This is a genomic window from Bartonella sp. MR90HLJMH (genome assembly GCF_042194115.1).
GTDB classification, from domain to species: domain Bacteria; phylum Pseudomonadota; class Alphaproteobacteria; order Rhizobiales; family Rhizobiaceae; genus Bartonella; species Bartonella grahamii.
In genome coordinates this window covers 4,435-62,105 of sequence record NZ_JBHIMM010000002.1, presented here as the reverse complement: position 1 = coordinate 62,105, position 57,671 = coordinate 4,435, and the positions used below count along the sequence as shown (strand labels likewise).

The window sequence follows — 57,671 nt, the reverse complement described above, 5'->3', positions numbered from 1 at the left end:
ATGCCCCTCTTCGCTGGAGAGGTTTTTCGTTTAGGTACAGCCATAAAAAGACACTCCAAATCCATTAAAACAGAAAAAGCAATGTCAAAAATGACAATGCTTCATTTAAAAACACCATAAAATTTTAAGATGTTATACACTGATAAACAAGAAGAGGCAATGTCAAAATGCTCATCCTCTTATCAAAAATGATGTCAAAATGATCAAATGAATATCAAAAACACCGCAAAATTTGAAAATTTTATACGCCAATGAAAGCATCCTCATAAGACCTTCATTCAATTTTTATTTGGCTTAAAAAGGGATTTGCACATACAATAGAGATACGGATAAAAAGAGAAATTGATTTTTAATAAAAAACGACGCCAATTTATGAAAACAAGAAAAAGCGACAACATTTCTCTTTAAAACTTCGTAATTTCATTTTTGTAAAAACAAAGGAAGCAAGAATGCACGAATTTACTACCCTTCTTGCAAAACATGGACACACCGTTGAAAAGCGGCTTGATACCCTGTTAAGTGATCAAATCCAAAATGGTGAAATTTCACGCCCTAAAAACTTAATCAAAGCCATGCGCTATGGCGTGCTGAACGGTGGAAAACGCCTGCGTCCTTTTCTTGTGATTCAAAGCGCTGCACTTTTTGATATCCCTGTAGAACATTCTCTTGATGTTGCATGTGCCTTAGAATGTATCCATTGTTATTCGCTCATTCATGATGATCTTCCCGCTATGGATAACGATATACTCCGGCGTGGAAAACCCACCGTCCATATAGCATTTGACGAAGCAACAGCAATTCTAGCAGGCAATGCTCTCTTAACATTTGCCTTTGAAATCATTGCCCATAAAGCCAGTACTTTATCTACAGACATTAGAATCAAACTGATCACGTCTCTTGCACAATCGGCAGGACTTGGCGGTATGTTAGGTGGACAAATGCTGGACCTTGCAGCTGAAAAAAAACCGCAAGGAAGTAGTGACATCATCACTCTACAACACATGAAAACAGCAGCCTTGATAAGCTTTGCTTGCCAAGCAGGCGCCATCATTGGCAATGCATCTAAAGAATTAACCGAAAAGCTTACTGATTTTGGTACCTATCTTGGTTTAGCCTTTCAATTAACCGATGACCTTCTTGATGTCACCGCCAACACGCAAACCCTAGGAAAAACTGCTGGGAAAGATGAAACGGCACAAAAAGCAACTTTTGTTCATCTTTATGGCATTGAAGAAACCCAAAAAAAGCGAGATACACTTATCAGTAAAGCAGAAGCATTCTTACATCCTTTTGGCGCTAAAGCACTCCCCCTCCAACAAGCAGCACACTTTAGTGCAAGACGCAAAAATTAAACTTCATCTGCTCCATTGCACATAGTGTAAAACATCACCTTTGTTGAATGCATAATAGACTTTTCAAAGAAACGTTACCATTAATCTCCATTATAGTCCTTATCATGAAATGGGTGCGACAAATCTTGAGAGGGATTTCATTAAAACAAACCGCGTGAATTTATAACACAAGTGCATTCTGGGTATCCCATTTTGCATGAAAAATACCTTCCATTAAAGAATGAACGAAAGAAAATGTGAAACAATGCGCAATCACCATGCTTTAAAAGATATTACCGTGGATGCTTTAAAGCCGAATAAAAACGATCAAAAAGAAGAAAACTCGTTTTCTCCTTCATGTCTTTAATCTTCTAACGATAAGGCAAAAAATAAACAGGATAAGTATCAAACAAGGCATTTTATAAACCCGTAAAAAACAATAAAAGAAGTACAATGCCCTAAGTAAATGCCCTCAGTAGAGAATCGTAATTTTTATGCCTTTCCACGCTATCTTGTTATAGAAGATCAAATATGGTTACATTCTGTAAATTCACTCGTGTATTGCTTGATCTCTAAAAACACTTTTACAAAAGTACTCGTTGTTTAGTTCAAGCATCATTTTTTTGAAGCCCGTATTTAAAATATCAAAAAAAAATGAACACAATGGCTATTTTGATTTTTATGCCACCCTCAAAGAACAAAGTTTTTTAACCCAATCTGCTCTGTAAACAGTCTAGATTCTTAACCGAGTAAGTTCCTCTAGCTTTCCACGCATGCGATTCACTTAAACTAAAGACTCGATAAACAAGACTTAAGAATATTCACCATGCAATTTTTAAAATATTTAATGTGTCAAACAGACAACCTTCACCTCCCCTCAAATGACAGTGTATTACGGCATAATAGGATAAATAAAGTCATCAATTTCAATAGAACGAAAGACCAAAGCAGTATTATTACTAATCTCTCTTTTCTTCGCAAAAAAGCTACAAATAATTTATTTATAATGATAATTCAGCGTTATTCATATTGAATTAGAACTCTGAATACCGTAGGATTTTTTCATTTCAATCTGTGTATGTTGAATCAATCAAAATCATTTGCTTGCACCTCACAAACGGAGAAAGCCGCGTGGGGAAAAACATCAAAGAACGGATTAAAAAATACCTCTTATGAATCGTCTCAAGAGCCAAGAGCTGTAGCAACATTAGGGGGCAGCAAAGTGAGTGATAGTGTCGGCGCGCTCCTTCAAAAGTAGAAACATTTTTACAAAACTATGTAATAATTTCAATTTAATAATAATCACGATCACTGTAGAACTTTAATTCGTCACGCTCTTTATCTCGTTTATTCAATTCATCGCATAAAAAGAGAATTGATAAGATTAAACAGAGAATGATCATTGAAACAGAAAGATAAAAAAGTCCTTATTATTAATATAATAGCGCAATTTAATTTATGATAAGTACTTTTTTCAAGCTAAGTGTAAATTTCCTCCTTTAAGTGAAATTTTCTTATTAAGATGAAGAGCATCATTGTAAGTGAACCTATACCTGTTGCCAAAGCTGGAAAATATGCCTACCTTTTGAAGACATAATAAAAAACACGCAACATAGCTAAGAAAATATCGTGATGATCAATAAAGTATTATAGCCATTTAATATCTTTCGAGAGAGTTTTGCCCATTACCCATTAAATGTCATTTGTAAGTTTTTCTTGGTTTCATCATGTCATATATCGTATTGAGCTCTATACAAAAACGCGCTATTTGTTTAGTGTTTTCATTATGACAAGCTTCCATCCTAGACACAAGGTCAATAACTTATGTTGTTGGGCTAATGCCATTTCCGCTTGAAGAATTAAGAAATTTTTTCGCATAATCAATCATGGGACCCGTAGAGTTCATAGACATATTATATGCCCAAATAGAATTGTTTTCTCTCCAATTATAGTCATAACGCAAACTGCTTATAACATTAGGGAACATTGCCCATGACATCTCCTCATTATAATCCACCGCGCAATAAATTAACAAAGCGTCCATATAAAACAATAAGTATGTAATGATGCCATATAATATCAAATTTGGGCGCTATATTCTGATACCACGGCTATATACGAAGTTTCTTGCTTGCTCTTGTTTTTGAAAATGTTCAAAAGCCTCGTATTTTCCATTTATGTATTCTTCGTAAAGTTTATTGTACTGCTCTAGACTATCCACGCGAGTACATCCCAACAATACCAATACAGAGACCACAACCAAAGAGAAAATACTCAAAAATGAGAATGAAAGATGCCGTTATCTCAACAAGATCATTCATATTTTAAAGGAAACAGAAATAAAACGCGTTAGATATATCAACAATAAAATCGGTCATGAGGAAAGCCTTTTTGAACAGGCTAAAATTGTCCGACTGCTTAATGAGCTCTAATGAGATAAAGTATTACCAGCAAGTAACCAATGAAAATGGGAAAACTGCTCCATCACCATTCCTTAATAAGCATATAATCCAGCACAATCATTTTCTTTATCAGCGTCCAATCTTGTCAGCAACTCTTGGTGCAATATTCATGAGAAGCATTTTTATTTCTTTTTTAATGATTGTGATGCCACGCCCATTTATAACGTACAAGCAGATGACTTTGATTGCTTCAACATACATAGATTTGAAATAAGAATAACGGATAACATTCTGCTTTCCCATTCAACATGCAAAAACAATGATGCGCCTTAATAAATAAAAGCCTTGATCCACTATAAACCCCATGAAACACACGTGAAATACGTTACTATTTTCACTGAGATTTCTTTAGGGCTCCTTCTAAAAAAAACATTGCCAACAGATAAACCAATAAATAGATACCCAAAATATAAACGAGTGAGAAAAAGCCAAATATATCGACCATATACGCACTCATGTAAAAAAATACCAATAAGCTAAATCTCCCAACGGTTGACAAGAAAGATTCATATGTAGCCCTGAAATGATCACTAATACTATCATGCAAAACAACTTCTACACGAAGATATGTATACTTAATTAAGTAAAAAATCATACAGACTAAAATAACAACAATTTCTTTTTTCGGCTCAAAGAAAACCACTGTAAAAATCAGTGAAACCAAAAGAAACAGCAATAAAACAAAATTCACCCTTTCACTTAGTTTTGTAAAGAGAAAACTAGCCAAGAGCTGAGAGAGCAATATCAGTGAAAATGTCACACCAAGATCAAAATAAGTGACATTAATATTATGATCTTTAAATATCCACTGCCAATATTGCGAGAATATATTGAAAAAGATCAGTGAAAAATAAAAGCATAAAGAGATATAAGGAACTTTAATAAAAATAGACAACATCTCTTTAGCATCATAAATGAGAGAATTCGCTTTATTTGTTTTTTTCTCTCCTTTCAGGTCATCAAGAAAAAACAAACCAAATAGTGTTGTCATCAACATTAAAAACGCCGCGATATACCATATATATTGGCTAGAATAATCAGAAAATATGCACCGATCAAACTGAATACAAACATGCCGATGTAATTATATTGAGAGCTCGCTCCCAGCACTTTTTTAGTCGATGTCACTTTTGCTTTTGCATATTGAACAAGTAAAGCATTATAAGCCCCAGCAATCAATGTCAGCGATAAGGCATTAAAAGATTCTGCCAAAAGAAAACCATAAAAGCTTGTAGAAAATCCCATGAGACATAGCCATGTAGCAGCAAAAGCCGCTGCCAAAACGATCGATATTTTATAACTTTTTCTATCGGCAAAATATCCCAGAGGAATGTCTGTAACCATCATAATAAAAGCCTGAAACGACTTAATGATCCCGATATCAATAAGAGTTAGCCCTTTTTCAAGCATATAAAATACAATAAAGGCACCTGTTAAAATTCTTATACCGTTAAACAAAAATCCAAACGCTAATATATTTGTCATCTATTCCCCAATAACGCCACGAAAGGTGTCAATACATCCTTTTATATAAAGATAAAAGCTTAAATTTTATGACAAATATGGCAATAGCCGCTATGCGGATCTCCAATCCTATCAATTTGATATCCTGAAAATTTCTGGAAATAATGTCACGTTTAGTTTGCTATTGGATCTGTTTGAAAACAGTATTATCAAGGAGAAATGCTTGAAACCAATGAAGAAGCGCCTCAATTTATGAATAATCATCTTGTTCTCAACATGCAACCACAATGAAGACTGATATTGATTTACAAGCAAAAACACAGCCTTTAATGAAGAAAAAATGCACTCCAAGAATTTATTTCAACCCTGTCCAAAGCGTGTATGAATATAATCACTCAAAAGCGCTTCAAATTCTTCAGCAATGTGATCACCCCGCAAAGTTTTTACCTTTTGTCCCTCAATAAAAACAGGTGCCGCAGGACTTTCCCCCACTCCAGGCAAAGAGATTCCAATATCCGCATGTTTTGACTCCCCCGGTCCATTGACGATACATCCCATCACGGCAACCTTCAAACTTTCAACGCCAGGGTATTTTTCACGCCAAATAGGCATATTTTTGTATAAATCTGCTTCAATTTTTTGCGCCAATTGTTGAAAGACCGTTGAGGTTGTGCGCCCACAACCAGGACAAGCCGCAACCACGGGCAAAAATTGCCGAAAACCCATCACTTGCAAAAGTTCTTGCCCCACCTTTACTTCTCGTGTCCGATCACCACCAGGTTTTGGTGTTAAGGAAATTCGTATCGTATCGCCAATACCTTGCTGTAATAAAATACCCAAAGCCACCGAAGAAGCAACAACGCCCTTTGTTCCCATCCCAGCTTCCGTTAATCCCAAATGAAGAGCATAATCACAACGTGCCGCCAAGGTGGTATAGACAGCAATAAGATCTTGAACATCACTCACTTTAGCAGAAAGAATAATTTTATCACGTCCCAATCCCATCTCTTCAGCCCAAAGAGCCGATTGCAGAGCAGACTGCACAACAGTTTCCCGCATCACTTCAGCAACCGATAAAGGATTTTCTTGCTGTGCATTTTCATTCATAAGCCGTGTTAACAACGCATTATCAAGAGAGCCCCAATTCACGCCAATGCGAATAGGTTTATGATACCGACAAGCAATCTCAATAATTTCTGCAAATTGACGATCTTTTTTTGCGCCAAAACCAACATTTCCAGGATTGATGCGATATTTTGCAAGCGCCTCAGCACACGCAGGATGCTCAGATAAAAGCTTGTGTCCAATATAATGAAAATCCCCAACCAATGGTACAAAAAATCCTAACCTCTCCAATCGCTCCCGTATTTTTGGTACAGCTGCCGCCGCTTCATCACGATCAACAGTAATCCGAACCAATTGTGAACCAGCTTGCCAAAGAGCAGCCACTTGAGCAACAGTTGCATCAACATCAGCCGTATCCGTATTGGTCATTGACTGTACAACTATCGGGCTCTGCCCCCCAACGATCACATCACCAACAGCAACACCAATAGACCGACGACGCTCAAGTGGTTTAGATAAAAAATAGGTCGTACTCATCAAGTCCTCAAATTTTTAAAACCTGCGCTATCAATCATCATTTACATTGACTTCCTCCGCGCTTCAAAGGACGAAAATTACACCGCCCCCCAATCTTAACAGATTACTCTCAAAAGGTTCCACCTACTAACCACTGATGCAATTCAACTCATAGGTGCGATTCATCCTATAGACGCACCGGATAAGTTTTACTACTTCTGTTCAAGTTTATACTTCTACACTTGGGTGATTCAAAAAGAAACCGAAACCAAACAGAGACAATACTGTATTTTTAAGTTGCATGCCTATACCGTACATCCACGTCATCGCAAAACGTGTTTTACAACACAACAGATAACGCCTATCAAAGCGCAATTTTTAAAAATTGCATGAAAGACACCGCCAAATTAATCCAACACATTGATTTATAATAATCTATTTTTTACAAATTTGAATAGAAAACCCAAATATCGTAAGATTTTCTCATTTTAAATCTTCTTAATTGAATCAATCAACACCACTTCTCCTAAAGCCGCAAGAGAACATGTAGATAAAAATTCTTTATAAACTATTTCAAGTGCTAAAAGCTATCCCAACACTTTAAACAAACAAAAAAATGAAGATACCGACTTACATCTTTATGAAATAAAGATGATAGAATGAATTCTACACCATTTTGTAAAATTTTTTACCTCACATCCTTAACAAACACCATCATGAAATGAACTCGAGCACATTAAGAAATTCCTCATTAAACCCAAACTCTTAATTCTCATCTCACCCACGCGCGGCATTATCAATGCAACCTTTCAATTTTCAAGCCGTTATAGCAAAACCCCAAACACAATTCCAACTGTCACGCAACAATTTAACACATGAAGGAGTCAATAAATGTGTCTATTTTCACCCAACGCCAAAAATGCTAAAATTAAAAAACGTATAGCACAATTAAAAAGAGAGCTGGTCCCCGTAAATCATTGGAGTTCTCAAAATGATAGCTTTGAAAACATTTCTGAGCTGTTTAACACATGGAAACAAAAAGGCCGTCACGCGCTTTATCACCTCAACGAACATGCTACAGAATTAAAGAAAAAAGCGAAAGAAAATCCTAAAAAAACCCTCGCACTAGCAGCAGGAGTCGTTTTAGTAAGCTTCTTGCTGATCCGTAAAAATTAACAACACAACCAACAACCTTCCCTTTTAATGCCCGACTCAAAGCGGGCATTTTTTATAGTTTACAAAATATAAAATTTACGTCTTTCCCCCTAACTTTACACTTTCCTCCAAAAGATAAGTTTTCATCCATCCCGCTACTGAGTTAGTTCAAAAGAAATGGAAGTGAGTAAAGATGCATGCGCTTTAATATTCTAAGGAACATTAATTGACATCATGATATAGAAGTATAAGAAGCCTAAGAGCTTTAAAAGATGTATTATAAAAAACCAAACGAAATCTTCCAATGTGAATACCCATTTGCTATAAGTAAATGGCACAAGAATTAAACTGAAAAAACCCAAAATTTATCCTCCAGAATCGACCCGCTGCGAAGTATCCACATACGTAACCACAGACATCCCAGGAATGAGCTTTTCAATTCCCTCCTGCCCAGGATCTAAAGAAATCCGTACTGAAATACGTTGCGCAATTTTGATAAAATTACCAATTGTCGTATCTGTTTTTAACAATGAAAACTCTGAACCTGTCGCTGGAGCAAAACGAACCACACGCCCCGTTAACTTTTTGTTGTTCAATGCATCAACAGAAAAAACAACCGGTTGTCCCACACGCATCTGAGAAAGTTGCGTTTCCTTATAATTAGCAATAATCCAAATGTCATCAGAAATAACAGAGACCAATTGCGTACCCGGCATAACATATTGCCCTACCCTAGCGCCAACCAATCCAATATAGCCTGTTCTAGGAGATAAAATCTTTGTGTGATCGAGATTAAGTTTTGCCAACTCAACACTCACCTTTGCTCCCGCAACTTCTGACTGTAAACTTTGTTTTTCAAGATTTAATTGTTTTTGCAATTGTCGTTTTGTTTCTAGGGCTGCCAAGAGTTGTGAAAGAGGGCGAGAAACAGAAACTGCCGCATCACCAAAGCCTAACTTTTTACTATCAGAAACAACATTAGAGAATGCCCGTGAACGCGCTAATTCCGCTTCTGCAGCATTAACTTCTCCCTGTAAAATCTGAGCTTGCAATTCAATACTTGCCAGTTTTGCATTTTTTGAATCGAGAACAGCCTGTGCCCGTGCAAGCTGCTGACGAAAAAGAGAATCATCAAGCTCAAAAAGCAGCATTCCTTTTTCAACACGTTGATAATCTTGCACATAAATCCGTGCAATCACCCCAGAGATCTGTGAACTAACCAAAGTAACATTGCCCTTAATGGAAGCATTATCCGTTATTTGAATGTTATTTACAAAAGGAGGAAGTCTCCAAGCCCACAAAATTAGCAAAACACCCGTAATACCTGACAGGAATGCAACAATCGTAGCTTTTGACCGTAATGCTTTTATCATTTTTTTGCACCCCTCTTCTATACCATCACTCTACTTTTCTAACGCCCGCAAAGAGCATGACTTAACAACTATTGTGACAAGAAAGATAATGAATACAACCATTGAAATATAAAAATAAAGCCGAAAAACGTCATCATAAGCAAAAATATTTGCTGTTAACTTAAATTTTTCTATCAACAGAGAAGTTCCCTGTTCACTCCCTAAGCCATGAGGGACAGAAGTAGCATAAGAAGGCGAAAACAAAGTATTCATCTCACCAGAAATAAGCGGATCAGTCACAACAATATTTTGTGTTAAGGACTCAAAGTTTTTATGGGCAAAATAAAACTGTAGGCTGCCAAAAAAAGCCGATCCCATCAATCCCCCTGTCACTTGCGTTAGCAAAAAAACCGCAATAAAACTCAAAACATAACGCGGTCCTCGCTCACCAGCGATCACAAACCCTTTGAAAAGAGCAGGAGGCAAAAAAAGTGCATAACTAAAACTCACCAACCCTTGGCTCAACATCATATCTTTCGGACGTGTTAAATAGTTTACACGACTGTCTAAATAAGCTCCCAGCGCCAAACAACCTAAAGATAACAAATAAAAATAATCTTCACGCCCCGCCCGTAAAAAAAAGACACAAACAGCCCCCCCTAACAGAATACCCAATGTCACCGCAAGATACATGGGCGCCATCTCACGATTAAGCAAACCAAAAAGATTAAAAAAACCTACGGGCAAATTTGACCGCTCTAACAAAAAAACATGAAAGATCAATAAAATAAAAACAGATTGGACCATTTCTTTACTGAAAATCCAACGTAAATCAATCAATGGTTTTTCTCTATTAAGCTCAATAATAATAGCAATAGCCAACGAGAAAATAGCAAGTGCAAGCCCCCAACCAATCCATGGTGCTTCATACCACCAATACAATATGCCAACAGACATAATCACGGCATTTAATCCAAGACCAAGAGCAATCAAACCATAACTTATCCAATCTAACTTTTGAATAACCTTACTGCGGACAACAGGCGTTAGAGGCAAAGTATAGATACAGACCAAGCTGATGAGAACCAACCCCATTTCCAGAGCGGAAAGACTGGAAAAGCCACCATTTTCCAGCAAATCAGGAGAAATCAAACGTGATAAAGGCGCCGCTAAAGCCGCATTCATATAATTCAAACTAAGACCAATAGTAAACTTCTTTGCTGGAGCAAAAGCCTCCATCATATAAAGCAGCGCAAGCGAAGCCAAAGGCGCAGCAGCAATCCCAGCAAAAAAGCGAATAATCAATGCAGAACGCAAATCCGTAACAAAGAGTTGCAACACGCAAACCAAAACGAAGCCAAGGATTGATAATTCAGCAAAAGCACGCAACCCAAATTGATAGCGGATTTTGATCAACATAATCGCTACACTCACATTTGGCGCCATATAAGCCGCTACCAACCATGTTGTCTCGGTTAAAGTTGCGTGAAAATCACCCGTAAGATGGACAATGTTAGACTGAACAATATTAGCCCCTAAACCATAAGCCCATTGCAAAATAAGAGAAGCAAAAATATAAACAAAACATTTTGGCAAAGGTCCTGCAAAAATACGACCAGGACGAGGAAAAGGTTTTCCACCCCTTTTAGCAAACACAACCGTACTCTTTTTTCCGCTCATGTCACCTTTTTCCTGTATACGCTGCTACGCTTCTATCAACACAGCACCATCAGCTGACAATTGCTGGAAAAAAGCCTCTATTTTATGATTATCCTCATCTCTTGTCCCCCCTTCTAATGTCGCTTGGACCTGCAAAATCCGCTGTTCCAATACATCAAAAGAAAGATGCTCTACAGCCACAACGTGCTCTACCAATAAAGAGCAGCCCGAAAAGGTAATATTTGCAACGCCCCCGCATACAGCAAATAATTTTTCACCCAAAGAGGTGCGAACACGCACACTACCCAACACAATGCTTGCCACCAATGGCGCATGATGCGCCATAACTGTCAAAGAACCTGAGGCTGAAGGAAGAACAACAGACACTACCTGCTCTGAAAACACAATTTTTTCAGGCGATACAAGCTCAAATAAAAAATGCTCTTCTCTATTGTTTTCCACAAAAGTCTCCACAATACCCGATATAAGGACTCTCTGTTTTCTTCAACGACTTATCCTTTTTAACGAAAAACATCCATGACAGTTTTCTCTTGAACAAGAAGCTTCTCACTAAGACGCCTCCGCCATAAGACGCTTTCCTTTTTCAAGTGCTTCATCAATCGAACCAACCATATAAAAAGCAGCTTCTGGCAAATCATCATAATCGCCAGCACAAAGACCTTTAAAGCCTTTAATCGTCTCTTCTAAAGGAACGAGTTTCCCTGGCGAACCAGTAAAGGCTTCCGCAACATGGAAAGGTTGCGAAAGAAAACGTTCAATTTTACGCGCCCGTCCCACCAGCAATTTGTCATCTTCAGAAAGTTCATCCATTCCAAGAATAGCAATAATATCCTGAAGCGCTCTATAACGTTGTAAAATGGTTTGCACTTGACAAGCAACAGTGTAATGCTCTTCCCCTACAATCAATGGATCTAACATACGCGAGAAAGAGTCAAGCGGATCAACCGCCGGATAAATTCCCTTTTCCGCAATAGAGCGCGAAAGAACAGTTGTTGCATCCAAATGGGTAAAAGATGCCGCAGGTGCCGGATCAGTCAAGTCATCAGCCGGAACATAAATAGCCTGCACAGAGGTAATAGAGCCTGTTTTCGTACTGGTAATACGCTCTTGCAAAGCCCCCATATCTGTTGCCAAAGTTGGTTGATAGCCCACAGCAGAAGGGATACGTCCTAAAAGCGCTGACACTTCAGCACCAGCTTGCGTGAAACGGAAAATATTATCCACGAAGAAAAGAACGTCTTGTCCTTCATCACGGAAACTTTCTGCAATTGTCAATCCTGAAAGAGCGACACGCGCACGCGCTCCTGGTGGTTCATTCATTTGCCCGTAAACAAGGGCACACTTTGACCCTTCCGTTGAACCATTATTCTCTTTTGGATTCACATTCACGCGGCTTTCGATCATTTCATAATAAAGATCATTTCCTTCACGTGTACGTTCTCCCACACCAGCAAATACAGAATAGCCACCATGTGCCTTTGCAATATTGTTTATAAGCTCCATAATGAGAACGGTTTTTCCAACACCAGCACCACCAAACAAGCCAATTTTACCTCCTTTAGAATAAGGAGCTAACAAATCCACAACTTTAATACCGGTGACGAGAATTTCTGAAATGGTTGATTGCTCAACATATGCAGGTGCCTCTTGGTGAATCGAACGCGTTTTGGTTGCAGGAATTGGTCCCACATTATCCACCGGCTCTCCAATCACATTCATAATACGTCCCAATGTTGCTTCTCCTACAGGAACGCTAATTTGCATGCCTGTATCCACAACCTTTTGGCCACGCGCCAACCCATCGGTTGTATCCATAGCAATCGTACGCACAGTATTTTCACCCAAATGCTGCGCAACTTCTAATACCAAGCGATTGCCTAAATTGTCTGTTTCTAATGCATTAAGAATATTTGGCAATTCACCTTCAAATTGCACATCAACGACAGCACCAATAATCTGCTTGATCTCACCAACAGCGCCTTTTGCACGCTCTTCTTTTTTTGCGGATGCATCTTTTTTTACAGGTGTCTCTTTAGCTGCACTACGCGCAGGCGCAGAGGAAGCCTTTACATCCGCTGAAGCCTTTACATCCACTTGAGACTTCGAAGCGGCTTTTTTCACGCCGGAACGAGCAGCTGATTTCTTTTTTTCACCTTTTTCTATTCCTTTGCTTGAGGTTACTGCTTTTACCATCAATCCTTACCTTTTCCATTTAAAGCGCTTCAGCGCCCGCAATAATTTCGATCAGTTCTGTCGTAATCTGTGCCTGACGTTGACGATTATAAGCTACCGTCAATTTATTAATCATTTCACCCGCATTGCGCGATGCATTGTCCATAGCTGTCATCTTGGCACCCATCTCACCAGCAACATTTTCTAGCAAAGCCCGAAAGATTTGCACCGAAAGATTGCGTGGCACAAGCGCCTCTAAAAGAGAAGCCGCATCAGGTTCATACTCATAAACAATTGATTGTGAACCTTTGCTATGATCGGTTTGCTCCTCAACATCTATTGCCTCAATAGCTGCTTTTGGAGCAATCATCGGAATCAAGCCAAAAGCTGTTGGACGCTGATTAATCACAGAAATAAATTCAGAATAAAACAGCGTACAAACATCGAAAGCGCCTTCATTGAATAAATCAACAATCCGTTGACTAATCATCACCGCCTCTGCAAAACCAATGCGCTTTACAGCATGCAAATCGATATGATCAATTATCAAACCTTTGTAATCACGCGATAAAATATCCGCACCTTTTTTGCCCACAGTGATAATTTTCACTATTTTACCAGATGCCAACAATGCCTTAATCTGTTCACGTGCACGACGAGCGATTTGCACATTAAAAGCACCACACAAACCGCGCTCAGCAGTACACACCACCAAGAGATGCACATCATCTCGCCCCGTACCACGCATAAGAGCAGGCGCATCAACACCATCTACATCAGCAGCAACACTGGTCAAAATATCAGCCATCTTCTTCGCATAAGGACGCGCAGACTGCGCTGCCTCTTGAGCACGATGCAACCTTGCCGCTGCAACCATCTGCATAGCTTTGGTGATCTTTTGTGTTGCTTTAACCGAAGCGATACGGTCTCTAAGATCTTTTAGTGAGGCCATTCAAGCATTCCATCAATTCATCACGAGAAATTTTTCGCATAAGTATTAAGAACAGTTATCAACTTGTCTTTCAGCTCGTCTGTTATTTGCTTTTGCTCAGCAATTGCCTTTAAGAGATCTTGATAATCACTACGCAAAAGCACCAAAAGTCCCTGCTCAAACCGCGCAACATCAGAAACCGCCAAAGCATCAAGATAGCCATTCACACCCGCGAAAATAACCACCACTTGTTCTTCTGTTTTGAGTGGAGAAAATTGTGGCTGCTTCAACAACTCTGTCAAGCGCGCACCCCGATTCAACAGACGCTGGGTTGACGCATCCAAATCAGAGCCAAACTGCGCAAAAGCTGCCATTTCACGATATTGCGCCAATTCACCTTTAATCGAGCCAGCAACTTGCTTCATCGCCTTAATTTGTGCAGCAGAACCAACACGAGACACAGAAAGACCAACATTTACAGCAGGACGAATTCCTTGATAAAACAAATTAGTCTCTAGAAAAATTTGCCCATCAGTAATCGAAATCACATTTGTAGGAATATAGGCAGAAACATCATTTGCTTGCGTTTCAATAACCGGCAAAGCTGTCAGTGACCCAGATCCATTTTCCGCATTCAACTTCGCAGCCCGCTCTAAAAGACGCGAATGAAGATAGAAAACGTCTCCCGGATAAGCTTCACGACCTGGAGGACGACGCAACAAAAGAGACATCTGACGATACGCCACCGCCTGTTTTGACAAGTCATCATAACCGATCAAAGCATGTTGCCCATTATCACGGAAATACTCACCCATAGCACATCCAGCAAGAGGTGCAATAAATTGCAGTGGTGCTGGATCAGAAGCGGTCGCTGCAACAATAATAGAATATTCCAACGCTCCACGTTCTTCTAAAACTTTAACGAATTGTGCCACCGTCGAACGTTTTTGACCGATAGCCACATAAATACAATAAACTTTGTCTTGCTCTCGTCCAGCCCCTTTTTCATGAAAAGGTTTTTGGTTTAAAAATGTATCGAGCAAAATTGCTGTTTTTCCTGTTTGGCGATCACCAATCACCAATTCACGCTGCCCCCGTCCAATAGGAATAAGTGCGTCAATCGCTTTCAATCCGGTCGACATCGGTTCATGCACTGACTGACGCGGAATAATTCCAGGAGCCTTAACATCGACACGACGACGCTCCGTTGCTTTAATGGGCCCCTTACCATCTATAGGGTTTCCCAACGCATCAACCACACGCCCCAGCAAAGCGGGCCCCACAGGAACATCGACGATAGCGCCTAACCGCTTTACACAATCACCTTCACGAATATCGCGATCTGAGCCAAAAATGACCACACCAACATTATCAACTTCCAAATTGAGGGCCATACCACGCACACCGTTTGGAAAAGCAACCATTTCCCCTGCTTGGACATTATCCAAACCATAAACGCGAGCGATACCATCCCCTACAGAGAGAACCCAACCAATTTCTGAAACCTCAGCCTTTTGGTCAAAGTTTTTGATTTGCTCTTTTAGAATTTTTGAAATTTCAGATGGTCTAATATCCATCAGCTGACCTCTTTTTTCAATGAAAGCTTAAGCGAAGACAATTTTGTGAGAAGAGACGTATCAATTTGAGACGACCCCACACGAACGATTAATCCACCAAGAATTGTTGGATCCACAATGCTGTGTAGCAAAACTTTTCCTCCAACGACACCTTCCAAAGCCTCACACAACTCTTGTCTTTGTTGAGAACTTAAGGGGCGCGCAGAAATAATTTGCGCAGTCACCTGCCTACGAGCGCGCGCAACACAACGCTGAAAAGCATGTAAAATACCAAATACGGCACTAAGCCTACGGTTTGTTGCAATAACGCGTAAAAAATTACCAATAATCTGACCTGCGTTTTTATCAGCAAATTGGATGTTTGCACAAACAGATTGCATCACCTTAATTTGCTCTTTAACTGAAAAGAATGGACTAAGCACAAAGCGTTTTAAATCTTTATTTTGCTCCAAAACAAGCAAAAGATCTTCCACTGCCTTTTCAACCTTTTCAACGTTTCCAGCTTCTTGAACGCAATCAAAAAGCGCTTGCGCATAGCGTTGATCTACCAACGGCAGCGGTATGAGAGAAAATGAATCCGACACGAAATACCGCCTCTTTCCCTTGAGCGACTCTCTGATAGTTATCAGATGAAATGAAACAGACATTCTCAATCTTAAGAATCTTCTTCTTAAAACCTAGAACAAAAACCTCTTGGTTTCTAGCATAGACATAGCCGACTCGCAACACCACAAATCGCTGCTTTTTAAAAATTTTAATAAAATATTCAAAATATTTTTGAAAAGAATTTTTTTTAGATATACAGGATGGCATCACAGTTTTTTTATGCCTCTTTTTGACATTCTCTGAGCGATTTTTTCACTCTCTTTGATTTTGCTTCAAATGCTCTTGCCACTATAACAAAACACTTCTTCTCTAAAAATCACTCCCTTTATCACCTCAAGACCTTCAACAAGATGCGACTGCGACTAAAAAAGTCTATTCTTTTAAACTGATAAGAAAGAAAAAATAATGAATATCCTCCTAAAAACTAAAGAAAAAATTGATCTTTTTTCTTCAAATACCCACACCTTTTAAAAAAATTCACCAAGTATATTTTCTTGTAAACACACTCTTTAAGCATACAATGCATTGATTTATAATGATAATGTATCATTTTTCATACCAGATGAGCCCCAAACATCGAAAGATTCTCTTATTTCAAATCTTTCTATCAAAATCACTCCCTTGCTCCATCACAAACAAAAGAGGAAATGATTAAAGAAAAAACACCTCGTATAAACGCTCTCAAGTACCAAGAGCTTTCGTAATCCTAAAAGCTAAATAATAAATGGCGCCATTTTATACCTTTATGAAATAAAGATAGGGAGCCTTAATGCGTTTTTTTCATTCATGAAAGCTTTTACATTCTACACTCGAAAAACATCGTAAAATGAATCCGAGCATGCTGAGAAACATTTGCTTAAACAAGCATATGAATACAGTAATACAATAGATGTTCTGTAATATTCCGTTTTGGGCGTTCTGCTTTACATGAAGCTTTACATGAAGAATGTGCCCCCATTAGAGAACGAAAGTAACAAAAGCGTGAAGCAATGGATAATCTCCATTTCACGACAGCGTCCATAAATGCTATAATGATAACTCCATTGAGCAGCCTCATCTTTACACTTATGAAAGAACAAGCCGGCACCATCACATACTTTGCCATCTCCCAATTTTACGACAGCCCTTAACACTTGAAATGATGAGGCACTTCAGTCCTTTCTTATATAGTTTCACCCGACACAAGCTCCCCCATCTGTAACATGCAAACGAATGGTTTTGATTGATCAATATAAACAGATTTGAAATAAGAGAATCCTACAATAGTTGAAATTCTAAAGCGAATAACGGCATATTATCACTATAAATCAATATGTTATTATTTATAAAATTATAATTATGGGCGCTTTTGAAAATTCTAGAGCCATAAATAAGGACGACAACGATAAATGCTCATTTTAACCTTTACGCTCCCAAATGAGTCTATGTTCTCGTCAAAGATAAATAAAATAGATATATGCAATACTCTCGCCCTAATCTAGCATACAAAAGCAGATACGACTCGTATAGCACTAATACATCTTATGAATGCTGCTTCATAAGTTTTTAAGGTCAAACAACATCAAAAACACGACCTTCATTAAGCCTACATAGCTTCACTTTATATGGCACTATATTGCACTGATTTTAGAAAAAGCATAGATCAATATCAATTTGAACCCGTATAAATTTGGATATTTTTGGTGTATTTACAAGCATTTTCAGCCCCTATAATCAGCCATTATAAAAAAATCCGCCTATCAAAAGGATACTGTCCCTAAAACAAAAAAGGAGTAAAAGCCAAAATGATAGCGCCCTCAAATAAAAGAGACGCTTCTGCTGGTTCCATAACAAAGATATTTTTTCCCGTGGCTCTGCTTAATGCAATGCACATGTATCATATTCTGCTGCTTGGATGCTTATTCTGAATAGATAGTATTAAAGTAAAGCACCTTAAGCTAAAGGGACCTTCACTTTATGCGAGACTGGTTTTAGAAAAAACTTTGCGGATCAATATCAATTTGAACCCGAACGGAACTGGGCATTTTGGGTATACCGCTAAGCATTGCACGTATAAACCCTTGTATATCAAAAGAGCGCTGTCCTTGCAGCAAAAGCCGAAAGCGATAACGCCCCCGAACCAGAGCTAAAGGCGCTTCTGCTGGTCCCATAACCGAGATATTTTTCTCCCGTGGCGCTGCTTGGCGCAATGCGCGCGCATAATGTTCTGCTGCTTGGCGCTGTTGTGCAGATACAATCAAAGAGGCAAGCCGCCCATAGGGAGGCAAATGATAATGCTGACGCGCTGCAATCTCACGTGTGTAAAAATCTTCTGGCTGGCATGAAAGTAAGGCTTTGATGACCGGATGATCTGGTTGATAAGTTTGCAATAATCCTAAACTTTCCAATCCCACACGCCCTGCTCTTCCGGTAACTTGAGAAAGCAGCTGGTAGGTACGTTCACTTGCGCGTAAATCGCCATTGGCAAGACCAAGATCAGCATCAATAACGCCAACCAAAGAGAGCTTGGGAAAATGATGTCCTTTAGCGACCAACTGTGTTCCAATAATAATGTCCACATCGCCATTTGCAATGGCTTGTAATTCGCTTCGCAATTGCCCAATCCCTCCTTTGAGATCTGTTGAAAGAATCAATGATCGCGCTTGAGGAAAAAGCATTTGTGTTTCTTCTGCAATTCTTTCCACACCCGGTCCACAAGCCACGAGATGATCTAATGTCCCGCATTCAGGACAGGCTTGAGGAAGTGGTTCATGATATCCACAATGATGACATTTCAATTGCCCTTGCGCACGATGTTCGACCAACCAACTTGAACAATCAGTACAATGAAAACGATGTCCGCAAATTCGGCATAAAGTTAAAGGTGCATAACCACGACGATTAAGAAAAAGAAGAGCTTGTTCGCCCTTATCAAGCGTTTGTTTTAAAGCCCTTTCAAGAGCAAAGGAAATAAAGCGCCCCTTTTGCACCCCTCCTTGGCGCATATCAACCACCCGCAACTGTGGAAGTGCTACTTCTTTAAAACGGGAAGGTAAATGCACCTTTTGATAACGCCCTTTTAAAACATTAGCTTGGCTTTCAATCGACGGTGTAGCTGAAGATAAAATAACAGGAAAATGCTCAAAAGAGCCCCGTGCAACAGCCATATCACGCGCATGGTAAAAAATGCGCTCTTCTTGTTTATAAGCGCTATCATGTTCTTCATCGACAACAATCAAGCCAAGCTCATGAAAGGGAAGAAAAAGCGCTGAACGAGCCCCCGCAACGACACGCACCCGCCCTTCTGCAACTTGCCGCCAGACACGTTCTCTACGACGTGGCGTCAAATCAGAATGCCATTCCGCTGCCGCAGCTCCAAAGCGTGCATAAAAACGATCTAAAAACTGCTGTGTTAAAGCAATTTCCGGCAATAAAATTAAAACCTGCTTGCCCCCTTTGAAGGCTTGAGCAACCGCTTCAAAATAAACCTCTGTCTTTCCTGATCCCGTAACACCATCAAGCAAAAAAACTTGAAACTGAGAAGATAAAACACCTTCTCGCAACATTGTTGCTGCTTCATTTTGCGCTCCCTGCAACTGAGGGGGACAAAAGTCAGGATCAGGCATTGCCACAAGATCAGGAGCAGGAACTATAACATCTTCAAAAACCCCTAACGCTTTTAAACCTTCAACAACAGAAACCGAAGTTCCAGCCGCATGCGCAAGACCAGAACGTGTCCATATCTTCTCATTACGCACCAATTCCAAAACCCGTAATCGCGCTGGTGTGAGACGTTCTACATTTCCACCACAATATCGCAAACCCAACATCTGTGCTTCCGGCTCTAAAGCAGCCGGTACAGACAAAACCAATCGCGCCACAAGACCGAAAGGCGCCATTGTATAGCGACTGACAAAACGCAAAAATGTGATCATTTCTGCCTTTAATGGGGGACAATCAAAAACATGAAGCAGAGAGCGTAATTTTTCACACGCCACCAAACCAGACCTTTGCCCATCTGCTGTCTTCTCTCCGACATCCACAACAAAACCGCAAAGCTCACGCCCCATCACCGGAACCCGAACAAAGGAACCAACGTTCACTTCCATAGAAGATGGAACTTTATAACTATAAGCGTGAGCAACAGGAAGAGGAACCAATACGGATACAATCTCTTCCTCTATCACATTTGAATGCATCTTTTAAACCAATCTACGACCTCTTGAGCACCAACAGGTCTACACCTTATCTTTAAACACTCTTATAAAATTCATTGCGGGATTCAATCTCTCCCCCTATCACAACACTTTTCTCACAAAAATTCTTTTTAATACTCATTTCATCACCAAAGTGCCAATAAAAGAACCAATCTCATCCTCTATAACAAAAAACTCTATAGCAAAAAAAACCAGCGCCATTCTTCTGTGCAAATAAAGCTCATCACTATAAGCATTCAACATGATATTGTAAGTGCGCTCTTCAACAAAGCTATCCCATAGTGTAACTTCTTCCCAACACACACGTTTATTTTTTTACCACCTTATATCTCAATTTATCTTCAACAAACTGATTTATAAAGATATAATCATCATTTTACCTATTGTAATAAAAACCCTCAATACGATGAATTTTTCTCATTTCAAACCCATCGAGGAACATTTGTAAATCCTTATTGATGAGAGAGTCTCCCATGATTTTAATTACAGGGAGAATAATATTGCAAATGGAACCGTTACAATATTCACCTTGGCTTTGTGCCAAAACGTGGAAACACGTGCGTACATCTTTCAGCTTGATTGAGAATCAAGCAACAATACAAGCAGCACAAAAGCGTACTGTTGAAGAATGGGTAACACAGAATAAATCAATGTATTGACCATAAAAAACACTTCATGTGTAAAATTTTACATGCCTTCTTCAATGGTGTTTTACGATAAAATAAATCCATTCGCTTCTATTAAAAATGAGGTTAAACCTACCCCCTGAAAAAGGGAGGTATCTTATGATGCACTCTCAAATATCAAGAGCAATCGCAAATAGGAAATGAGCAAAGTGTGTGATAATGCTAGCTTATTTTCATAAGTATAAAAATACCGCTACGCAAAGATTCCAATACGCAAAAATGTTGGTACGCAATGAACTCTATGCCTTATCACGAGCAACGATATAAAATAGGTATGGAAACAATAAGTAATATTTCTTTACTGAAAACGCGTACATGGTTAACATCATAGCATTCTTGTTCTTTACACAGAGATTAATTCTTTCTCTTGCTTTTGCAGTCAACAATAGCGCATAACAAAAAATAGGATAAAAGCTAAAAAGAAGAGGTTAGATATGAAATTTTTTGTGGATAGCGCCAATATCGAAGAAATCCAAGAGTTACAGAATTTAAGCCTTGTTGATGGTGTCACCACCAATCCCTCTCTTATCCTAAAATCAGGACGCAATATTCTTGATGTTACAAAAGAAATTTGTGCTCTCATTAGCGGGCCTGTTTCTGCTGAAGTTGCAGCAACGGAATTTGAAAACATCATGAAAGAAGCGGCTGTTTTAGCAAAGATTGCCGACAATATTTGTATCAAGCTTCCTTTAACACTCGATGGATTAAAAGCCTGTAAAGCCCTCACAAAAGAAGGACTAAAAACAAATCTCACACTTTGCTTTTCTGCCAATCAAGCCTTACTTGCAGCCAAAGCAGGCGCGACATTTGTTTCGCCTTTTATTGGTAGACTTGATGATTGCGGAAATGATGGAAGTGAACTGCTTCATGAAATTCGCACAATTTATGATAACTATAACTTTGAAACACAAATCCTAGCCGCTTCAATCCGCACCGTTAATCATGTCAAAGAAGCAGCACTCAGTGGTGCTGACGTTGCAACAGTTCCACCAGCAATCTTAAAAGCACTGGTCAAACACCCTCTCACTGATAAAGGGTTGCAAATATTTCTCAACGACTGGAAAAAAACAGGACAAAATATTGCTTAATATCTAGAATTTTTATTGGAAAGATCTTTTGAAAGTAACAAAAAAATCTGTTCAGCCAACTCTTCAGCAACACGTTTTTTTGCATCTTCTTCTGCTTGCATCGTTGCATATTCTTGACGAAGTCGGTCAAAAGATGCATTCATCATTGCTGTTCCTTTTGCAACAAGAGTATTTTTCATATCCTGCAAAGTGTAAGAAGCTCTGCTCATAACAGTTCCAACAGAAGGTCGTCCTTTTCGTTTTTTCTCGAAATCAACCTCTATCTGCATAGATTCTCTTGTAGATACGGATATCTGCAATGCCAATCGATAAGCAGGTAGAGAAGGTTTACCACCATTTCCATACAAAAGAAACAGCAGATGATTGCGCACCATTTGACCAAAACGATCCGAAGGCTCTTCCACAACAATAGAGGCAAGCTTTTGCGCAAGCCCCAAAGAAGCTTGCCCAGAAACAGGATTCCTATAGGAAGCAGAATTCATTGTCATTGCACTCTGCAACTCTTGACGATAAAGCGGTTCAACTTTGCATCCACACAACAGTGTGAATACACCAGCTAAAACGACAAGAATCAAACTTTTAAAAAACGACATTTACAATCCTTTGTGGAACAATAATGATTTTTTTCACAGGCTTTTCAACCAGCTGTGCCTTTACAAAATCTAAAGCCAAAACCGCTTCTTTAATCATCGTTTCATTTGCTGTTGCTGCAACGCTCACCTCACCGCGTTTTTTACCATTAATTTGTACTGGCAAAGTATAGCATTCCGCAACGGTTAACGCACTGTCATAAACAGGCCAAGCAAGCGCAGACATTAAAGTTTTCCCCCCTAAAGCAGCATGACATTCTTCTGCTAAATGAGGCATCATCGGTGCAATCATGGCAAGAAAAAAATCCATGGCTTGACGTAAAGAAGCTTTCATTTCATCGTCAACACTTGCTATTTTGTTGAGCAACGGTGCCATAATATTCAAGAATTCATAAAGGCGTGCAATAGCCCGATTAAAAGCAAATTTTTCCAAATCATCTTCTACAGCGCAAAGCGTACGATGTGCAGCCTTTGAGAGTTCCAAAGCCGCCCCCTGATGCCCTGCACAAGGCGCCACATCCTTTAAAACAGAAGCACTCAAAGCTACACAACGCCAAACACGCTGTACAAAGCGATGAGCTCCTTCAACACCAGATTCTGTCCAGATGACATCCCGATCAGGGGGAGAATCTGACAACACAAACCAACGCACAGTATCAGCGCCATAGGATGCGATAATATCATCAGGATCAACGACATTCTTTTTGGATTTCGACATTTTTTCAATCGAACCAATCATCACTTCACTTTGATCAGTCAATTTATAAGCCTGTCGTTTTCCATCCTTTTCAACAATGGAAATTTCTGCTGGAGAAACCCACCCTTGATCATCCCGATAGGTTTCATGAACCACCATACCTTGGGTAAAAAGCCCCTTAAAAGGCTCATCAACAGTCACATGACCGATCAATTTCATGGCACGCATAAAAAAGCGTGCATAAAGAAGATGCAAAATGGCATGCTCAATTCCACCAATATATTGTTGCACAGGCAACCATTCAGAGATTGCTTGTTTGTCGACAGGTTCCTGCGCAAAAGGGGCCGTAAAGCGTGCATAATACCAAGAAGAGTCAACAAATGTATCCATGGTATCGGTTTCACGTTTGGCAGGTTGACCACAGGAAGGACAAGTAACATTCTGCCAGGTTCCATGCCGTGCAAGAGGATTTCCAGGTTGATCAAAAGTAACATCATCAGGTAACACAACCGGTAAATCGGTGCGCGGCACAGGAATCACTCCACAAGATGTACAATGGATCATCGGAATGGGGCACCCCCAATAACGCTGCCGCGAAATCCCCCAATCACGCAGACGAAATTGCACTGTTTTTTTCCCTTGCGGTTGCCCATTGAGCATTTGTTTCTCAAGCCTTTTGGCTGCTTCTTCAAAAGCTTGTTTAGGTGTCAAACCATCCAAAAAGCTGGAATTGATCATCACACCATCACCCGTATAAGCTGTTTCAGCAATGACAAGATCTTCTGCTTGCTCTCCTTTTGGCAAAACCACTGGTTTTATTGGAAGATCATATTTACGCGCAAAATCGAAATCTCTCTGATCATGAGCCGGACAACCAAAAACAACCCCTGTTCCATAATCCATAAGCACAAAATTCGCGATATAAACAGGAATATGTACTGTTGAATCAAAAGGATGAACTGCCAAAAGGGGCGTAAGAAATCCTTGTTTTTCAGCTGTTTCAAGTGCTGCCGTTGTCGTTCCACCACACCGACAGTTTTCGATAAAAGCACTCAACGCTTTATCTTTCTTTGCCAAAGCTTGTGCAATGGGATGGTCAACAGACAGAGCTAAAAAAGAGGCGCCAAAAAGTGTATCAGGACGTGTTGAATAACAAACAACCTCATTAAACATCTCACAAACATCATCAACACCACTTGTTGCCTTTAAAGCCCAACGAATCAGTAAACCTTGCGATTTTCCAATCCAATTTTTTTGCATAGTGCGAACTTTTTCAGGCCACTGCTCCAGCTCTTCAAGCCCAGCCAAGAGCTCTTCACTAAAGTCGCTAATTTTGAAAAACCACTGTGTCAATTCACGCTGTTCCACCAACGCACCAGAACGCCATCCCCGCCCATCAACAACCTGCTCATTTGCCAAAACGGTGTGGTCAACAGGATCCCAATTCACCTTAGCCACTTTACGCGCAACCAACCCCTTTTGATAGAAATCAAGGAACAACATTTGTTGACGATGGTAATATTCCACATCACAAGTCGCAAATTCACGCGTCCAATCTAGTGAGAGCCCTAATTGCTTTAATTGCCCGCGCATCACAGCAATATTCTGATAGGTCCAAGTTTTAGGATGCACTTTACTTTGCAGAGCAGCATTTTCAGCCGGCATACCAAAAGCATCCCAGCCCATAGGATGAAGCACATTAAAACCCTTTGCCCTTTTATAGCGTGCCACCACATCCCCCATGGCATAATTGCGCACATGCCCCATGTGAATGCGGCCTGACGGATAAGGAAACATTTCTAAAACATAATATTTTTCACGAGCATCTTCTTGAACAGTCTGAAAAATTTTCTTTTCATCCCAAATTTCTTGCCATTTTTTTTCTCTCGCACGTGGATTATAGCGTTCGCCTATATTATAATGTTCAATCGTCATTCCCATTATACTCTTTTAATAAAACAGAACCAAAAACTTGTTTTATTATGCTTGACCATGGATTAACCTCATCGTCAACATTTTCGTGAAATATTTCCCTAAGTATTTTATAAAACTTTTAAAAAAACGACCAACTCTTGAACAAAAAAGGTAAAACACAAAAATATGAATACACAAACGCCCCTCGATGCCCCTTCCATTGAAGCATGGCAAAACCTTCAAAAAGACATTGCTGAAACATGCCAAGAGTTACAACGCCCTGTAGAAGAAATTGAACTTATCGCTGTTTCAAAAACTGTTCCTGCCACTGATATACGTCCCCTTTTACAAGCAGGCCAATCTTTGTTTGCAGAAAACCGCGTACAAGAAGCAGCACAAAAATGGCCTGCTTTACGTCAACAATTTGAAAATATTAAACTTCATCTCATCGGTCCCTTACAATCAAATAAAGCCGCCGAAGCTATCAAAATTTTTGATGTCATTCAAACGGTTGATCGTGAAAAAATAGCCAAAATTTTATCCGAAGAAATGCAAAAACAAAAAAGGCATCTTCCTTGCTATGTTCAGGTTAACATTGGCTTAGAACCGCAAAAAAGTGGTGTTGCACCGCAAGAAGTAATCCCTTTTGTCAACCAATGCAAAAACAACTATGGACTTGATATCATCGGCCTTGTGGGCATCCCCCCTGTCGATGAAAACCCCGGACCCTATTTCGCGCTCTTAGCAAAATTAGCAAAACAAGCAAGTCTTCCAAAGCTTTCCATGGGTATGTCCAGTGACTTCAAAACCGCTCTACAGTTTGGCTCTAACGTCCTTCGCATTGGCTCTGCTTTATTTGGAAAACGCCCTGTGTAAAGCAATTTCCCCTCATATAAACTCATTCCCCCTTCATATAAACTCCCATTGAAAATTCTACGAACAAGCCAAAAACAGCAGAAATGAGAAAAAATATTTCCTTCAATATTAATAAAAAAGCAATTCTAGCAAAAAAGATTCCAGTCCCTCTTTCATCCTGTTAGCAAAATAAGCAAAAAAGCTGGTCTTCTCAAATTTCTCACCGGCACATCCACAACACATACAATAGCTTCAAGATAGCATTGCAATTTGGCTCTCATATTCTCGCACATTGGCTCTACTTCACCTCCCCTCTGACCGCCTCTCCAGCAAAAGCAACGTAAAAAATAAATCCTTATATAAAGGCAAAATGATAAGAGGGGCGTTGCGCATGAATGAAAAAACTGTCGCAAAATCACCAATTGCAAAAGAATATTCAATACGATTATCGCAATGATTTCCATTAAAAACCACGAATTCTCTTAACTTCTCCAACACGCGTAAACAATTTCCCCACATGCCAATGGCGTAAAGCAGGCAAAAAGAGGCTTATGGCTGCATAATACAGTAACAAAACTCTTTCATGTAAGTCACTTGAGCAAAATAAACATCTCAAATGCTCAATAGCGCACCAAGAGCCGCGCTAAACAACATGAATAGCAATCCTATAAGATCACAACGATAGCATAGAGACTTTCTATGCTCTACAAAGCGTAAATACAGTCAATATCCGCCTGAAAAATAAAAGAACGAATCCCGTGCATATGCGCATAATACATGCATGCAAAACAATGGCAATGAAACCGATCCCAATAACGATATTTCTTTATCATTATTCCTTTGTGGATTTCTTAAACAAAGAGAAAAACTTCAACTTTTAATATACGCAATTTTTCTAAATTTAAACTTTAATTAAGAAAAAATATGGTGTCATTTCTTATATTTTAAAAACTTATAATTAATATTATTATCTTTTTAAGAAAAAAATTCATATATACATAATTTATATATTATTTATACAGTATTTTTATTGTTATTTTTAAAGTTTATCTTTGACATTTCTCTAAAAATACGTGATAGCCATTTGAAATGTATCATTGTGATGCTACTTTTACTGTAGATAATTAAGAATAATTAATATGTTTGGTTCATTCAACACATTCGGTCATATGGCGACAAAGCATTCTTTTGGTCATTCGCACAATTCAAGACCTACTCATGGAAATGCATTTAGTCCTGGTGCTTTTATGTCTCACATGAATGCACGTGGCAGCGAAGTAGGAGTTCCGGCAGGAGTAGTTGGTGCAATTCAAGGTGGTATAACTGGGGGACCAGTGGGTGCATTTACAGGTGGAATGGGAGCTTTGTCATTGGGATACATAGGAGGTGCTGCTTGGGGCTTTATAGAAAAAGGTCGTGAGTGTTGGTTCTAATTTATAGAGAATAGCTACAAAGATATCTCTGAAGATAAATAATTCTGTAAATATATTCGAAAGAATATACCAAAATTAAATATCTACATCTGTGGATAAAATAGTTTTCGGAGATATCTATTGTGAATCACATCTTATAATCAGGATTTTGTTATAATGAATATTCTTTATGAAATCATAAGACTGTTTTGCATTCTCATTGTATTCATCCCTATATATGCTATTGGTTTTAAAAAAATTGGTGGTTACAGTTGGAAAGTATCTATAAAAACAACATTATATACAGTAATTCTGTTCATTATTTCTGATAGTTTATGTAGATATTTTGGTTTATATTAATCTTTATCGGATGAGTTCCAAGTACACTGAATAAAGTAGCGATGGTGCTATTAATGAGAAATTATGATTTATAATGACAGATTTTACTCATAAAATTATTGAATCGCTTATAGCAACATTTTTTTGGTTTAATATATCTTTTTTATTATAATTTTATTTCTTATAGTTGGAAAGATTCTCTAAAAAATCATTATTAATAAGCTGTATATTCTTTCTTATTAGTCTTTTATTTAACTATATTGGTTTATATCAAATTATAAGTAATATTTTATAATGTATATTTTTAAATATTAATATTATATAGATACATATTTACAAATATGTATATTTAAGATAGCATTCAACGCTGTATGTTACAATCGCAACTTTTATGAAGGTACTTATAATGGATCTTATGGATCTTATGACTATTAGTGATACTCTTCTTCTTATTTATTTTTTTGGTTTCATTTCTGTTTGGTGTATTTTGTAAATATAACGTTGATAATTTAAAAGATATAATATTAAAAGCATTACACTAAAATTATTATTTATACATAATAATTTTTTATATTGTATTTTATACAAATACAATAGATGATTGCGAAATTATTCGCCGTATTAATTATATCTATTACTATATTTATTTTTTTAGAAAAAATTTTGTTACATTTAGAAAATATCATAACGGCATTATAGTCAGTTATTATGTTCTTTATTTCTAATAACTTATTTATATATTTGTGTTTATATTAATTAAAAAACAGTCAAATCGATAAATTACCCAGCATGTTTATAACACTGCTTTAAAGGATGATATTTTTAAGGGCGTGCACAATCGGATAGTTAACTTGATTTTTTCCTTTCCCTAAAAAACAAGCAAGAATTAATTTTAGATTTTCAATGCGTTCCTAGCCTTAGGTGGATCTTGAAGGAACATTTGTCCTTGCTCCCAATACCATTTCCTAGTACAATCAGTGAATGGCATAACGCAAAACACTAAGTGTCAGTATTTTACATTTATGGAAGTAATAAATCTGTAGTGTGGCAATATTCGCCCTTCGAAAATGACTTTATAAATAATGCCGATAATCTACGAATCCCCATCTCCTTTTAACTTTTATATGAATTTGTTTTTAAAATTTAATTTCTTATCGGCACATAAAGAGCTCTCTCTACAACAATACGATCTTTTTGTATTTCTATACAATTTACAGCTCTTTATGACGATATACTTTGTCACACGTTACCCCCTAAAACAGCATAAAAAAGCTCTCTTAAAATATAAACGTAAAGACAAACACAGATGATTTTAAAAATTGACTATTCTAATCTTTGTCATTTAGTCTAACCTCGCAATGAAAAGCTTTTGGAAAACTCTGCCAAAAATATAAACATACGAAAGTATAGAGGCAAATTTTTCCAAACAATAAATTAAAAGAGGGACACATGACTGAAAAAATTTATCCAATATCAGAAGAAATCAAAAAAAATGCGCTTATCAATGAGGAGACCTATCAACAATGGTATCAAGAAAGCGTCAATGATCCAGAAAGCTTCTGGGCAAAACATGGAAAATGCATTGAATGGTTTAAACCTTATACAAAAGTAAAAAACACTTCCTTTAATGGAGATGTATCAATAAAATGGTACGAAGATGGAATAACAAATGTTGCCTATAACTGCATTGATCGCCACCTGAAAACCCATGGAGAAAAAATCGCGCTTATTTGGGAAGGAGATAATCCTTATCATGATAAAAAAATAACCTATAACGAGCTTTATGAACATGTTTGTCGTTTTGCCAATCTTTTGAAAAGTCGTGGCATTAAGAAAGGCGATAAAGTAACCATTTATCTTCCCATGATTCCCGAAGCAGCCTATGCTATGCTCGCCTGCGCCCGCATTGGTGCTGTTCATTCGGTTATCTTTGCTGGCTTTTCTGCTGAGGCAATAGTAGGACGCCTTGTTGACTGCGAATCAACCTTCATTATTACAGCTGATCAAGGCTTGCGTGGCAGCAAACGAATCAACTTAAAAGACAATGTTGATCATGCTATTGAGATAGCAGCGCGCCAAAACGTGCATGTGGACCAAGTCATGGTTATACGGCGGACTTGTGGACCCATTCAATGGATAGAGGGACGTGATTTTTGGTACCACGAAGAGATAGCTCATGCCAAAACAGACTGCCCACCAGAACCAATGAACGCTGAAGATCCGCTTTTTATTCTTTATACTTCAGGCTCCACCGGCAAACCCAAAGGTGTTTTGCATACTACAGCGGGCTATCTCGTTTATGCCGCAATGACACATCAATACGTTTTTGATTATCACCCTGATGAAATTTACTGGTGTACAGCTGATATTGGTTGGATTACCGGTCATTCTTACTTGGTTTATGGACCTTTATGCAATGGTGCGACCACTTTAATGTTTGAAGGCACACCAACCTTTCCTGATAAAGGAAGATTTTGGGAAATTGTCGACAAGCATCAAGTCAATACACTCTATACCGCACCAACAGCTATCCGCACCTTAATGGGAGCAGGAAATTCGTTTGTTGAACACTCAAACAGGACATCGTTGCGTCTTTTAGGCACGGTAGGAGAACCGATTAACCCAGAAGCATGGGAATGGTTTTATCATACAGTTGGAAATGACCGTTGTCCGATTCTCGATACATGGTGGCAAACAGAAACAGGAGGGCATATGATCACGCCCTTGCCTGGTGCAACCCCCCTCAAAGCAGGATCAGCCACACGTCCTTTTTTTGGTGTTCAACCCCAAATTGTTGATGCTCAAGGCAATATTTTAGAAGGTGAAGCAGAAGGCAATCTTTGTATCAGTGATTCATGGCCAGGACAAATGCGCACGCTTTATAAAGATCATGAGCGCTTTATTCAAACTTATTTTTCCTCCTATAAAGGAAGATATTTTACAGGCGATGGTTGTAGGCGTGATAGTGACGGCTATTACTGGATTACAGGGCGGGTTGATGACATTCTCAATGTCTCGGGGCACAGGTTAGGAACTGCTGAAATTGAATCAGCCCTCGTTTCTCATCCCGCTGTATCAGAAGCAGCCATTGTGGGTTACCCGCATCCCATTAAAGGACAAGGAATTTATAGTTTTATCACCTTAATGGAAGGGACGGCTCCAAATGAAGAGTTACAAGAAGAGCTTATTAAACATGTGAGAAAGGAAATAGGATCCATTGCCATATTGGATAAAATTCAATTTTCCCCACAGCTTCCCAAAACGCGATCAGGAAAAATTATGAGACGTATTTTACGAAAAATCGCCGAAAACGATTTTGATACTCTCGGAGATATCTCAACTCTTGCCGAACCACAAGTTGTTGAAGATCTTATTGCCAACCGACAAAATTAAAGAAACCACGAAGAAACACAACATACGGTGGTTTTTGTTTTTCTGCTAAAATTATCCTAGCATTGTTACGAAAACCACCCATGAGAATAAAAAAACAAAACAATTCATGGGAAGCTCAACAACTCTAACAACAAACGCCTTTCTTCATAACAAATAAGAAACAATAGAAGAAAAAACTTCACGGTTGGAAGATGCTAAGATTGGAATATAAATGCGAATAGGAATAAGAAAGTGAGATAAAAAGAGCAACATAGCTTTTTAAAATCACCCAGTACCCACTCAATGCAAAAAAGCCTCTGAGAAAGAAGGAAAAATAGTTCTGATGTTTATGCTAGAATCACTTTGAAATTCCTGCTAAAATCATAAATAAAGCTAAAAAGAGAAAGTATAAGTGATAATATTCTTGAGCAAAAATATTTATCTATAACGAGGGTGTATAAAAAATATTGAAAACCATGAAATCTAAAATAACCAAGCTTACAACAAAAATCTAAAGTAATGAAAGTAAGAGTTCTTAGAATAAATGATGCAATATAAAATCAGGAGTAATAATAAAAAGTGATTCATTTTGAAAATGTCGGTCTACGCTATGGAATGGGACCTGAGGTCCTTCGTGATATTAGCTTTCATATTCCTCCTGGATCATTTCAATTTCTCACTGGCGCCTCTGGAGCAGGGAAGACGTCGTTGATGCGTCTTATGTTTTTGGCACTCAAACCCACCCGCGGTCATATTGATTTATTTGGAACAGACACAGCGTTACTCAAACGCCAAGAGCTCCCTGCGCTGCGACAACGTATCGGTGTTGTTTTTCAAGATTTTCGTTTACTCGACCACATGACCACTTATGAAAATGTCTCCTTACCTTTACGCATTAAAGGACAAGAAGAGGCAACCTATCGCAGTGAAGTGGAAGATCTTCTCTGTTGGGTAGGTCTTGGAGATCATATTCATGTTTTACCACCAGTTCTTTCTGGCGGAGAAAAACAAAGGGTAGCCATTGCACGCGCGCTCATTGATCAACCTGAAATTCTACTTGCTGATGAACCTACCGGAAATGTCGATCCGCCCTTGGCAAAACGCCTACTGCGTTTGTTTATTGAATTAAATCGTTTTGGAACAGCTGTTATCATTGCTACCCATGATATTGCCTTAATGGAACAAGTTGCAGCACGACGTATGCTTCTCCATAACGGACGGATGACGATTCATGAATAAGTCTTTCCCCATTTTTACAAGCAATAAAAAAAATACAACAGCGATTATTCCCAGTGGCAATATTTCTGGAAAAGCATTGGTTGCCGTGATTGCTATTATGACGTTTCTTTCAAGCCTCACCTTAATCGGTGTTGATTTAGTCCAACGTGCCGCCCAAAATTGGAGTAATCAAATTAGCTATGAAGCAACAATACAAATACGCCCCATAGACAATGTTGATATCAACAAAGCACTCCGTGATGCCGTCCAATTAGTTAAAACATTTTCTGGTGTACAAGATGCAAAAATTGTTGACCAAAAAGCTACCGAAAAATTACTGGAACCATGGCTTGGAACAGGCTTTAATGTCAATGAACTACCCCTTCCCCGCCTTATCATTGTGACCCTGAAAGAGGATGAAAAAATCAATTTTGCAGCCATTAATCACGCCATTAAAACCCAAATTCCAGGAGGTCAATTTGATGATCACCGTGTTTGGGTCCATCGTTTTGCAACCATGGCACACACCACTGTTTTCATTGGTTTTTCAATTTTAGCATTGGTTCTAGGCTCTCTTATTCTTACCATCATTTTTACCACCCGCAATGCATTGGCAGAAAATGCGCATATTATCAATGTCTTATATTTCCTTGGTACTGAAACTATTTTCATTGCCCGCCAATTTGACTGGCATTTTTTTAAAACTGCACTGCGTGGTGCTTTATATGGTGGTCTCACAAGCATATTTCTGTTTTTAGCCTTTTGTCTCTGGACGAATTATAACTTGGGAAGAGTGGAAGCTAGCCAAGTAACAGCTTTGTTTGGACATATTTCCATAAGTTCCGTTCCTTACGGAAAAATCATTTTTCTTATTATTTTCGTTTCTTTTCTTACCACTCTTACAAACCGCATGACTATTTTAGCGCAACTGAAAAAAATCGATCAATGTGAAAATGGTTTATTTTAATTTTATGACTTACCACTCCTACCATTCCAACTCGTTAAGGCAAAACAATTTAGAACGTCCTCTTCCAAAACGACCCCACTATCGTTGGTCTGTGTGCTTTTTATTTCGCTATTTTCCACCGACAACACTTACTCTTGCAATCATTGTTTTCATTTTCTGGGGCGGTTTTATTGTTTTTTCTGAAAAAACTGAACGACTTTCTCCCCCAAAGCCTCTCCCCAAAGCTGATGCTATCATTGTACTGACAGGCGGAGAAAACCGAATAGAGACAGGACTTCATCTCTTACAAAAGGGGCTTGGTTCACGACTCCTTATCAGTGGCGTAAACGCCACAACCAATCTGAAAGGTTTCATGCATAACAGGCATATTACCCCACGGCTTGTCTCCTGTTGTATTGACATTGGGCATCAAGCGATTAACACCCAAGGGAACGCCAAAGAAAGTGCTGCTTGGATCAAAAAACACCACTATAAAACCCTTTATATCGTCACCCATGATTACCATATGTGGCGCTCAATGCGAGAACTTAAGTATTTAATGCCTGATATCCATTTCATTGCTTATCCTGTTAAAAAGAGCAATGCTGAAAGCGCAATACAACAGATCAATCAAATCCGCATTCTCATATTCCAATATATTAAAACGCTCCAAGTCTATATCAGAACCGCATTCTAATCTTTATCCTTCTGACTTTTTTAAAAACCTTGCCACCCACGAACCGCTTCATACCGTTCTTTCCATAGCCTTCCACACGAGGTTGCCTCTATAAAAGCTCGACAGAGCTACCCTCATATAACACAGAATACCCCAATACACGTATCACTGTATTGCACATTCACCCAAAGACATTTCTTACATCCCAAACATATCTCACAGCACGGGATCTGTACATGCCATCTCAATATATAAGCTCTTGTAAATAGAGCGCCCAGACAACTATAAGATCTCCCGACTTGTTATAGAGATCTATTTATACCACCCTCTTTACGCTTCATAAAAAATGCAAACCACCCCATCCTATATTTTACCGCCCCCAATATTACGATAGCTCTTACGCCACTTGGGATGATTGGTAAGAGACATGCTTTACGCCTTTTTTAAACACGAGCATACCAACCTCGTATGGCATACAAAGAAGTAATTTTAATAGATTTAAAATAAGAAAATTTATGATACTTAGATTTCTCATTCAACAGAGAGAAGGTTAAACTATCATTATAAACCAATATATTAGTAATAATCTCTTCATTCAACAAAGCATCTTCATAAGAGCATTTTAGATCACAGATAGGAATAAGCTCAAAACGCACACCACCACGAACATCCCACGTTCTTTATCGCAATCTTTTTTGAAATCATTTCCCACTAAAAACACTTTTTGTTTGGCTGCCTCCCCAAAAAAGAACGAAAATTTTTAAACTCTAGCGATCTGTAAACAATAACAATCCAGCTTCTTGTCTAACGCGTTCTCCCTACTCACTTCCGATCATCCCTGCTCAAAGGACAGATTTCATGAGAGTTGTGATTTCCTCCCAACATCTCAAAGGACGATGATTCCCATCAGCAACGGTTTGTAAACAATCCTACTTCTCTGGGCAGGTTCCTCTCTGCTTCCCCATTTATATGGTTTACTCACATAAGACTCAACGAACAAGCTCTGCTTAAAGCTATTCATCACGGTCGCTAAAGCGCATGCGTCATCATTTTATCCGTCTACTACCTAAGATGTTTTATCACATGCAACACATTGATTTATAAAGATAAGTATTCTTCATCTTAAATAAGAATTTTGAATAGCGTAAAACTCTCTCATTTTAAATCTATTCTCTGTTGAATCAATCAAAACCATTTGCTTGTACATCACAAGGGAAGAGAGCTTGCGTGGCGTAAAACTATACAAGAAAGGCATGCCTCTTATGGACTTGTCTCAAGTGCCAAAAACTGTCGCAATACCCACGAGCTGGCAAAGTGTATGATAGTGCCAGTTTGTTAGGACACAGCGCTGTTTTACCGCACAATGGATAACTTAACCTTTTCAGTTTCTCTCACTTCCAATTTTGGAAGACTGCGCACAATTTTCATTGTTTCCAAGCTTACAGTAATAACCCGCTGAAACAATTCCAGAGGATAGGCCGGATTACCCACCGTTTCAACAGCATAGCGATTAGCATCATTCACAAGACCGCTCGCTTTATCCGTTTTGACAATCTGGCGCTCCATAACCCATTCAAGAGCAGACCTGCCATTGACCACATAATCATAAGCTTCAAGAGGAATATTCTGCATCGTGATATGCGCATTATAAACCACTGTGCTCTTGTCAATAGCGCCACGCTTACCAGCAAATTTCATTGCTTCAACACGGTAGAAACTCTTCTCATCAGAAATCATCCAAGTTCTTGGATCACCCTGTTTATAAGTAACAGGATAGGGCTCAACCTCTTCATAATTCATATGCAAATCACCAAGTTTTCGCCCCGCTTTTACAAAAGCCCAAAAATCCTCTACTTTTTTAACTGTTGGGATACGTGGCAATTGTTTAGACAAGTTATGCGCATAACGTGCACGATAATCCTCAGAATGCAAAATCCCATAAGCATAATAAAACAAATCATCCTTTGTTATCATTTCACCAGGATATGCTGCCTTAAAATATACCAACCCTTCATCCGTGAGAGCATCACGCCGCTGCAAACCAGTTTCTTTGCTTTCCTCTGCAAAATTTGCAAACAAATGAACCTGATCCTTCTCTTTATCTCCTAAGGACTCAGCATCTTCATAAATATATCTTGGAAAACACTGACCAGTATCCATTGTATGAAGATTGGATAAATAATTAGTCATCAGAACAGAAAAACCACTACTTGCTCCAACTCCCGTAACTTGTATTACCCTGTTTTCAACCGCTGTTTCCATAGGGAATATACGCGGCATTTGATAAACTCTCTCATTAAAGGTGCGACTATAATAAAGCCACTGTCGTGTAAAAGGACGATAAAGACTTTGCACTAAGCAATTACTTTCAAAGTCAGAAAACTTTCCTCTTACCAATTCTTCTTTAAGGCTACTACTCCAGCTGATTTTCCTTGCATCTAAATTTACGAAATCATTCACAGCATTTGCACGCACTTTGCGGTCAGAATGCGCATAAACATTATTAAAACGTTTCACTTCATTGTTATAAAAAGTTATCGTGTTACGCATATTCTTCGCTAAAGCTCCACGGCTTGAATTATATGCCCAAGCATCGCGAGTAGTTATAATCCCACGAGAAAACGTTTCAAAGAGTTTTTTATCACTGCCCTTCTTATATCACCTAAGGCCAGAAATTTTTCAAAATCACTGTTGCGCTGATTCAACCAATCGCCATGCTCATCTGGTGTAATCATCTGCCAGCCTTGTGCACGCTTGATCCCACCAACACTATTCAACCGCTGAAGTTGAGATAATTTCTCTTTTGTCGTGAGATTATCACCAATATCGTAATAGTGAATTTTGCAATGCTCCATGACATTTGGATTTTTAATAAATAGTGTCACAGCAATTCCTGCCATACTTCCACTTCCGAAAACATTTTGCCCTTCTTGAGCACGTCCTTTGCTCATCATATTTTTGCGAATATCACCACGCAAATTGAGAACATAAATGCTTGAAAATTCTTCATTCAATTCTTTTCGTAATCCACTCGTAGAATATCCATTGATAAAACCTGAATTTGTCACAAAACCAATAACACCACAGTCTTTTATGCGATCACTTGCCCAGCGAATAGCACGAATATAACTGTCATAAAGTCCATTAACATTACTCGCTTTGGATTGAGCAGCATAAGTTTCACGAATGCGACGATCCAATTTAGGATAGCCAATATTTTTCGCATTGTCGTTTTCACTTTTTTGCCCCGAAGAATAAGGAGGGTTGCCAACAATAACACGAATATCCAGTTCCTTCTGGCGTGATCGGCGTGTGCTGTTATCCACCAGCAAATCACTGATCAGGTCTTTTTCTTGCTCATAAAGCTGGAATGTATCGGTTAAACAAATTCCCTCAAAGGGAACATAATCTCCCCCCATCAAACCATGATAGGTTGTTTCAATATTAATGGCTGCAATATAATAGGCTAAAAGCACAATTTCATTGGCATGAATTTCATGACAAAATTTATGCTTCATCTCCTCTGGCTTTATCAGACCCGATTGTAAAAGCCGCGTGATAAAAGTTCCCGTTCCTGTAAAGGGATCCATGATATGCACACCCGATGAGCCAAGCGTTTGCCCAAATTCTTGCTCTAAGACATCATTGACAGAGTGCAAAATAAAATCCACAACCTCAACGGGGGTATAAACAATGCCAAGTTTTTCTACAGTACGTGGAAAAGCATAACGAAAAAACTTATCGTAAAGCTCTACAATCAACCTCTGTTTTGCTTTTGGATCCGTAATTCCACTGGCGCGTAATTTTACACTTGCGTAAAATTTCTCAAGATCTTTGGATTCCTTATCAAGGTTTGCCTCATCAAGCACATCAAGCATACGTTGCATAGCACGCGAGACAGGATTCTCACGTGTGAACTGATACCCTTCAAACAACACCTGAAAGACAGGACGCGTGATAATATGCTGTGCCAACATCTCAATCGCATCAGCTTCTGTAACAGCATCATTTAAATCATCACGCAGTTCTGCCACAAACTTGTCAAAGGCTTGGCGCGCCTCAGTATTTGGCTCTGCCAGAATACCTGTTAAGCGCGTGATATGATTCTTAGCAATTTCAGCAATGTTGCTCGCCCAATCTTCCCAATAATCACGTGTCCCACATTTCTTGACGATCTTTGCCAAAATCGCACGAGAAATTTCATCCACCGGGAAAGAAAACTCCTTGTTTAGCTGATCTGTACGAGTTAAATCATATTCCGGTGCTCCAATTCCCGCTCGTGCCGGTTGTACGCGTAGTGGAAGATTGTCTACAACAGCTGTAACAGCCTGTAACTCAGTGCTCTGCGTGACACCAATAATCTCAATCACATTGCTGATATCTTGGCTCAGCGATGCCTTATTAATCGTCGCATCAAAACGATCATCATGCGCACGCAAAGCATTTAAAATTTGCCAAACAACCCGATATTTATCATTGTTGTTCAAAGCCTGTTCCACTGGAATCCCAGAGGGAATGCCAATTGGCAAAATGACATACCCCATCTTTTTGCCCTCAGACCGACGCATCACCCGCCCAACGGATTGCACAACATCAATCTGGCTCTTACGTGGATTTAAAAACATGATCGCATCCAGAGCCGGAACATCCACCCCCTCAGACAAACACCGTGCATTGGTCAAAATACGACAAACATCCTCACCACTATCAGCTTTCAGCCAATCAAGTAATGCACCACGATCCTTCGCGTTGAAAGTGCCATCAACATGCTCAATTTCACACTTCAGAAAGTGCTCATTTTCCGTATCCTCTTTCGTATAATCAAGATATTCTCTAACAACCGCAGAAAATTCATCACACACCAGTTTAGAACTTTCAATAGTCTTGCAAAACGCCAAAGCACGACGCATGGGGTGTGGATCCGCACCAACATCAGCCTTCAGATCTTGTTTTGTCAGCGCCTTATAACAACCAATAATCTTCGTTGCATCATCAAGAACAAGTGAAGACTGGTCATCACTAAGACGCTTCTGAACAGCGGAACTGACCAATTTTTCATCCATTGCTAAGACAATAACCTTATAATCCGTTAAAAGATCATTTTGTACTGCCCAAGAAAACCCCCGATAAAAAAGTGTTTTACCAAAAAGCTTTTCATCATCCATCGAAGCAAGAACAACATTGGCTTCATTCGCGCGACTTTTTGCGTTATCACCAAAAATGCGTGGTGTCGCTGTCATATAAAGGCGCTTCTTGGCACGAATAACATCATTAGAATTGCACCTTAACAAAATTGGATTCATCCTCTCCAACCAGCGTTGCCCCTGTTGTACGGTGCGCTTCATCACAAATGATAAGATCAAATGTTGGCAAACCATACTTTTTCTGAGCATCCGCAACCACCTGAATGGATTGATAGGTTGCAAACACAACGGTCATCCTATCTGCAACACTCTTACCCGCCTGTTCTGCAAGTTTAGCAGCATCGGTTGTCGCCGGAAAAGCAAGATCAAACACATCAATTTCAGCAACATCATCACTATTTTTACGACGCTTTCCCACTTGTGTATCTGAACAGACAGCAAAGGATCTCAATCCGATTTCTGCATCCGTTGTCCATTCACGGACCGTCTGTGACATCAGTGCCAAGGAAGGAACAAGAAACAGAACAAACTTGCCTTCACCCGCTAAATCCTCAGCAATTTTAAGACTGGTAAATGTCTTACCAGTACCACAAGCCATAATAAGCTTACCCCGATCTGCTTGAGCAAGCCCAGCACGCACATCACGCAATGCATCCTGCTGATGTGGACGGATTTTCCTTTTATCCTCCAACACAACTTTGCCCTGGGCTGCAAAAGTTTCCCAACGGATCGGACTTTGTTGTATATCGGAAAGATTAATCCGTATAACAGGAATATCCTGCCCCCGTATCATTGTTTCAGCGTTATCACTCCAAGCACTTTCAGTGCTATCTATAATAACACGCCGCTTGAATGGAGCTTTCCCTGATGCCGAAATAAAACTATCAATATCTGCTTTTCTAATCCGATATGATGCATCATAAAATTTACATTGGATTGCTGCAAAACCCTCTTCATTACGAATCTTTGCCACAAGATCGATGCCAGTATCATGACCATCCCAATCATTTTCACGAGCCCAATCCTTAAAGGTTTGAACCTTTTCATAACACCCAAACTGAAGAGGATCATGTGTCAGATAAGCAAGAGCAAAACGCTCAAAATATGTACCTTTGTCCCGTTCGGTACGCGCTTCGTCACGATATGTCTGTAAAAGCGATTGCAGCGTCATGCTTCCCCCCAATGAAAAATACTTTCAATTATCGAGTCTAGCCAAATTGGTCAATGCCTATTATTTCCCCCAAAAGACTTTAGATAACTCGATTTACTGAATGAACCAATATTTATAATGGAATATGTACTAAACAAAACAAATGAATAAAGTTTTACTTATCAACAAAAGAATAGAATCTGCTCTTCCCACATCCCTGATAAATATCATGTAATCACGCACAAGAATGTAGAGATTTGCTTCATTATTTTGATGAGCTTTTTTTGATATTTATCTATTGAAAATAGTTTAAGCTCATATTCAGGAGGTGCTAAACGCAATAAAAGCATAACGTAAAACTAACAACCAGCTATACCAATACACATAATAATGAATACAGCAATTAACATTCCCAGCAACATGAGCCCATAAGTGTATTCATCTCGTTCTCCCTACAAAACTGGAGCTTCGTAAAAACCTATATCTCCGTCGCATAAAGCCATAAAGAATCTTAAAACCAAACGTTACCAATACCAACGCCCCTCCCTTTGCCATACAATTTGTGAGAAAAAACAGGGTAACGAATAAACAAAAGGAAAAGAAAAACTATAGAAGACCAACTCGCCTCGTATATCCGTTCATTTTTGGGATATAAGCTGCTTTTCGTTTAAACTTGCTTCTTTTTTATCTTGTTTATTAACAGATATACACTCCCCTTTCCCCTCTTACTTTTAGGTTAAAATCCTAAAGTTATCGCGCCTTGTATTTTGTATAGCTATAAAAATACAAGGGAAATTTATTCATGATACGTTGTGCCGTAAAACTTCATCCTTTAACGTTATATAAAGCACGCTTCACTTAACGAATAAAGCGTTTTCTAAAATAGAACAGCAAATAATGCTAAACTTTTCCCATCCATGTTTCGCTTCATAAACGCTTCTTCCAAGTGGAAAACATCACAACAAACATGCCCTACAATTGATAAAGCTTAATCGCGTGAAAGAGCGACAACAGGGTCAAGCCGTGAAGCTTGCCGCGCTGGAGAAAAACCAAAACAGATTCCAATGAGGGTTGAAAAAGTAAGGGATAAAATGATCGAATCAATCGTATAAACCAAGTGGATAGGCGCTTTAAACAGAAGAAATAAACCACCGATAGAAAGCCCAAGCAAGATCCCCAAACCACCACCAATGACACAAACCAACACCGCTTCAATGAGAAACTGCTGCAAAATATCACTTTGGCGTGCACCAACTGCCATACGCACACCAATTTCATTGATCCGCTCAGAAACGGTGACCAGCATAATATTCATCACCCCAATACCACCTACAATCAGGGAAATAGCTGCAATTGAAGAAATTAAAAGTGTTAAGATATGTGTACTTTCCATGATACGTTCACGAAAGAATTCTGAATTTCTAATGAAAAAATCTTCTCCACCATGCCGCATAATGAGAAAACGTTTCACCATGTTTTCCGCTAAATGTGAATCGACATCATCAGCAATCCTAACGGTAATCGCACGAACTTCTGTTGTGCCAAGAAAACGCGTTTGCACTGTTGTATAGGGCAAATAAAGCTGTAATGTATTTGATGTATTTCCATTTGCGTTATTTTGCGAATCAACAACACCAATAATGCGCGCTGGAACATTACCCACAAGCACCACTTTGCCAAGGGGACTTTCATGGCTATGGGGAAAAAGAACAGACAATGCTTCTTTCTCAATCACGAGATCAACCGCCCGATCATGCACACTTTTTTGATCAAAAAACTGTCCTTTGAAAACTTTAAGCCCCTGTGTCTGAAAGAATTGTTCTCCCACCCCCACAATGACAGCATTGACTTCAACTGCACCAAAACGCACTTTCGAACTTGTTGAAATCTGAGGCGTTACACCAGAAACATAAGGTAACCCAGACAAGGCTTCTGCATCAGCTTCAACAAGAGTTGTTATTTTCTCTGCTTGTGGATCAGAAAAACTTTTGCCAGGTAAAATTGTTAATGTATTAGCACCCAAGCTTTTAAAATTTTCCAAAATTTTCTCTCGTGTACCATTTCCCAAAGCCACCATAGCAATAATCGCCCCAATACCGATAATCACCCCAAGCATTGTTAAAAAAGTTCGCATTCGATGTGCATTCATTGCCAACAAAGCCATAATAAATGCCTCACGAAACCGCTCAACAAAAGACCGAAAAGAGCCAAGCTGTTGTTTAACTTTTAGTTTCTGTTTTTCATAAAAAGATTGACTATCCGTTTTTATTTTTGCCCCCGCTGCTCTTTTCTTTGCAACCTTTGTCATACTGTCAGCAATAATTTCTCCATCACTGATTTCGATAATACGCTCTGCTCTTTTGGCCACCTGCATATCGTGAGTTACAATGATAATAGTACGACCTTCTTGATGAAGCTCATCCAAAATACGCAACACTTCCTGTCCACTCTGTTTATCCAGTGCACCAGTTGGCTCATCGGCAAGAATAACCTCCGCATTATTCATCAACGCTCGAGCAATAGACACCCGTTGTTGCTGACCACCTGAGAGTTGATTTGGACGATGATTCACCCGATCACCCATGCCCAAGCGCGTTAAAAGATCTTGTGCACGCTTTTTCCTTGCTTCCACAGCACATCCTGCATAAATAGCCGGAATTTCAACATTCCCAAGAGCTGTCAATTCATTCAACAAATGATAGCGCTGGAAAATAAAACCAAAATGATTGCGCCGCAAAGCCGATAATTCATCAGCTGAAAGAGAAGCTGTTTCTTTCCCTGCAATCCAATAACGACCAGAAGTTGCCCGATCAAGACAACCTAAAATATTCATCAATGTGGATTTTCCTGAACCAGAAGCTCCCACAATCGCTACCATTTCACCGCGCTTAATGGTAAGATTGATGTCCTTCAAAACAGTAACAAATGTTTCGCCCGCTGGAAATTTACGTACAATATTTTCCAACACAAGGACAGCATCTGCTTGGTTTGTGTTCATGGTTTAAATCTCGTCTTCACTATGCACGTCAGAAGGTTCTGGCATCACCCCATCAGGCGAGCCGGTGATAACAACATCGCCCTCATTAAGTCCTGAAACAATCTCTGCCATCACCTTATTATTCAACCCAACGCTCACCTGTTTAGTAACCACCTTGTTCCCCCCCTCCAAAACAGAAACCCATGCCTTATGCTCTTTTGTCTCATCGCGTAAAGCATCGCTTGGAACCAACAAGACATTTTGAGCACGCCCTAAGATAATATGAACTTGAGCAGTCATATAGGTTCGCAAAAAATTGTCCGCATTATCAACATGTAAAATTCCGTTATAATAAATAGCTGATGAGATTAAAGCACTAGACCCCCCTACCATACCAGGGTTAATACTCACATCAGCACGAATTGCTTCAGGAGCCGGCTCTATCTTTTCTAAAACGCCCTCATAACGACGCTGCGCATTCCCTAAAACTGTAAAATAAAGTGGTTGTCCAGCCTGAACTTTAAGAACATCAGCTTCTGAGATTTGCGCCTTGATCGTCATCTTTGACAAATCGCCCAAAATAACAATTGTTGGCGCCGACTGAACTGCATTCACATTCTGCCCTTCTTCCACAACTGTTGCCAAAACCGTTCCCGCTGAAGGGGCAGTTATGCGTGTATAACCTAAATTGACCTCTGCACTATCCACATCAATTTGTGCTTGCACAATCTGCTGTTGAAGTTGAGCAATTTGCGCCTCACGTATTTTTACTTGTGTCACAGCATCATCGAGATTAGCCCGTGAAACCGCACGTGACTCGATCATTTTTTTCTGACGTGCTAAATTTTTCTGCGCAAGAGAAAGATGGGCTTCTTGTTCTACCAAACTCGCATAATAGTGAGATAATGCTGCTTTTTTTCTTTTTAAATCATTTTCTTGATCTGTAGGATCAATTTCTGCCAAGAGATCGCCTTCTTTCACAACACTCCCAGGAGAAACGCGCATTGACACCACACGCCCTGTTGCACGCGCACCAACAGCCACCAACCGATAAGGACGTACAAGACCAGAAGCTAAAACACTTTCCTCAATATCCCCACGCTTCACCACCGCTGTTATATAAGTTGGGCTAGATGTTCCAAAAACAACAGAACGCAACCATAAAAACAAGAGAAGAAGGAATATGGCAGTTAAAAAGAAGGAAAGTTTTTTGTGTTTTGTAATGAAATTTTTGAGTAGACTTTTTTTCATTTCCCTACCTTTGCACGCGAACGAGGTGCACCATCAACGACTTCCGGACGTGATACATCAACAACGCCATCCCAGCCCCCCCCCAATGCTTTCATCAACGTGATATATTGCGTAACCAAAGAAACACGGCTATCTTTAAGTGCCATTTGTGCAGAATAATAAGAGCGATCAGCGTTTAACAATTCAAGAAAACTGGTATTTCCATTCTCAAAAAGGCTCCGTGAAAGTTTTAAGGAATGAAGAGAAGCTTTATTCGCAACGATTAGCTTTTCTAAGCGTTGATGTTCTTTAGTTAATCTTACCAGCGCATTTTCTACATCTTCTAAAGCTCCCAACACAGCAGCCCGATAAGTAATAAAAGCTTGATCACGTTGTGCACGCGCAACAGCAATAGAAGCCTCAACCTGACCTCCATTAAAAAGAGGTAAACGAAGACCAGGTCCAAAAGACCAGCCAATCGTTGAATTTTTCCATAACTGATCAATCGCCGTTGCGGCTGTCGAAATATTACCTGTTAAAGTAAGTGATGGATAGCGATCTGCTTCACGCTGACCAATCCGCGCTGTTGCTTGCGCGTATTGACGCTCTGCCCGTCGCAAATCCGGACGTGTTAACAAAATATCGGCTGGAATTCCTGCTGGTATCGGCCAGCGTGGTTGTGGAATCTTTGCATGTTTAGCATTTTTTTGTAAAAGATCCTTCAATGCCGTAGGCACACGACCAGTTAAGACAGAAAGGCGATGAACGCTCATTGCTAAATTCGCTTCCATCTGTGATATATCTGCTTCTGTATTTGCCATTTGTGCTTGCGCATTTGAAACATCGAGCTCAGAAACATCACCAGCTGTTAATCTAGCGCGCATCAATTCATAGGTTTTACGTTGTGATACAGCAATTTGCCGCACAATCAACAACTTCTGTTGCCAACCACGCATTTGCACATAATTTGTTGCCACATCTCCTAACAATATCACCATGGTAGCGCGCATATCTTCCACAGCCGCATCAAGACCATAACGCGCTGCTTCAACCGCTCGTTTATGCCCACCAAAAAAATCAAGCTCCCAGCTTGCATCAAAACCACTATGATATTGGTTTAACAATGCATCAGACTGTCCAGAATGACTACGGGTTCCTGAAATTGAATTGGACACATTTGGTAAAAGAGTTCCTACAACCTGCCCTAAACCCGCACGCGCCTCACGTACCCGAGCTTTGGCAACAGCAACATTATTATTTCCAGAAATCGCATAATCCATTAACGCATCTAGAACGGGGTCATTCAAACGCCGCCACCATCCGGCAAGCGCAACTGACTGCCCAGACGCCTGTGCAGATTTTTCTCCCCAAACTGCTGGAACACGAAAAGATGTTTTCTGGTAATTAGGACCAACCATACATCCTGACAAAAGCAAACACAAAAAGATACTAGAAAGTAATCCACGAGAAGCGCCCCTTTTGAGATTTCTGATATACATCTAGTCTCCCGCATTCTTTCAGAATCATTATTTAATATTAATACTTTATTTACTTCTTATTTCAAACTTAACGTGAAAAATCAAATACAGTTTGCACAGGAATATGATCTGAAGGACGTTCCCATCCGCGCGCATCACGAAAAATCGAAAGATCTACAACAAAAGGTGCTAAATCAGGAGAAGACCAAATATGGTCAAGCCGCCGCCCATAATCGGTAAATGCCCAATCGCGTGCACGATAACTCCACCATGTGTAAAGCTTGGTAGGAACAGGGATATGTAACCGCATCAGATCAACCCATCCACCTTGACAGCATAAAGCTTTTAAACGCTCGGTTTCAATGGGAGTATGGCTTACAACCTTCAACAATTTCTGATGAGACCAAACATCCTCTGCCAAAGGAGCAATATTTAAATCGCCCACCAAAAGAGAAGAAAGACCATCTCCTTGATCCGCACATACGGAGGACATTTCTTCTAAAAAATCAAGCTTATGCCGAAATTTTTCATTCACATCAGCATCAGGAATATCTCCCCCAGCAGGAACATAAAAATTATGAATCCGCAAGCTTCTCCCATGGGCTTCCACAATAACTGAGATATAGCGACAATCTTGGTTTTGGCAAAAGAAACGCTTTTCTACCTTTTTAAAAGGCAACCGAGAAACAATAGCCACCCCGTTATAAGATTTTTGTCCACTCAATGCGATATGCTTATAACCCGCCGCTTCAAAAGCCTCCACTGGAAATAAAGCATCTGGACATTTTGTTTCCTGTAGACACAAAACATCTGCGGAAAAGAGTTCCAAATACTGAAAAACCTGTGCAAGACGCAAACGAATAGAATTAATATTCCAAGTTGCAATACGAAAGAACATCCATTTCAATCCCAATGAAATAACACAGCACTATTTCTTTGAAGGAAGTGTAAACATTCCATTAGCGAAGCGGACGTCCGTCCGCACATTCATAATCTGCACAGTAGTTTCCAAATTTTGTTGGTCAACAATTGTCCACTGGCGCAAAGCAGAGCCTTTAGAATCAAAAACCATCCTTATTTGCCCTGCCCCAATCGTTTTATCACGCAGAACAATCGTCACAGCCCCTGGATCTTCGCGAAATGCCAACAAGCGCCCAGAAGATACATCAATTTTATCACCCAACAGAAACTTCATTGGCGTTTGCGAAAGTTGTGAAAAGTTCCAAGTATTCAAAGCCCGATTGTTAATACCTACAAATTGACCATCTGCAATAATCTGTAAGGGCATTTTTTTGTAAATGAAACGAATTTTCCCTGGACGCTCTAGGTAAAATGTCCCCTGAGACATTTTCCCCTTTGGACTAAACTGAATAAAATCACCTGTCATTGTTTTGATTGCCGCAAAGTGATTTACAACATTTTGCGCCTTTATCACTTTATTAGACGCTTGCGAAAAAACAGGAAAAGTTAAACACCAAAAGATAATAATTCCCACCAACCCAAAGACTCTTCTTTGCGACAAAAAAGACGTTTTCATAAAAAAATGCTCCCAAGCAATACTTAATTGACTTTATAATTTATAACTTAAGTAATCAACGATGAATAAATACCCTTCTTTATAAGATAACGATATTGTTTGAAAAAACTATCAAAAGATTTTTAAAAGTATTCTTCTTCGACCGTCCCCAAAACTTTCCGCTTACCCATATCATTTGCTGGACTAATAATGCCTTCTCCTTCCATCCTTTCAATCAATGTTGCGGCACAATTATAACCAATACCTAAACGGCGTTGAATATAAGAAGTCGAAGCCTTACTGTTCACGAAGCACAACTGCCACAGCTTGACTATAGGAATCATCTTCTAAAGAAAAAGCTAAAGAAACATCCTTCTTTATTTCTTGCGGTATCGTTTCCAAATAATTAGTCTGCGTTTAAGTTTCCGAAAGCATCCAAATTTCCCGTTTTTCTGCTGATTTTCTAAACGCATAATATATTCTTTCCCACCCCTAATCTGTGAAGCAACATAAATTATAGTCAATACATAACGGATTAAGTACTAAACATATTGCTCACGCACCTGAAAACTCTTTTAAGTGGCAAAAATGCTTTTTTGACTTCCTTCCAATCCAAAAGAATAAAAATTTTCACCCGAACCAGTCTGTAAACAGTTTGGAGTTTAGCAGATTTCACTTGGCTTCCCACCCCATATGATTCATTTATATAAGGCTCGACAGATAAGCCTTGCCCTCAATATTTAGAGCGCACTTAAAAAGACACTTAAATATCAAGCCTTACATGCTTTTATACCCCTACATTCGCAATGACATTATTTTATACCAAGATATTGATTTATAATAATTTATCTTTTTAACTTAAATCATAACGCCAAATACAGGAAGGTTCTCTCATCACATACTTTCGCATATCGAATCAATTGAAATCATTTTCTTGCACGTTACAAGCAAGGTTGGTGTGTGGATAAAAATTATATAAGATAAAGAATCCCCTTATAAAGAGTCTCAAGTGCCAAGGAGCTATCGCAAATCGAGAGCTGGTGTATGAAAATGCAGAATTTCTACGATAAAGTGGGATAAACACTTGTTTTATAAGATATTATAAAAACAACTATAAAGATTTTTCAAAAGCGTTCTTCTTCGGCAGGCACTAAAATTTCTCGTTTCCCTGCGTGATTTGCTGGACTAATGATACCTTCTTCTTCCATCCTCTCAATCAATGTCGCAGCACGGTTATAACCAATGCCTAAACGGCGTTGAATATAAGAGGTCGAAGCCTTACGATCACGAAGCACAATAGCAACAGCTTGACTATAGGGATCATCTTCTGAAGGAGAAGCCAAAGAAACATCAGCACCATCCTCTTCAACTTCTTGCGTAATTGTTTCCAAATAATCAGGTCGTGCTTGCGCTTTGAGATGCGCAACAACCTGCTCCACTTCATCATCCGCAACAAAAGGACCATGCACACGTTGAACACGTCCTCCTCCCATCATAAAAAGCATATCTCCTTGTCCCAATAATTGCTCAGCCCCCTGTTCACCTAAAATTGTTCGGCTATCGATTTTTGAACTCACCGAAAAAGAAATACGTGTAGGAAAATTGGCTTTGATCGTTCCAGTAATAACATCGACGGAAGGACGCTGTGTCGCCATAATTACATGGATACCGGCAGCACGTGCCATTTGTGCCAAGCGTTGAACCGCGCCTTCAATGTCTTTACCAGCAACCATCATCAAATCAGCCATTTCATCAATAATAACAACAATATAGGGCATAGGACTAAAATCAAGCGTTTCCGTTTCATAAAGAGGCTCACCAGTTTCATGATCAAAGCCCACTTGAATTGTCCGCGCCATTGTCTCTCCCTGACTTGCTGCTTCCCTAAGACGTGCATTAAACCCATCAATATTACGAACGCCCAGTTTTGACATTTTACTATAGCGCTCTTCCATTTCACGAACAGCCCACTTTAAAGCAATCACGGCTTTTTTAGGATCTGTCACCACGGGCGTTAATAAATGAGGAATGCCATCATAAACCGAAAGCTCAAGCATTTTCGGGTCCACCATAATGAGACGACATTGTTCAGGTGTCATCCGATAAAGCAATGATAAAATCATTGTATTGATAGCAACAGACTTTCCCGATCCTGTTGTACCAGCAACCAAAAGATGGGGCATTTTTGCTAAATCTGCAATAACAGCTTCCCCCCCAATTGTCTTACCCAAAGCAAGCCCTAATTTTGCTTTGCTTTCAATAAATTCTTGCGCCTGCAACATTTCTCGTAAATAAACCATCTCACGCTTTGCATTGGGCAATTCTATTCCAATCACATTACGTCCTGGAACCACCGCAACACGCGCCGAAATCGCACGCATCGAGCGTGCAATATCATCTGCCAAACCAATAATACGGGAAGACTTAATGCCGGCAGCCGGTTCAAATTCATACAAAGTTACCACCGGTCCAGGACAAGCATCAATAATTTGCCCCTTGACTCCAAAATCTAACAAAACCCCTTCAAGTTCCTGAGAATTTGCTCTTAAAACAGCAGGAGAAAGTTTTGCATCCCTAACAGACGGTGGTGGAACCGAAAGATAATCTACAAGAGGAAGAACAAAACCACCATTTGAAGAAGCTGTTAAAGACTTTCGATTTTTAACAGGAGAAACATAGGCTTTATTTTGATTTTCCTCACACTTTACTTTTTCACCCAAAAAAGTTGGCTCAATCCGATCAAATGACTTTCCTTGCCCCTTACTCTGAAAACGCCTTTTGAAACAGAACAAACGAAAGAAACGCGCTTGTAAAAAATAAAAAAGATGTAAAAGAGCGCCAAAAGTTGTCGCAAAAAAACCATGATTTTCACGATCATCCTCTGCAGCATATTCCGTGTCTTCTTCCAATTCAAAGACTGGATTAACGATTGCATCTTTTGGAATGCTTTTTTCTTTTCTTTTCTTTGTTCGACGCCGCCATATCACATTGCCAGCAAAAGCAGCAGTGAAAAAACCTAAAAGAATAAAAACAACACTGAAAAACACCGTGTAAAGAGGAGAAAGAAAAAGAGGAAAGATTGAAGAAGCAACACTTAAAGCTTTATCTCCTAAAACCCCTCCCAATCCCATTGGCAATGGCCAATAAGTAAAAGAAGCAACAGGTGACATAAGGGCAAAAGCAATTAAAAAACAAATCGTTGATAGCACCCATAAAAAAAAGCGCAAAGTCAAATTGTAGATATTCTTTTGCGCCAATAAGAGAAAAGACCAAAATAATGGCGGCAACAAAACAGCAAGACTTGCCAAGCCAAAAAACTGCATAATAAAATCTGAAAAAATTGCCCCCATCCACCCCATAAGGTTTGTAACCTCATTTGTACTTGCATGGGTTAAAGATGGGTCCGCAACATTCCACGTCGCCAAAGCAAACACACAAAAAATAATAAAGCCCAAAAGCCCAAGCCCAATAAATACCCCTATCTGACGTAAAAACATCTCAATAAGACGCGAACCTTGAGAATTTCGCACTTCTAATGAATCATAAGGAGAAGAACTTCGGTGCATCTATCAATTCCAAATACAAAACTTTCATATTTTAAAGAGTTATAACTCCCTCTCTCTTACAAAAGGGTGAAGCTTAAACTCTGTGCCGATCTGTAAACAAAATAGCCTGTAAACAATCCGACTTCTTATCTAGCGCGTTCTACCTGCTAACCACTTCATATCATTCATATATCACCACCCTAAGAGACAATCCTTCATAAGGCGCACAAAAAGCTCTCCTAGGATATTTATCACACGATCAACCAAAAAACACCTCATGTGTAAAGTTTTACATGGGTCCTATAGGCACCTTCCTAAACAGATGATGTTTTTTACACTACATCATGATAACGGCAAAATATTAATACTGTTTTAACCATCACGAATGAACACAATTTTTTATCTATCATACTAACTAAATATACCCCTTCAGGACAGGCATACTAAAGTACACTCATACAACTTAAAAAATACACGACCATCTTTGTTTATTTTTAGTTTTCTTTTTTATCAACCAAGTGTAAAAAGAATTGAAGAGGACATTCAAAACAGCTTATCCGATAAATCTGTAAAATGAATCACATAAATGATGAAGCAGAAGAACTCTCAAAAACCAATCTGTCATCAGATTGGCGCCAAAAAAGAACCTCGTTTTTGTAAAGCAGAAAGAAAAGTAAACGTTAAGATATTTTAGGCAATTTAAAAAGATATTCTTTTTAAAAGAAAGCAAACTGTAAACAATGGAAGAAGTATTGTGTGTTCTAATCGCAATAAAGACGTACAACCCAATAAAAAAATTAAATCTCATAAAACAAAACAATGTGATCTTCTCATTGCAGGGGGAGCGGCTGTCGGTTTAACCTTAGCGATAGCACTCAAGCAAACAGCCCCTAATCTGAAAATAAAAATCGTTGATGCTGCTCCACAAGAAGATACTCCTGCTTCTAACATACGAACCATTGCCCTTGCTGCTGCTTCTATTCGTATGTTAAAACAATTACAATGTTGGGAACCTATAAAACCCTATGCGCAACCCATTCATTCAATGATCATCACAGATACAAGCACAAGTGACCCTGTCAAACCCACTCTTTTAACCTTTGAAGGCGACATTAACCCTGGTGAGCCCTTTGCTGCTATGGTAGAGCAGAGAGAACTCATCAACACTTTAAAAAAACGTGTCAAAGATCTCAATATCCCTGTTATTGCAAACACGCGTGTCATTGATTTTCATCAAGAAGACCAACATAAAACCGTCACTTTAAATAATGAAGAGGTTTGGCAAACAAAATTGCTTATTGCAGCCGACGGAGCCCATTCGAAATTACGCCAAAAAGCAGGTCTTAAAAACTTTTCTCATCCCTATAAACAAACAGCAATCATCTGTACAGTTGAACATGAAAAACCCCATAATGGTCAAGCAATTCAACATTTTTTACCTGCCGGTCCTTTTGCTCTTCTCCCTCTCAAAGGCAACCGATCTGCCATTGTGTGGAATGAAGATCATAAAACTGCGCAATATTATCTCAAAGCTAATGCCCTTATTTTTGAAACAGAACTCGAAAGACGCATTGGCCATCGATTAGGCAAACTCTCTTGGAATGGCGAACGTCAAGCTTTTCCTTTGAGTCTTTCTTTAACACGTCAATGCGTTAAACCACGTTTTGCTCTCGTTGGCGATGCCGCCCATACCATCCACCCCATTGCAGGACAAGGACTCAATTTAGGATTACGCGATAGCGCTGCCCTCGCTGAAGTGATTATTGAAACAGCGCGACTAGGTCTTGACATTGGCTCCCTCACTGCTTTAGAGCGCTATCAAAGCTGGAGACGTTTTGAAGTTGTCCGTATGGCTTTAAGCAATGATTGGCTTAATAAACTCTTTTCTAATGATAGCCTTCTTTTACGGATGCTCCGCAATACCGGCCTTGGTATTGTTAATCAAGCGCCAAAAATAAAAAAATACTTCATCCAAGAAGCTGCCGGACTCACTCCAAATGCCCCACGCCTTCTACACGGCTTCCCACTTTAAGCAAAAATTCATCCTATTTCACTTTTTTACAACCTTTGCCTCCCTCCTTCAAAGAACAAAAAATTCCTATCTCATCCAATCTGTTTACAAACCAGATTCCTGTCGAGTAATTTTCTCTTGACTTCCTCCTGCCATATTTCACTTAATATAAGACTCGACAAGCGAGATACATTCTAAGAATATTCACCACGCACTGAAAAAAAACATTTAATGTCTCAAAGAGGTTGCCTTATATCACCACACCTTAAAAGAAGCCATTTCACGTCATAACGAAATAAACAAGACCTTTTAGCACACAACATTTTATTTATAATAATAAATTCATTGTTCTCATATTGAGTGATAAATCTAACGATCATAAAATACCCTTAATTCAAATCTCTCTCATGTTGAAGCAATCAAAATCATTCACTTGCACATCACAAGCAGGAGTGTCGTATAAATAAAACAGCAATAAGAATCCTTACCCTCTCAAGTACTAAGGGCTTTAGTAACATTGGAGGTGAGTAAAGTGTATAATGGCGCCGGCTTATATTTTTTATTGAAATAAAAATGGTGGTGTACAAAATGGATTTTATGTAATCATAGGGACTTTTACGTTATACTATTCACGAGAAGCACCATAAAATAAGCTTAGTTGCATTGAAAAATTTTTCTTTTAAAAAAAGCACGTAAATTGGTAACACAACTGTATTCTGTTTGAGGTATTCTGTTCCTCAGACTAACCCTTTAACTTATTGTGGAATACCACACGATTTTAGAAAAAATATTCTAATATATAACAAAGTGTTCCGTACTCTATACCATCACACACAATTGTAAACTTGCATATCACCCCCCCCTATTTCACACCATAAAAGAAGATAAACCGCAATAGAAATGACTCAATCCTTTTATTTTCAAATAAGCTCTTTATTCATTATTCATAAATGCTCATAAATGAATTTTAATCACAAACGCTCAGAAATATGTCATAAATTCTATAAACCCCATAACAGCCATAAAAATTTTTCATTTCCTACACACTCACTCATCTCAACAAAACGAACGATAAATAAAGTAAATGCCTCATATATAATCTTACAGAAAAAAGACCAAACAAAATCTATAACATCAGACTTGTTCTACAGAACAATATTTCAAAAATATAAGTATGCTAATTTATTAACTTATTAATTGATAAAATTATCATTTTACATATTAAGTGAAAATCCCCATGCAATAAATTATTCTCATTTCGACCACTTTTGTAAAGAGTCAATAAAACTATAAAAAGAAGTAAAATATCCCCCTCTCTCAAATGCCAAAAGCAATTACAATATTATAATCTGGCATCATCATTATGCTTGCCAGATTATAACAACAAGACCTTTTTCATTTAAATACATTTATTCATGCCCCCTATCATTTTATTTGATCACTCAATACTTTAATATATTCGTTCAGTATATCTATACAATCAAATTACCCAAAAGAGCATACTTCTTACATTTACATTCCTTGGTATTCCCTTATCTTGTAAATATCGCACACGTGTTATGTTACTTCAAGTTCATCAAGTGTATACCCATTCTCCAACCACTCTTTAATCCACTTAGGCCTACGTCCACGCCCATTCCATAATTCCCATTGGTTATTGGGATTTCTATAATGGCGCTCTTTGCTCACAAGATCAGCGATATCAATTCCATGGGCATTAGCAATTTCAAGAATTTTTCGTCGCGCATTTTGCTTTTCCTTTGCTTGCCGTTTTTTTAATTCCATATCGATTTGTGTACGCATCTCTTGTAGTTCATCAAAATTCATATTTTTGAGATCATTCACCTTAATTACTCCCCTTGCAAAAAAGAATTTTTTTTTGCCATATTTTAAACACAATTATAGACAATTTTCGTCTATTTATTATCGAAATTAAAATTACGATACATATATCACTTTGACGGAGATGTGCTTTGGACCACAAAGAACTGTTTATTGGTACATCAATTACCACCACTGCATCTTTTTTCAGTTCAATCGCTGGAACTACTAAATGTAGTGCTCAAACACCATCACACCTCTCTGACTCTCATGAATCAGTAGTCAAAAGTAAATATAAATCGTCACTCTATAAGTTATGGCAATACGCAACAAAGAACAAGCCCTCTCTGTATAATGATAGTGTGGTTCATTATGACAATAAAACCTCCCCTCATACACAACGGATTTTTACTTCGTATAAATTTTTTTTGAAAAGATTTTTGCAACTAGAAAATTATATAAAACAAGCAGCTTCAATACAGTATCAAAGATTATTATTTTTTAAAAGCAGCGCATTTTTTCGTGATTCCAATAATATTGGTTGGCGTAATGTGCTCTATTTTATTCCACACTTTTATCTTGTTGGTTGGATATTCGCATATATTAGAAATATTCTTAGAAGAGAACAAAACAGTAATCACAGGGAATATTCTACGCTAAACAATTTCGTTCTGCAAATTTATAAAATCAAAAGACAACGAAAAAACGCACCACAAAGAATTAGCATTTGTATTAATAAAATTTTTCATAATAAGGTGTATTGCTAATGATTGTTCCAGATTTCACATTTTTTGCTGCTGCATACATATCCAATACGCCTCCCATAACATTTTCAGTTATCGCCGAACAAGAAGCGCGGGACAATGTCTATGTAACAGATGATAAAGATAACTTCTTCTATCAATCATCTCAGCTTAAGGAAACAATCGCAACAACTGAACAGTTTAGACAGAGCAAACATAATTTTAACATAATTTTAGGGCAAATTGGTGTTGGAAATGTGAAATTGTTTTCTCTTTTTGATGCATTTGGTTTTTGCAGAAATCTTACAGCTGTACAAAGCGCTTTAACTTACTGCTATGAACAAACAACATCAAAGTGCATCTTTGAAAAAGCGACTTTGCAATCTGTGCTAAATTTTTACAACACAGAAAACTCAAACCACACCTCTATACAGAAAGTTACTTCATATATTGGAGTAAAAGCTGCTGTACAAGAAAATGAAGATTTGCCGGAGCCTGTAAAGCTTAAAAAAGAAGAACCAGAACAGACAACTAACGTAGATTCTCTTCCTCTCTCTTCAAGAGGAGAGGAAGATGCATTTACACATAAAGAAAGTGGCACCAGCGATGCTTTTTCGGCTGAAAATTCTTCTTCATCGAGAGGCTCGCTAGAGTGACAACTGATATTTTCACGAAACCCTAGAATTTTGATAGGATATTATAATGAACGGTAGATAAGAAAATGTTAAAGCTCTAATTAGTAAGATTGGATAAAATCTCTTCTAATTGAGGGCAAAGATAATGAAAATGATAGAACAAAACAGCGTTGATATAGCATTTAGTCAAAAAGCAGCACGTGAGATTACAGTCGTGATGCTTTCAGAAAGAGAATGGTATTTCACGTTTATTTCCGATGATCCAATCACCGGAAAGCCAAATAAATATACGTTACTTACACAAAGAGGAAAACTAAGAACTTGGGCTGATCCAAAATATCTCTTTAAGTTTCTTCATGAACGAGGGGTCATTTGTGGGAGTTTTAATCTTAATCAGGATAAAGAACATGAAACAATTAAATATTCTTCACACAACAGCTCGTAATAAAATTGCTGAATTTTCAGCAGCTTTGGCCATATTTTTTATGAATAGTTCTGCTCATGCACAAGCCCAAGCAACCGTTTTAAAAAATGCAGAGGGCGCTCTAAAAGATTTACAGACAGACTTAAAAGTGATTATCCCTGTTGCTGCTGCCGTTATCCTCTTGTGCTTAGCAATTGGTTATGCAGGACGCTACATCGGAAAGGACACGTTTGTACGGTGGGCAATCGGTGTTGTCATCGCAGGTTCTGCAACCCAACTTGTTACTCTGCTATTTAAAACAGCGTAATAATGGCATTAATTATAAATACAATATGTTTATTTATATAAAAATATTATCTAGATTTTAATAAGAGTGAAATATGCAAAAATTAACTAGTCTTCAATCGAAAAGTAACAACAAAATCATCGCAATTTCTGCTGCTATGACTGCGTTCTTTATGAATAATTCTGCTTACGCCGCCGCAAGCGTTTTAAAAAATGCAGAGGACGCTCTAGCAGGTTTACAGACAGACTTAAAAGTGATTATCCCTATTGCTGCTGCCGTTATACTGTTGTGCTTAGCAATTGGCTATGCAGGACGCTACATCGGAAAAGACACATTTGTACGGTGGGCAATCGGTGTTGTCATCGCAGGTTCTGCAACCCAACTTGTTACTCTGCTATTTAAAACAGCGTA

At 38.8% G+C, this 57,671-nt stretch carries 38 protein-coding genes and 2 pseudogenes (1 of these 40 running past the window's edge); 15 read left to right on the top strand and 25 right to left on the bottom strand.

The annotated features are described in order from the left end of the window. Nucleotides 1-44: the 5' portion of a 50S ribosomal protein L32 gene (gene rpmF, locus ACFIJ9_RS01455; protein ID WP_005774555.1), read on the bottom strand. The gene continues 136 nt to the left of window position 1, outside the view; the window shows 44 of its 180 coding nt (coding positions 1-44); the start codon lies at nt 42-44; its stop codon lies off the left edge, out of view. A 405-nt stretch (nt 45-449) separates the two neighbouring features. On the opposite strand from rpmF, the gene ACFIJ9_RS01450 reads away from it, so the two are divergent. Further along, nucleotides 450-1,352, top strand: a complete 903-nt coding sequence (locus tag ACFIJ9_RS01450) for a polyprenyl synthetase family protein (RefSeq protein WP_375635505.1) — start codon at nt 450-452, stop codon at nt 1,350-1,352. A 1,801-nt stretch (nt 1,353-3,153) separates the two neighbouring features. Here the strand turns inward: ACFIJ9_RS01450 and ACFIJ9_RS01445 are convergent. The 4 genes from ACFIJ9_RS01445 to ispG form a co-directional block, all read right to left on the bottom strand. Continuing rightward, a complete protein-coding gene (locus ACFIJ9_RS01445) occupies nt 3,154-3,318 on the bottom strand; it encodes a hypothetical protein (protein WP_375635504.1) in 165 nt (54 codons plus the stop codon). Between the two features lie 809 nt (nt 3,319-4,127). Further along, nucleotides 4,128-4,790, bottom strand: coding sequence for a hypothetical protein (locus ACFIJ9_RS01440; protein WP_375635503.1), 663 nt, complete (start codon nt 4,788-4,790; stop codon nt 4,128-4,130). After that, entirely contained in the window at nt 4,790-5,278 is a 489-nt protein-coding gene (locus tag ACFIJ9_RS01435; RefSeq protein WP_375635502.1) for a hypothetical protein, read from the bottom strand. The genes ACFIJ9_RS01440 and ACFIJ9_RS01435 overlap by 1 nt, the downstream gene beginning before the upstream one ends. A gap of 339 nt (nt 5,279-5,617) precedes the next feature. Next, nucleotides 5,618-6,859, bottom strand: coding sequence for a flavodoxin-dependent (E)-4-hydroxy-3-methylbut-2-enyl-diphosphate synthase (gene ispG / locus ACFIJ9_RS01430; RefSeq protein WP_375635501.1), 1,242 nt, complete (start codon nt 6,857-6,859; stop codon nt 5,618-5,620). 870 nt (nt 6,860-7,729) lie between these two features. Between ispG and ACFIJ9_RS01425 the strand changes: the two genes are divergently transcribed. Next, nucleotides 7,730-8,014, top strand: a complete 285-nt coding sequence (locus tag ACFIJ9_RS01425) for a hypothetical protein (RefSeq protein WP_375635500.1) — start codon at nt 7,730-7,732, stop codon at nt 8,012-8,014. Between the two features lie 344 nt (nt 8,015-8,358). Here the strand turns inward: ACFIJ9_RS01425 and ACFIJ9_RS01420 are convergent, their stop codons facing one another. The 9 genes from ACFIJ9_RS01420 to ACFIJ9_RS01380 all read right to left on the bottom strand — a co-directional run bounded on the left by ACFIJ9_RS01420 (nt 8,359) and on the right by ACFIJ9_RS01380 (nt 20,810). After that, nucleotides 8,359-9,366 (bottom strand): HlyD family secretion protein, encoded by a 1,008-nt coding sequence (locus tag ACFIJ9_RS01420; RefSeq protein WP_273787657.1) that lies wholly within the window; start codon nt 9,364-9,366, stop codon nt 8,359-8,361. 30 nt (nt 9,367-9,396) lie between these two features. Next, on the bottom strand, nt 9,397-11,025 hold the full coding sequence (locus ACFIJ9_RS01415; protein ID WP_375635499.1) for an MFS transporter: 1,629 nt from the start codon (nt 11,023-11,025) through the stop codon (nt 9,397-9,399). Between the two features lie 24 nt (nt 11,026-11,049). Continuing rightward, nucleotides 11,050-11,466, bottom strand: a complete 417-nt coding sequence (atpC, locus tag ACFIJ9_RS01410; protein WP_015856985.1) for an ATP synthase F1 subunit epsilon — start codon at nt 11,464-11,466, stop codon at nt 11,050-11,052. 108 nt (nt 11,467-11,574) lie between these two features. Then, a complete protein-coding gene (gene atpD, locus ACFIJ9_RS01405; protein ID WP_375635498.1) occupies nt 11,575-13,218 on the bottom strand; it encodes a F0F1 ATP synthase subunit beta in 1,644 nt (547 codons plus the stop codon). Nucleotides 13,219-13,237: 19 nt separating this feature from the next. Further along, complete coding sequence (locus ACFIJ9_RS01400; protein WP_375635497.1) at nt 13,238-14,149, bottom strand: F0F1 ATP synthase subunit gamma; 912 nt, start codon at nt 14,147-14,149, stop codon at nt 13,238-13,240. Between the two features lie 20 nt (nt 14,150-14,169). Then, nucleotides 14,170-15,705 (bottom strand): F0F1 ATP synthase subunit alpha, encoded by a 1,536-nt coding sequence (gene atpA / locus ACFIJ9_RS01395; RefSeq protein WP_026500438.1) that lies wholly within the window; start codon nt 15,703-15,705, stop codon nt 14,170-14,172. After that, nucleotides 15,705-16,289, bottom strand: coding sequence for an ATP synthase F1 subunit delta (gene atpH, locus ACFIJ9_RS01390; RefSeq protein WP_375635496.1), 585 nt, complete (start codon nt 16,287-16,289; stop codon nt 15,705-15,707). Before atpH ends, atpA begins: the two co-directional genes overlap by 1 nt. A gap of 1,992 nt (nt 16,290-18,281) precedes the next feature. Further along, a complete protein-coding gene (locus ACFIJ9_RS01385) occupies nt 18,282-20,489 on the bottom strand; it encodes a primosomal protein N' (protein WP_375635495.1) in 2,208 nt (735 codons plus the stop codon). A gap of 135 nt (nt 20,490-20,624) precedes the next feature. Beyond that, nucleotides 20,625-20,810, bottom strand: coding sequence for a hypothetical protein (locus ACFIJ9_RS01380; protein ID WP_375635494.1), 186 nt, complete (start codon nt 20,808-20,810; stop codon nt 20,625-20,627). Between the two features lie 170 nt (nt 20,811-20,980). Between ACFIJ9_RS01380 and ACFIJ9_RS01375 the strand changes: the two genes are divergently transcribed. Together ACFIJ9_RS01375 and fsa are read left to right on the top strand one after the other, a co-directional pair. Next, nucleotides 20,981-21,166 (top strand): hypothetical protein, encoded by a 186-nt coding sequence (locus tag ACFIJ9_RS01375; protein ID WP_375635493.1) that lies wholly within the window; start codon nt 20,981-20,983, stop codon nt 21,164-21,166. A gap of 461 nt (nt 21,167-21,627) precedes the next feature. Next, complete coding sequence (fsa, locus tag ACFIJ9_RS01370) at nt 21,628-22,281, top strand: fructose-6-phosphate aldolase (RefSeq protein ID WP_375620026.1); 654 nt, start codon at nt 21,628-21,630, stop codon at nt 22,279-22,281. On the opposite strand, the gene lptE is transcribed toward fsa, so the two are convergent. Together lptE and leuS are read right to left on the bottom strand one after the other, a co-directional pair. Then, nucleotides 22,278-22,874, bottom strand: coding sequence for an LPS assembly lipoprotein LptE (gene lptE, locus ACFIJ9_RS01365; RefSeq protein ID WP_375635492.1), 597 nt, complete (start codon nt 22,872-22,874; stop codon nt 22,278-22,280). The two genes, fsa and lptE, sit on opposite strands and share 4 nt — an antisense overlap. Then, nucleotides 22,861-25,503 (bottom strand): leucine--tRNA ligase, encoded by a 2,643-nt coding sequence (gene leuS, locus ACFIJ9_RS01360; RefSeq protein WP_375635656.1) that lies wholly within the window; start codon nt 25,501-25,503, stop codon nt 22,861-22,863. Before leuS ends, lptE begins: the two co-directional genes overlap by 14 nt. A 165-nt stretch (nt 25,504-25,668) precedes the next feature. On the opposite strand from leuS, the gene ACFIJ9_RS01355 reads away from it, so the two are divergent. The 6 genes from ACFIJ9_RS01355 (at nt 25,669) to ACFIJ9_RS01330 (ending at nt 34,321) form a co-directional block, all read left to right on the top strand. Further along, nucleotides 25,669-26,358, top strand: a complete 690-nt coding sequence (locus ACFIJ9_RS01355; protein ID WP_375635491.1) for a YggS family pyridoxal phosphate-dependent enzyme — start codon at nt 25,669-25,671, stop codon at nt 26,356-26,358. A gap of 1,118 nt (nt 26,359-27,476) precedes the next feature. Continuing rightward, nucleotides 27,477-27,770, top strand: coding sequence for a hypothetical protein (locus tag ACFIJ9_RS01350; protein WP_375635490.1), 294 nt, complete (start codon nt 27,477-27,479; stop codon nt 27,768-27,770). A 1,767-nt stretch (nt 27,771-29,537) separates the two neighbouring features. Further along, complete coding sequence (acs, locus tag ACFIJ9_RS01345; RefSeq protein ID WP_375635489.1) at nt 29,538-31,481, top strand: acetate--CoA ligase; 1,944 nt, start codon at nt 29,538-29,540, stop codon at nt 31,479-31,481. Between the two features lie 558 nt (nt 31,482-32,039). Beyond that, nucleotides 32,040-32,699 carry a cell division ATP-binding protein FtsE gene (gene ftsE, locus ACFIJ9_RS01340; protein ID WP_273723097.1) on the top strand — a complete coding sequence of 220 codons (660 nt, stop codon included), beginning with the start codon at nt 32,040-32,042 and terminating at the stop codon, nt 32,697-32,699. Beyond that, nucleotides 32,692-33,645, top strand: a complete 954-nt coding sequence (locus tag ACFIJ9_RS01335; protein WP_273787645.1) for an ABC transporter permease — start codon at nt 32,692-32,694, stop codon at nt 33,643-33,645. Before ftsE ends, ACFIJ9_RS01335 begins: the two co-directional genes overlap by 8 nt. Then, nucleotides 33,632-34,321, top strand: coding sequence for a YdcF family protein (locus tag ACFIJ9_RS01330; RefSeq protein WP_375635488.1), 690 nt, complete (start codon nt 33,632-33,634; stop codon nt 34,319-34,321). The genes ACFIJ9_RS01335 and ACFIJ9_RS01330 overlap by 14 nt, the downstream gene beginning before the upstream one ends. A 1,332-nt stretch (nt 34,322-35,653) precedes the next feature. Here the strand turns inward: ACFIJ9_RS01330 and ACFIJ9_RS01325 are convergent. The 8 genes and pseudogenes from ACFIJ9_RS01325 to ACFIJ9_RS01290 form a co-directional block, all read right to left on the bottom strand. After that, nucleotides 35,654-40,615 (bottom strand): annotated as a pseudogene (locus ACFIJ9_RS01325) (DEAD/DEAH box helicase). Nucleotides 40,616-41,582: 967 nt separating this feature from the next. Further along, nucleotides 41,583-43,592 carry a MacB family efflux pump subunit gene (locus ACFIJ9_RS01320; RefSeq protein WP_375635487.1) on the bottom strand — a complete coding sequence of 670 codons (2,010 nt, stop codon included), beginning with the start codon at nt 43,590-43,592 and terminating at the stop codon, nt 41,583-41,585. Nucleotides 43,593-43,595: 3 nt separating this feature from the next. After that, a complete protein-coding gene (locus ACFIJ9_RS01315; RefSeq protein ID WP_375635486.1) occupies nt 43,596-44,822 on the bottom strand; it encodes an efflux RND transporter periplasmic adaptor subunit in 1,227 nt (408 codons plus the stop codon). Then, a complete protein-coding gene (locus ACFIJ9_RS01310) occupies nt 44,819-46,300 on the bottom strand; it encodes an efflux transporter outer membrane subunit (RefSeq protein WP_375635485.1) in 1,482 nt (493 codons plus the stop codon). Before ACFIJ9_RS01310 ends, ACFIJ9_RS01315 begins: the two co-directional genes overlap by 4 nt. Before the next feature lie 67 nt (nt 46,301-46,367). Further along, nucleotides 46,368-47,177: an exodeoxyribonuclease III gene (locus ACFIJ9_RS01305; RefSeq protein WP_375635484.1), complete on the bottom strand. Its 810-nt coding sequence runs from the start codon at nt 47,175-47,177 to the stop codon at nt 46,368-46,370. A 30-nt stretch (nt 47,178-47,207) separates the two neighbouring features. Further along, complete coding sequence (locus tag ACFIJ9_RS01300) at nt 47,208-47,816, bottom strand: outer membrane lipoprotein carrier protein LolA (protein ID WP_375635483.1); 609 nt, start codon at nt 47,814-47,816, stop codon at nt 47,208-47,210. 122 nt (nt 47,817-47,938) lie between these two features. After that, nucleotides 47,939-48,203 (bottom strand): annotated as a pseudogene (locus ACFIJ9_RS01295) (DNA translocase FtsK); the annotation flags it as partial. Between the two features lie 716 nt (nt 48,204-48,919). Continuing rightward, nucleotides 48,920-51,361, bottom strand: coding sequence for a DNA translocase FtsK 4TM domain-containing protein (locus tag ACFIJ9_RS01290; RefSeq protein WP_375635482.1), 2,442 nt, complete (start codon nt 51,359-51,361; stop codon nt 48,920-48,922). A 733-nt stretch (nt 51,362-52,094) separates the two neighbouring features. On the opposite strand from ACFIJ9_RS01290, the gene ACFIJ9_RS01285 reads away from it, so the two are divergent. Continuing rightward, nucleotides 52,095-53,372, top strand: a complete 1,278-nt coding sequence (locus tag ACFIJ9_RS01285; protein WP_375635481.1) for a ubiquinone biosynthesis hydroxylase — start codon at nt 52,095-52,097, stop codon at nt 53,370-53,372. A 1,536-nt stretch (nt 53,373-54,908) separates the two neighbouring features. Here the strand turns inward: ACFIJ9_RS01285 and ACFIJ9_RS01280 are convergent. Then, on the bottom strand, nt 54,909-55,196 hold the full coding sequence (locus tag ACFIJ9_RS01280) for an H-NS family nucleoid-associated regulatory protein (RefSeq protein WP_375635480.1): 288 nt from the start codon (nt 55,194-55,196) through the stop codon (nt 54,909-54,911). 742 nt (nt 55,197-55,938) lie between these two features. Between ACFIJ9_RS01280 and ACFIJ9_RS01275 the strand changes: the two genes are divergently transcribed. The 4 genes from ACFIJ9_RS01275 to trwL (ACFIJ9_RS01260) form a co-directional block, all read left to right on the top strand. Next, a complete protein-coding gene (locus tag ACFIJ9_RS01275; protein WP_375635479.1) occupies nt 55,939-56,571 on the top strand; it encodes a TrwN protein in 633 nt (210 codons plus the stop codon). A gap of 124 nt (nt 56,572-56,695) precedes the next feature. Then, the gene (gene korA, locus ACFIJ9_RS01270; RefSeq protein ID WP_015857010.1) at nt 56,696-56,995 is read left to right on the top strand and encodes a KorA family transcriptional regulator; all 300 of its coding nucleotides are present in this window, start codon (nt 56,696-56,698) and stop codon (nt 56,993-56,995) included. After that, complete coding sequence (gene trwL / locus ACFIJ9_RS01265) at nt 56,958-57,281, top strand: VirB2 family type IV secretion system major pilin TrwL (RefSeq protein WP_375635478.1); 324 nt, start codon at nt 56,958-56,960, stop codon at nt 57,279-57,281. Before korA ends, trwL (ACFIJ9_RS01265) begins: the two co-directional genes overlap by 38 nt. A gap of 73 nt (nt 57,282-57,354) precedes the next feature. Continuing rightward, nucleotides 57,355-57,671 (top strand): VirB2 family type IV secretion system major pilin TrwL (trwL, locus tag ACFIJ9_RS01260; RefSeq protein WP_375635477.1); only part of this gene is annotated, 317 nt, incomplete at its 3' end.

What these genes read in the sequence shown, in the direction of transcription:
- ACFIJ9_RS01450 (WP_375635505.1), top strand. Translation starts at nt 450, where the DNA reads ATGCACGAATTTACTACCCTTCTTGCAAAACATGGACACACCGTTGAA.
- ACFIJ9_RS01445 (WP_375635504.1), bottom strand. Translation starts at nt 3,318, where the DNA reads ATGTTCCCTAATGTTATAAGCAGTTTGCGTTATGACTATAATTGGAGA.
- ACFIJ9_RS01440 (WP_375635503.1), bottom strand. Translation starts at nt 4,790, where the DNA reads ATGTTGATGACAACACTATTTGGTTTGTTTTTTCTTGATGACCTGAAA.
- ACFIJ9_RS01435 (WP_375635502.1), bottom strand. Translation starts at nt 5,278, where the DNA reads ATGACAAATATATTAGCGTTTGGATTTTTGTTTAACGGTATAAGAATT.
- ispG (WP_375635501.1), bottom strand. Translation starts at nt 6,859, where the DNA reads ATGAGTACGACCTATTTTTTATCTAAACCACTTGAGCGTCGTCGGTCT.
- ACFIJ9_RS01425 (WP_375635500.1), top strand. Translation starts at nt 7,730, where the DNA reads ATGTGTCTATTTTCACCCAACGCCAAAAATGCTAAAATTAAAAAACGT.
- ACFIJ9_RS01420 (WP_273787657.1), bottom strand. Translation starts at nt 9,366, where the DNA reads ATGATAAAAGCATTACGGTCAAAAGCTACGATTGTTGCATTCCTGTCA.
- ACFIJ9_RS01415 (WP_375635499.1), bottom strand. Translation starts at nt 11,025, where the DNA reads ATGAGCGGAAAAAAGAGTACGGTTGTGTTTGCTAAAAGGGGTGGAAAA.
- atpD (WP_375635498.1), bottom strand. Translation starts at nt 13,218, where the DNA reads ATGGTAAAAGCAGTAACCTCAAGCAAAGGAATAGAAAAAGGTGAAAAA.
- ACFIJ9_RS01400 (WP_375635497.1), bottom strand. Translation starts at nt 14,149, where the DNA reads ATGGCCTCACTAAAAGATCTTAGAGACCGTATCGCTTCGGTTAAAGCA.
- atpA (WP_026500438.1), bottom strand. Translation starts at nt 15,705, where the DNA reads ATGGATATTAGACCATCTGAAATTTCAAAAATTCTAAAAGAGCAAATC.
- ACFIJ9_RS01385 (WP_375635495.1), bottom strand. Translation starts at nt 20,489, where the DNA reads ATGCATTCAAATGTGATAGAGGAAGAGATTGTATCCGTATTGGTTCCT.
- ACFIJ9_RS01375 (WP_375635493.1), top strand. Translation starts at nt 20,981, where the DNA reads ATGATTTTAATTACAGGGAGAATAATATTGCAAATGGAACCGTTACAA.
- fsa (WP_375620026.1), top strand. Translation starts at nt 21,628, where the DNA reads ATGAAATTTTTTGTGGATAGCGCCAATATCGAAGAAATCCAAGAGTTA.
- lptE (WP_375635492.1), bottom strand. Translation starts at nt 22,874, where the DNA reads ATGTCGTTTTTTAAAAGTTTGATTCTTGTCGTTTTAGCTGGTGTATTC.
- leuS (WP_375635656.1), bottom strand. Translation starts at nt 25,503, where the DNA reads ATGACGATTGAACATTATAATATAGGCGAACGCTATAATCCACGTGCG.
- ACFIJ9_RS01355 (WP_375635491.1), top strand. Translation starts at nt 25,669, where the DNA reads ATGAATACACAAACGCCCCTCGATGCCCCTTCCATTGAAGCATGGCAA.
- ACFIJ9_RS01350 (WP_375635490.1), top strand. Translation starts at nt 27,477, where the DNA reads ATGTTTGGTTCATTCAACACATTCGGTCATATGGCGACAAAGCATTCT.
- acs (WP_375635489.1), top strand. Translation starts at nt 29,538, where the DNA reads ATGACTGAAAAAATTTATCCAATATCAGAAGAAATCAAAAAAAATGCG.
- ACFIJ9_RS01335 (WP_273787645.1), top strand. Translation starts at nt 32,692, where the DNA reads ATGAATAAGTCTTTCCCCATTTTTACAAGCAATAAAAAAAATACAACA.
- ACFIJ9_RS01330 (WP_375635488.1), top strand. Translation starts at nt 33,632, where the DNA reads ATGGTTTATTTTAATTTTATGACTTACCACTCCTACCATTCCAACTCG.
- ACFIJ9_RS01320 (WP_375635487.1), bottom strand. Translation starts at nt 43,592, where the DNA reads ATGAACACAAACCAAGCAGATGCTGTCCTTGTGTTGGAAAATATTGTA.
- ACFIJ9_RS01315 (WP_375635486.1), bottom strand. Translation starts at nt 44,822, where the DNA reads ATGAAAAAAAGTCTACTCAAAAATTTCATTACAAAACACAAAAAACTT.
- ACFIJ9_RS01310 (WP_375635485.1), bottom strand. Translation starts at nt 46,300, where the DNA reads ATGTATATCAGAAATCTCAAAAGGGGCGCTTCTCGTGGATTACTTTCT.
- ACFIJ9_RS01305 (WP_375635484.1), bottom strand. Translation starts at nt 47,177, where the DNA reads ATGTTCTTTCGTATTGCAACTTGGAATATTAATTCTATTCGTTTGCGT.
- ACFIJ9_RS01300 (WP_375635483.1), bottom strand. Translation starts at nt 47,816, where the DNA reads ATGAAAACGTCTTTTTTGTCGCAAAGAAGAGTCTTTGGGTTGGTGGGA.
- ACFIJ9_RS01290 (WP_375635482.1), bottom strand. Translation starts at nt 51,361, where the DNA reads ATGCACCGAAGTTCTTCTCCTTATGATTCATTAGAAGTGCGAAATTCT.
- ACFIJ9_RS01275 (WP_375635479.1), top strand. Translation starts at nt 55,939, where the DNA reads ATGATTGTTCCAGATTTCACATTTTTTGCTGCTGCATACATATCCAAT.
- korA (WP_015857010.1), top strand. Translation starts at nt 56,696, where the DNA reads ATGAAAATGATAGAACAAAACAGCGTTGATATAGCATTTAGTCAAAAA.
- trwL (WP_375635478.1), top strand. Translation starts at nt 56,958, where the DNA reads ATGAAACAATTAAATATTCTTCACACAACAGCTCGTAATAAAATTGCT.